Annotated in this window: 55 protein-coding genes, 2 tRNA genes and 2 rRNA genes (1 of these 59 running past the window's edge); 17 read left to right on the top strand and 42 right to left on the bottom strand. The window is 48.3% G+C overall.

The features are described from left to right. The 5 genes from BLW29_RS22905 to BLW29_RS22885 form a co-directional block, all read right to left on the bottom strand. Positions 1-839, bottom strand: partial view of a FecCD family ABC transporter permease gene (locus BLW29_RS22905; RefSeq protein ID WP_090983945.1) — the 5' portion only. 202 nt of this gene lie to the left of the window's left edge; only the first 839 of its 1041 coding nucleotides appear in the window; it begins with the start codon at positions 837-839; its stop codon lies off the left edge, out of view. Further along, a complete protein-coding gene (locus tag BLW29_RS22900; protein WP_090983943.1) occupies positions 832-1938 on the bottom strand; it encodes an iron-siderophore ABC transporter substrate-binding protein in 1107 nt (368 codons plus the stop codon). The genes BLW29_RS22905 and BLW29_RS22900 overlap by 8 nt, the downstream gene beginning before the upstream one ends. A gap of 280 nt (positions 1939-2218) precedes the next feature. Further along, the gene (locus BLW29_RS22895) at positions 2219-3343 is read right to left on the bottom strand and encodes a TolB family protein (protein WP_090983941.1); all 1125 of its coding nucleotides are present in this window, start codon (positions 3341-3343) and stop codon (positions 2219-2221) included. Positions 3344-3423: 80 nt separating this feature from the next. Beyond that, complete coding sequence (locus tag BLW29_RS22890; protein ID WP_090983939.1) at positions 3424-4887, bottom strand: sensor histidine kinase; 1464 nt, start codon at positions 4885-4887, stop codon at positions 3424-3426. Beyond that, positions 4877-5569 carry a response regulator transcription factor gene (locus BLW29_RS22885; protein ID WP_090983937.1) on the bottom strand — a complete coding sequence of 231 codons (693 nt, stop codon included), beginning with the start codon at positions 5567-5569 and terminating at the stop codon, positions 4877-4879. The genes BLW29_RS22890 and BLW29_RS22885 overlap by 11 nt, the downstream gene beginning before the upstream one ends. A 163-nt stretch (positions 5570-5732) precedes the next feature. On the opposite strand from BLW29_RS22885, the gene BLW29_RS22880 reads away from it, so the two are divergent. Then, on the top strand, positions 5733-7322 hold the full coding sequence (locus tag BLW29_RS22880; protein ID WP_090983935.1) for a stalk domain-containing protein: 1590 nt from the start codon (positions 5733-5735) through the stop codon (positions 7320-7322). A gap of 55 nt (positions 7323-7377) precedes the next feature. Here the strand turns inward: BLW29_RS22880 and BLW29_RS22875 are convergent, their stop codons facing one another. From BLW29_RS22875 to BLW29_RS22850, 6 genes are all read right to left on the bottom strand, one after another. Next, entirely contained in the window at positions 7378-8391 is a 1014-nt protein-coding gene (locus BLW29_RS22875; RefSeq protein ID WP_090983933.1) for an ABC transporter substrate-binding protein, read from the bottom strand. A 10-nt stretch (positions 8392-8401) separates the two neighbouring features. After that, positions 8402-9163: an ABC transporter ATP-binding protein gene (locus tag BLW29_RS22870; RefSeq protein WP_090983931.1), complete on the bottom strand. Its 762-nt coding sequence runs from the start codon at positions 9161-9163 to the stop codon at positions 8402-8404. A gap of 3 nt (positions 9164-9166) precedes the next feature. Next, the gene (locus BLW29_RS22865; RefSeq protein WP_090984174.1) at positions 9167-10216 is read right to left on the bottom strand and encodes a FecCD family ABC transporter permease; all 1050 of its coding nucleotides are present in this window, start codon (positions 10214-10216) and stop codon (positions 9167-9169) included. 424 nt (positions 10217-10640) lie between these two features. Further along, positions 10641-11438 (bottom strand): NAD-dependent epimerase/dehydratase family protein, encoded by a 798-nt coding sequence (locus BLW29_RS22860; RefSeq protein WP_177186779.1) that lies wholly within the window; start codon positions 11436-11438, stop codon positions 10641-10643. Between the two features lie 147 nt (positions 11439-11585). Further along, positions 11586-12458 carry an SRPBCC family protein gene (locus BLW29_RS32165; protein ID WP_090983927.1) on the bottom strand — a complete coding sequence of 291 codons (873 nt, stop codon included), beginning with the start codon at positions 12456-12458 and terminating at the stop codon, positions 11586-11588. A 31-nt stretch (positions 12459-12489) separates the two neighbouring features. Continuing rightward, on the bottom strand, positions 12490-12963 hold the full coding sequence (locus BLW29_RS22850; protein ID WP_090983925.1) for a MerR family transcriptional regulator: 474 nt from the start codon (positions 12961-12963) through the stop codon (positions 12490-12492). A 144-nt stretch (positions 12964-13107) separates the two neighbouring features. Here BLW29_RS22850 and BLW29_RS22845 point away from each other — a divergent pair, with 144 nt between their 5' ends. Continuing rightward, entirely contained in the window at positions 13108-13506 is a 399-nt protein-coding gene (locus BLW29_RS22845; RefSeq protein WP_090983923.1) for a VOC family protein, read from the top strand. A 126-nt stretch (positions 13507-13632) separates the two neighbouring features. On the opposite strand, the gene BLW29_RS22840 is transcribed toward BLW29_RS22845, so the two are convergent. Further along, a complete protein-coding gene (locus tag BLW29_RS22840; protein WP_090983922.1) occupies positions 13633-14301 on the bottom strand; it encodes a DNA alkylation repair protein in 669 nt (222 codons plus the stop codon). A 328-nt stretch (positions 14302-14629) separates the two neighbouring features. Here BLW29_RS22840 and BLW29_RS22835 point away from each other — a divergent pair, with 328 nt between their 5' ends. The 3 genes from BLW29_RS22835 to BLW29_RS22825 all read left to right on the top strand — a co-directional run bounded on the left by BLW29_RS22835 (position 14630) and on the right by BLW29_RS22825 (position 19238). Continuing rightward, complete coding sequence (locus tag BLW29_RS22835) at positions 14630-15703, top strand: phosphotransferase enzyme family protein (protein ID WP_090983921.1); 1074 nt, start codon at positions 14630-14632, stop codon at positions 15701-15703. Positions 15704-16117: 414 nt separating this feature from the next. Next, positions 16118-16993: a DNA adenine methylase gene (locus BLW29_RS22830; protein WP_090983919.1), complete on the top strand. Its 876-nt coding sequence runs from the start codon at positions 16118-16120 to the stop codon at positions 16991-16993. Continuing rightward, positions 16953-19238, top strand: coding sequence for a DGQHR domain-containing protein (locus tag BLW29_RS22825; RefSeq protein ID WP_218147129.1), 2286 nt, complete (start codon positions 16953-16955; stop codon positions 19236-19238). The genes BLW29_RS22830 and BLW29_RS22825 overlap by 41 nt, the downstream gene beginning before the upstream one ends. 422 nt (positions 19239-19660) lie before the next feature. Here the strand turns inward: BLW29_RS22825 and BLW29_RS22820 are convergent, their stop codons facing one another. From BLW29_RS22820 to BLW29_RS22810, 3 genes are all read right to left on the bottom strand, one after another. After that, entirely contained in the window at positions 19661-19948 is a 288-nt protein-coding gene (locus BLW29_RS22820) for a helix-turn-helix domain-containing protein (protein ID WP_090983917.1), read from the bottom strand. Positions 19949-20122: 174 nt separating this feature from the next. After that, positions 20123-20488, bottom strand: a complete 366-nt coding sequence (locus BLW29_RS22815; protein WP_090983915.1) for a type II toxin-antitoxin system RelE/ParE family toxin — start codon at positions 20486-20488, stop codon at positions 20123-20125. Between the two features lie 332 nt (positions 20489-20820). Then, a complete protein-coding gene (locus BLW29_RS22810; protein WP_090983913.1) occupies positions 20821-21657 on the bottom strand; it encodes a sulfurtransferase in 837 nt (278 codons plus the stop codon). Positions 21658-21851: 194 nt separating this feature from the next. Between BLW29_RS22810 and BLW29_RS22805 the strand changes: the two genes are divergently transcribed. From BLW29_RS22805 to BLW29_RS22795, 3 genes are all read left to right on the top strand, one after another. Then, positions 21852-22715, top strand: coding sequence for a hypothetical protein (locus BLW29_RS22805; RefSeq protein WP_090983911.1), 864 nt, complete (start codon positions 21852-21854; stop codon positions 22713-22715). 193 nt (positions 22716-22908) lie between these two features. After that, positions 22909-23421 (top strand): GNAT family N-acetyltransferase, encoded by a 513-nt coding sequence (locus tag BLW29_RS22800; RefSeq protein ID WP_090983909.1) that lies wholly within the window; start codon positions 22909-22911, stop codon positions 23419-23421. Positions 23422-23549: 128 nt separating this feature from the next. Next, complete coding sequence (locus tag BLW29_RS22795) at positions 23550-23753, top strand: DUF378 domain-containing protein (RefSeq protein ID WP_090983907.1); 204 nt, start codon at positions 23550-23552, stop codon at positions 23751-23753. 94 nt (positions 23754-23847) lie between these two features. On the opposite strand, the gene BLW29_RS22790 is transcribed toward BLW29_RS22795, so the two are convergent. From BLW29_RS22790 to BLW29_RS22780, 3 genes are all read right to left on the bottom strand, one after another. Further along, positions 23848-25149 (bottom strand): EAL domain-containing protein, encoded by a 1302-nt coding sequence (locus BLW29_RS22790; RefSeq protein ID WP_256208817.1) that lies wholly within the window; start codon positions 25147-25149, stop codon positions 23848-23850. 108 nt (positions 25150-25257) lie between these two features. Continuing rightward, the gene (locus BLW29_RS22785; protein ID WP_090984168.1) at positions 25258-25563 is read right to left on the bottom strand and encodes a 4a-hydroxytetrahydrobiopterin dehydratase; all 306 of its coding nucleotides are present in this window, start codon (positions 25561-25563) and stop codon (positions 25258-25260) included. Positions 25564-25605: 42 nt separating this feature from the next. Beyond that, positions 25606-25899 (bottom strand): hypothetical protein, encoded by a 294-nt coding sequence (locus tag BLW29_RS22780; RefSeq protein ID WP_090983905.1) that lies wholly within the window; start codon positions 25897-25899, stop codon positions 25606-25608. Positions 25900-26162: 263 nt separating this feature from the next. Here BLW29_RS22780 and motA point away from each other — a divergent pair, with 263 nt between their 5' ends. Together motA and motB are read left to right on the top strand one after the other, a co-directional pair. Continuing rightward, positions 26163-26963, top strand: a complete 801-nt coding sequence (motA, locus tag BLW29_RS22775; protein WP_090983904.1) for a flagellar motor stator protein MotA — start codon at positions 26163-26165, stop codon at positions 26961-26963. Further along, complete coding sequence (gene motB, locus BLW29_RS22770) at positions 26947-27762, top strand: flagellar motor protein MotB (protein WP_090983903.1); 816 nt, start codon at positions 26947-26949, stop codon at positions 27760-27762. The genes motA and motB overlap by 17 nt, the downstream gene beginning before the upstream one ends. A gap of 42 nt (positions 27763-27804) precedes the next feature. Here motB and BLW29_RS22765 read toward each other — a convergent pair whose 3' ends face one another. The 5 genes from BLW29_RS22765 to BLW29_RS22745 form a co-directional block, all read right to left on the bottom strand. Continuing rightward, positions 27805-28506, bottom strand: a complete 702-nt coding sequence (locus tag BLW29_RS22765; protein WP_256208816.1) for a cysteate racemase — start codon at positions 28504-28506, stop codon at positions 27805-27807. Positions 28507-28579: 73 nt separating this feature from the next. Continuing rightward, complete coding sequence (locus BLW29_RS22760) at positions 28580-30064, bottom strand: Mur ligase family protein (protein ID WP_090983901.1); 1485 nt, start codon at positions 30062-30064, stop codon at positions 28580-28582. Between the two features lie 343 nt (positions 30065-30407). After that, positions 30408-31103 (bottom strand): 23S rRNA pseudouridine(2604) synthase RluF, encoded by a 696-nt coding sequence (gene rluF / locus BLW29_RS22755; protein ID WP_090983899.1) that lies wholly within the window; start codon positions 31101-31103, stop codon positions 30408-30410. 32 nt (positions 31104-31135) lie between these two features. Beyond that, positions 31136-31852 carry an NAD(P)H-binding protein gene (locus BLW29_RS22750; protein WP_090983897.1) on the bottom strand — a complete coding sequence of 239 codons (717 nt, stop codon included), beginning with the start codon at positions 31850-31852 and terminating at the stop codon, positions 31136-31138. 61 nt (positions 31853-31913) lie between these two features. Further along, positions 31914-34169 carry a sensor histidine kinase gene (locus BLW29_RS22745; protein WP_256208815.1) on the bottom strand — a complete coding sequence of 752 codons (2256 nt, stop codon included), beginning with the start codon at positions 34167-34169 and terminating at the stop codon, positions 31914-31916. A 346-nt stretch (positions 34170-34515) separates the two neighbouring features. Between BLW29_RS22745 and tadA the strand changes: the two genes are divergently transcribed. After that, complete coding sequence (tadA, locus tag BLW29_RS22740; protein WP_090983895.1) at positions 34516-35001, top strand: tRNA adenosine(34) deaminase TadA; 486 nt, start codon at positions 34516-34518, stop codon at positions 34999-35001. Here the strand turns inward: tadA and BLW29_RS22735 are convergent. Continuing rightward, the gene (locus BLW29_RS22735) at positions 34985-35179 is read right to left on the bottom strand and encodes an aspartyl-phosphate phosphatase Spo0E family protein (protein ID WP_256208814.1); all 195 of its coding nucleotides are present in this window, start codon (positions 35177-35179) and stop codon (positions 34985-34987) included. The genes tadA and BLW29_RS22735 overlap by 17 nt on opposite strands. Positions 35180-35429: 250 nt before the next feature. Here BLW29_RS22735 and BLW29_RS22730 point away from each other — a divergent pair. From BLW29_RS22730 to BLW29_RS22710, 4 genes are all read left to right on the top strand, one after another. After that, positions 35430-35506: transfer RNA gene (locus BLW29_RS22730), tRNA-Arg, on the top strand. A gap of 265 nt (positions 35507-35771) precedes the next feature. Continuing rightward, positions 35772-35981 carry a tyrosine-type recombinase/integrase gene (locus tag BLW29_RS32160; protein WP_090983891.1) on the top strand — a complete coding sequence of 70 codons (210 nt, stop codon included), beginning with the start codon at positions 35772-35774 and terminating at the stop codon, positions 35979-35981. 328 nt (positions 35982-36309) lie between these two features. Then, positions 36310-37563 (top strand): hypothetical protein, encoded by a 1254-nt coding sequence (locus tag BLW29_RS22720; protein ID WP_090983889.1) that lies wholly within the window; start codon positions 36310-36312, stop codon positions 37561-37563. 667 nt (positions 37564-38230) lie between these two features. Next, entirely contained in the window at positions 38231-38773 is a 543-nt protein-coding gene (locus tag BLW29_RS22710; protein ID WP_090983885.1) for a GNAT family N-acetyltransferase, read from the top strand. A 133-nt stretch (positions 38774-38906) separates the two neighbouring features. On the opposite strand, the gene BLW29_RS22705 is transcribed toward BLW29_RS22710, so the two are convergent. From BLW29_RS22705 to BLW29_RS22695, 3 genes are read right to left on the bottom strand one after another with little or no spacing between them, the layout of a single operon-like run. Continuing rightward, positions 38907-40910, bottom strand: coding sequence for a carbohydrate-binding domain-containing protein (locus BLW29_RS22705; protein ID WP_090983883.1), 2004 nt, complete (start codon positions 40908-40910; stop codon positions 38907-38909). A gap of 25 nt (positions 40911-40935) precedes the next feature. Then, positions 40936-41616, bottom strand: coding sequence for a DUF4956 domain-containing protein (locus BLW29_RS22700; protein WP_090983878.1), 681 nt, complete (start codon positions 41614-41616; stop codon positions 40936-40938). Then, positions 41613-42380 (bottom strand): polyphosphate polymerase domain-containing protein, encoded by a 768-nt coding sequence (locus tag BLW29_RS22695; RefSeq protein WP_090983876.1) that lies wholly within the window; start codon positions 42378-42380, stop codon positions 41613-41615. Before BLW29_RS22695 ends, BLW29_RS22700 begins: the two co-directional genes overlap by 4 nt. 207 nt (positions 42381-42587) lie before the next feature. Between BLW29_RS22695 and BLW29_RS22690 the strand changes: the two genes are divergently transcribed. Further along, positions 42588-43265 (top strand): response regulator transcription factor, encoded by a 678-nt coding sequence (locus tag BLW29_RS22690; RefSeq protein WP_090983874.1) that lies wholly within the window; start codon positions 42588-42590, stop codon positions 43263-43265. Beyond that, positions 43265-44557, top strand: a complete 1293-nt coding sequence (locus BLW29_RS22685) for a sensor histidine kinase (RefSeq protein ID WP_090983872.1) — start codon at positions 43265-43267, stop codon at positions 44555-44557. Before BLW29_RS22690 ends, BLW29_RS22685 begins: the two co-directional genes overlap by 1 nt. A 314-nt stretch (positions 44558-44871) precedes the next feature. Here the strand turns inward: BLW29_RS22685 and BLW29_RS22680 are convergent, their stop codons facing one another. The 15 genes from BLW29_RS22680 to BLW29_RS22620 all read right to left on the bottom strand — a co-directional run. Next, on the bottom strand, positions 44872-45471 hold the full coding sequence (locus BLW29_RS22680) for a Gmad2 immunoglobulin-like domain-containing protein (RefSeq protein ID WP_090983870.1): 600 nt from the start codon (positions 45469-45471) through the stop codon (positions 44872-44874). A gap of 136 nt (positions 45472-45607) precedes the next feature. Next, positions 45608-47083 (bottom strand): methyl-accepting chemotaxis protein, encoded by a 1476-nt coding sequence (locus BLW29_RS22675; RefSeq protein ID WP_090983868.1) that lies wholly within the window; start codon positions 47081-47083, stop codon positions 45608-45610. Between the two features lie 43 nt (positions 47084-47126). After that, the gene (locus BLW29_RS22670) at positions 47127-48200 is read right to left on the bottom strand and encodes a hypothetical protein (RefSeq protein WP_090983866.1); all 1074 of its coding nucleotides are present in this window, start codon (positions 48198-48200) and stop codon (positions 47127-47129) included. A gap of 183 nt (positions 48201-48383) precedes the next feature. Continuing rightward, entirely contained in the window at positions 48384-48536 is a 153-nt protein-coding gene (locus BLW29_RS31205) for a small acid-soluble spore protein P (protein WP_143044450.1), read from the bottom strand. A 31-nt stretch (positions 48537-48567) separates the two neighbouring features. After that, the gene (locus tag BLW29_RS31520; RefSeq protein ID WP_177186778.1) at positions 48568-48744 is read right to left on the bottom strand and encodes a hypothetical protein; all 177 of its coding nucleotides are present in this window, start codon (positions 48742-48744) and stop codon (positions 48568-48570) included. Positions 48745-48807: 63 nt separating this feature from the next. Next, positions 48808-49155, bottom strand: a complete 348-nt coding sequence (locus BLW29_RS22665) for a hypothetical protein (RefSeq protein ID WP_090983864.1) — start codon at positions 49153-49155, stop codon at positions 48808-48810. 479 nt (positions 49156-49634) lie between these two features. After that, positions 49635-49723: transfer RNA gene (locus BLW29_RS22660), tRNA-Ser, on the bottom strand. A gap of 110 nt (positions 49724-49833) precedes the next feature. Then, a complete protein-coding gene (serS, locus tag BLW29_RS22655; protein ID WP_090983862.1) occupies positions 49834-51114 on the bottom strand; it encodes a serine--tRNA ligase in 1281 nt (426 codons plus the stop codon). 120 nt (positions 51115-51234) lie between these two features. Beyond that, on the bottom strand, positions 51235-51828 hold the full coding sequence (gene pdxT / locus BLW29_RS22650) for a pyridoxal 5'-phosphate synthase glutaminase subunit PdxT (RefSeq protein ID WP_090983860.1): 594 nt from the start codon (positions 51826-51828) through the stop codon (positions 51235-51237). A 23-nt stretch (positions 51829-51851) separates the two neighbouring features. Further along, complete coding sequence (pdxS, locus tag BLW29_RS22645; RefSeq protein ID WP_090983858.1) at positions 51852-52733, bottom strand: pyridoxal 5'-phosphate synthase lyase subunit PdxS; 882 nt, start codon at positions 52731-52733, stop codon at positions 51852-51854. A 147-nt stretch (positions 52734-52880) separates the two neighbouring features. After that, entirely contained in the window at positions 52881-54164 is a 1284-nt protein-coding gene (locus tag BLW29_RS22640) for a D-alanyl-D-alanine carboxypeptidase family protein (protein WP_256208812.1), read from the bottom strand. A 161-nt stretch (positions 54165-54325) separates the two neighbouring features. After that, complete coding sequence (gene guaB / locus BLW29_RS22635) at positions 54326-55783, bottom strand: IMP dehydrogenase (protein ID WP_090983856.1); 1458 nt, start codon at positions 55781-55783, stop codon at positions 54326-54328. A 146-nt stretch (positions 55784-55929) separates the two neighbouring features. Further along, positions 55930-57204: a putative glycoside hydrolase gene (locus tag BLW29_RS22630; protein ID WP_090983854.1), complete on the bottom strand. Its 1275-nt coding sequence runs from the start codon at positions 57202-57204 to the stop codon at positions 55930-55932. Between the two features lie 141 nt (positions 57205-57345). Beyond that, positions 57346-57462: ribosomal RNA gene (gene rrf, locus BLW29_RS22625) — 5S ribosomal RNA — on the bottom strand. Between the two features lie 121 nt (positions 57463-57583). Beyond that, positions 57584-57671 (bottom strand): 23S ribosomal RNA (locus tag BLW29_RS22620); the annotation flags it as partial.

The following is a 57671-nucleotide window of genomic DNA, read 5'->3' as shown; positions in this document are numbered from 1 at the left end:
ACGTGGGTCGCCAGCAGTCCAATGAAACCGATCGGACCGGCAAGCGCAGTGACGGTACCGCATAGCAAGACGCCAGCTATCGACGCAACGAGTCGCAAGATTCCGGTTCGCACACCTAGTCCACTAGCTGCCTCATCGCCAAGCGCGAGCGCATTGAGAGCGGCAGCCGATGCGATTGCAATTAGCATGCCAACAATGAGAAAAGGTAGGAACGTCGTGATATCATGCCAATTCGCCGAGCCGACGCTGCCCATCTGCCAGAAACGAAACCGGTCCATGACTTCGGCGCGCGGAATCATGATGGCGCTGATAAGCGAAGAAAGTGCGGCACTTGTAGCCGCACCTGCTAACACGAGCTTGATAGGCGTAGGTCCGCCACGTCCCAATGAACCGATGCCGAACACGAACACCGCGGTAATCGCCGCTCCTGCGCAAGCCAGCCCAATATATTGGTTAGCCGTACTAATATGGAAGAACGCGATTCCGCAAACGACGAACAATGCCGCACCGGTATTGACCCCGAGCACGCTCGGATCGGCAATCGGATTGCGTGTGACCGCCTGCATGAGAGAACCTGCGATGCCGAGCGCCCCGCCGCAGCAGAGACTGAACACCGTTCGCGCGACGCGCTGGTGCATAATACTGGCACCGAATGAATCGGTGCCAGTATTGAACAACCCGTCTACCATTTCCTTCATGCCTAGGACCCGAGAGCCGAACGCCAGAGATGCCAAGATGCAGGCACCGAGCACGGCCAAGCCGATAATCAAGACGATCGCGAAGTGCTTGGGCACAGACGACTTTAGCGGCTTAGATACGGGGGAGACTAAATTAACCATTTGCCTTCTTAGCAGCCGCATCGATCAGTTTCAAGTACTCGTCAAGCGTATAAGAGATGGACAGCGGATTCGGGTTGCCAGCAGCTGCAAGCGGCGTGTTGTCCTTGATCAGAACCATGGAGCCTTTAGCGATTGCCGGAATCTTGCCAAGCAGCGGATCAGCTTGAAGCTTCTTCAGCAAAGCTTCGTCCCCGTAAGTAACAATAATATCGGTATCGTTAAGGATATCCGCGTTCTCGGCGCTAAGTTCGAAATAGAAGCTATCCTTGGACACTTTGCTAAGCACGGATTCCGAGTATTTCATGCCGAGCTCAACTAAGAAGTCGCCGCGAGGATCTCCAGGCGCATAAATAGAAACTTTCGACATGTCGTCCGGGTAAAAGAATGCGAAGAGAGCATTCTTGCCTTGAAGGTCCGGATAAGCGCTTGCCTTCTCTTTAATAACATTTTCTGTATCCTTAATGAGCTGCTCGCCTTCTGCTTCCATACCCATACCCATCGAATCGAACTTGATCATCTCTTGCCAGCTCGTAACCCAAGGGCTCTTCTGATAAGCAACTACCGGAGCGATCTTGCTCAATGTTTCGTAGTCTTCCTTCGTAAGACCGGAATAAGCTGCCAGAATGACATCAGGCTTCGAATCCGAGATTGCTTCGAAGTCTAGACCGTCTGTATCTTGATAAATGTTAGGGGATGTTGAACCAAGCTCGTCGAGCTTCTTCTTCGTCCAAGGCAACAAGCCGCTGCCGTCCGTAACGCCGTAGTTCGCCGCCGAGAATCCGACAGGTACAACGCCGAGTGCCAGAGCAACGTCTTGGTTCGCCCACGAAATTGTAGCAATCCGTTCAGGCTTCTTCTCTAGTACCGTCTCACCGAATGCGTGCTTAATCGTGATTGGATATTGTTGCGTTGCTTCCTCAGAAGCAGTCTCATTCGAAGCCGGCGCATTAGCCGCGACGTTCGAGTTCGTTGCCCCGGAATTCGTGGTATTCGCTGCATTGCTGTTGGTATTGTTGTTGCTGCCACAGCCTGTCAGAGCGAGCATAAGCGTAAGTGATGCGAGAAGAGTAGACACTACAAATTTACGTTTGGACTTCATTGGTACAACCCCATCCTCTTTTTTATAATAATTGATAACGATTATCATTATTAGTATTGTAAGGTGGTTCGGAAGACCTGTCAATGGACGTTCACAGAATGTTCGAAGCTTTGTATCAATTGCAGGTTTTCGTACTGTACTGAGCGAATCCACCGATGAAACGACAGCAGGCTGCTCGACGAGATCGTGTCCGTCATGAGCCACAACTAATAGATGCTCAAAAAAAAAGACCAGAACGCCTAACTAAGGCGTTCTGGTCTTTATCGTACCCGCGGTTATATTACTGCTGTAAAGCAGAATGAATCTCGACAATTCCGCTATCGTAGCTGCTGCCGTTCCATACGGAGTAGGACAGCTTGTTGCCCGAAGGGCTCCAAGAGGAACTCACGGCATTCTCGACGTCGACTACGACACGGGTCGCTTCATCGGACAGAAGGTCGTGGACGTAGAGGCCTTTGACCGTCGCTCCGCTTGCCTCGCCTTGCATGCTGTACGCGATCAGCCGCTGATCCGCTGACCAAGAGATTGCACCAATTTCCGCGCCTTCCGCGATTGTCTTAGCGTTCCCTCCGTCCAGATCACACAGGACAAGCTTCACTTTAGAGCCGTCGTATTGCTTCACCAGCAGCTGCTTGCCGTCGGGCGAAGGAATGACGCTGCCTACGGAACCAAGTCCCATATCCTTGGTCTCCTTGGTATCCAGATGGAGCACCTTCAGCGCTTCATCCGCATTGGAGTTGTAATAGATGCTGTTGCCGAGCTTGGCTACGATAATCAGTGCGCCTTTGTCCAATTCCTTAAGTGCGGCGATATCACCTTCCGCGGTTGCCGTGTAAGCTCCGCCAGCATAAGAAGCTCCGATGATGCTGCCATCATCCGTCCATCCAGCGCTCATGGCTCCACCGATCGGATCACCGGCCAAACCAACCGACTTCAGCGTTTCCAGATTCATGACATAAAACGCAGGATCGCCGAGCGTGTACGCCTGGTAGATCAGATGTTTCTTGTCCGGCGACAAGCTTGCGCCCCCCAAGAACACGTTCTCCTGTTCTTTCAGCGGTACGAAGTCCCCTGTCTTCAGATTGACTCGGTACAGGCTGCGCGGGTAGGAATCCGCCAGCTCCTCCAGCTTCATTTTCGCTAAAGAATCATTCTCCTTGGATACAATGACTGTATCCTCGTCCAGCCAGCCGAATACTTCCGTCTTCCCGTACATCTTGATGTCGCCTAATGTAATGGCCGGTCCAGCCGTCGGTTTCTCGTTTCCTTTATCAATGACGGTAATGGTTTTCCCCGGCTCCTTGATGACTTGACGATTCCCTTCGTTATTTCCGCTGCAAGCGGTGAGGGTAAGCAGCAATGCGGGAACGCATGCGATAATGGCTAATTTTCTTGTATGGATCAATGTGATCGCCTCCTTAATGCATACAATACCAACCGAATGTTGCAAAAGAACGAAGGGTTGTTTCCAAATTGTAAACAATCTTATCGGGATTGCGTCGGGAACGTCAGTTGGAACGTCGTGCCGTTGCCATCCGACTTCACGATGGAGATGCGGCCTCCCTGCGACTCGGCATACCGCTTCGCGATGGACAGCCCAAGTCCAGCACCCCCATGCTCCCTGGATCTGTTCCGATCCACCGTATAGAACGCTTCAAAGATCTTACCCGCGACTTCTGCCGGAATACCAATTCCCGTATCGGCTATTTCGATGACGATCTCATTACCTCTGACGACGTTGCTTACGCGGATACGACCGTCTGTCCTGTTGTATTTGATGGCATTGTCCAGCAGATTCCCAAGCACGATATTCATGTAATCCTTATCGGCTTCCATATAAGCTTCGTGCAAATCCGTCTCAAGCGTAAGGCCGAACTTCTCCATTTTGCCTTTGAGGAAGTCCAGCACTGTTTCAATCGTACTCCGAATCTCGAGGCTTTCCTTGTTATATTCAAAATCGTATTTCTCCAGCGCGGACAATTGCAGCACCTTCTCCACCATTTCGTAGAGCCGCTGCGTCTCTCCGGCGATATGGGTTTTGGCCGTAGTCAGCAATTCCTCGTCACCCGGATACATGTCGAGCAGATCGAGGTAGGCTTTAATGGAAGTCAGCGGCGTCTTGAACTCATGCGTGACATTGCCGATGAACTCCTTCTGCTGCCGATCCAGCTCCGATAACTTGCGAACCGCAAGCGCCAGCTTCTCCCGCTCCTCGTCCTTGTCCCGCATCGTGGCCATGAGCCGTTCGCTCATGGCGGCAATGCCCGCGCCGAGTTCCCCGAGCTCGTCCCAGCGCTTCATATCCGGCACTGCGAACTGTCCCTCCCGAATACGGCTTACCGTAACGTTCAGCTTAATGATGCTGCGAGCGAAGGAGTTAAAGAACAAGTAGGCTAAGAGGAAGCTGAGCACGAACACGCCCGCTCCAATGGAGATAAACAATCGCTTAATCTCATCGTAGAAGACTTGATGGTCATGGAGGGAATAATAAAACTGGACGACGCCGACCTGCTCGCCTCCCGCGCGCAGAGGAGTCAAATAATACAGGGACTCCCCTTCCACCAAATAAGCGGTCTTGTTCTCCAGCGCATACGCCAGTGTCTGCTTAATACTGCTAGACGGAGGAGCCGCAGCCTTCCTCCCCATGACGGCGCCGCTCCCATCGAAGAGGACCACGGGCTGCCCGCTGATCAGCTCCAGCTGCTTGGCGAACGCTTCACCTTTGTTCTTCAGGAAGGTCTGGGGAACTTTATTGGACTGCTCATTAATGGATTGGATGAAATAGACGTTTGCCGTATCGGCTTGCTGAGAGAGAAGCCCCTCCACTTGCACGCGCTGATTCCGCTCAATTCCCTGCAGAACCAGCATACTGAGCACGATTACGGTGAGCAGCAAAATAGCGGCGAGGAACAGGCTGAATTTCAGCTTGATGCTAATTCTAATTCTCACGGTGCCCTCCGGACGCCCTGTAGCCTACGCCATGTACGGTTTGGATCGTATCGCCGTAGTCAGGTCCCAGCTTCTTGCGCAGTCGCTGCACATGAATGTCTACCGTACGCGTACCTCCGAAATAATCCATCCCCCACACCAGGTCAAGCAATTGCTCCCTTTCGTACACCCTGTCCGGATTCGCTGCAAGCAGCGCCAGCAGATCGAATTCCTTAGGCGTCAGCTCCAGCTGGCGTTCTCCCACCATTGCCGTTCTTCTGGCGACGTTCACCTTCACTACGCCCAGCTCAAGCTCTCGCGGCTTCTTCTCTCCGGCTTCCTGCAGCCGTCTAAGCAGGGACTTAAGCCGCGCGAGCAGCTCCCGCATGTCGAAGGGCTTCGTCATATAATCGTCAGCTCCAAGCTCTAGCCCGAGCACCTTATTCACGATGTCTTCCTTGGCCGTCAGCATGATGACGCCAATTCCACCTTTGTCCTGCAGCTTCTTCAGCACGTCGTAGCCGTCCATACCGGGCAGCATCACATCGAGAATGATGGCATCCGGACGAGTCTCGCCAAGACGCTTCGCAGCGATATCCCCGCGATCAATGACCTCCACCTCATAGCCTTCGCGCTTCAGGGCATAGGAGATCGCGTCCGCGATTGCTTTCTCGTCTTCGATGACCATGATCTTTGCTTGCATACCATTCACACCTGCCCCGTATCGTTATCGTATTCTTCCATTATATAGGCTTTTGCGGCTGGAGCCAAAATCACCCTTGCAGTTTTAAACATTAAATTACCCTCTGTATGATTTCTCCATTTTTTTCTATAATTGAAACCATACTGGGGAAGGGGTCATTGATATGAGAAAAGTAGGCCTTTTGTTTTTAGTTGTTATAGTTGCACTTATTTGCGTACCCAACCATGGTTTTAGCTCTACAAATATTTATTTATCAGAATCATCAGGTCATCAGCTGGACTGGGAGTATACAGAAACTCCGCCGAAACGACCGAAGCCCAAAATCCTTAACTCCGCCTACTATGAAGCAAAATGGAAAATGGATAACCCGCTTCTCTTTAGCCTTGTTCAAGACAAGGACGGAATCCTTTATACGACCGATTCCGATAACAATGTACATGCCGTTTATCCCAATGGCAAAAGAAAATGGACCCTTCACTTAGATATGGGTTTTGAACTGTCGGTTATTTATTTAAAGCTAGGACAAGACGGAACTATTTATGCTTATAGTTCAGATTCTTTATCAGAGCCAAGTTTGACGTCAATTTATGCACTATCTCCAGAAGGGAAAGTCATTTGGAAGCTCCAGCCAAGTACGATCTACAGCAGATTCGATTATCATTTTGCTGGCGACTCGCTTGGAAACTTCGTTTACTTTACAGAAGAAGGACTTGTCTCTCGAAATGCTAAAGGCGAAATCAATTGGATTAATAAAGCAATCCAGACATCCGATCCGAGCAAATACTTAGAAAGCTTGCACCATTCCAACGTGTATACTGATCTGGCAGGGAACATCTACGTCGATTCTGCCAACAAAGAAATCATTTCATTGGACGCTGCAGGCAATGAACGTTGGCGTTCCAAACCTCAAGGCTACCTGAATGCTTTTAATGTCTTTCGCCCCTTTTTTTCGGACGCGGGTCTACTGTACATGCTGACAATTGATGGCTTACATGCCTTAAAAGCCGCAGACGGAAGTGCAGTGGCCATTACTAGCGAGTCCAATTTAAGCGATATCCGATCCTCCGGTATTCCAACGGATGGCAGAGGCGGATATTATATTGTAGACAAAGGATTGGTTCAAAAAATCGATTATACTGGAATCTCAAAGTGGGTGTACGTCCAGAGAGAAACCGAAAGGCAGAGCATCGGATATATTGATATTCTCGCGACCGATGACAAAGGGAACGTCTATTTCCCCACGGGAGTTGGCAACATTTTTGGCTTAAACAGCGAAGGACAAGAAATTTTCGCGTTTCTTAGAAATTCCTACTGGTATATTATCTCTGAAGTTGTTGTCGGGAGAAATGGCAATATTTATTCAAGCAATATGGATATCGGACTTCTGGCCTTTGGTAAAAAACAAATCCAAGTATACGTGGATAACCTATATTTGCCTTTACCGGTAGCTCCAATTAAGGAGAACGGGACCGTGTCGGTTCCTTTTCGTTCCCTATTCGAGAGTTTGGGTCTAACCGTAAGCTGGGATTCTGTATCGCAGACCATTACCGGTTCAAAGGACGGCTTGTCCATCCAGATGACTCTTGGATCTACAACTGCTTTAGTAAATGGTCAAGCCAAGCAGCTGACCGTGGCTCCCAAAGTAACAAACAACTCCACCTATGTACCGCTCCGATTCGTTGGGGAAGCACTTGGAAAGGACGTAAGCTGGGATTCCAAGAGCTCCTCCGTCAATATTAATTCGAGGACTTAATAAAAACGGTTGAGCAGATACAATCCGCTCAACCGTTTCTTTATGCCACGCCGTTCTATTTAAACAAGTCAGGGTAGATCTCTTTGGCCAATTGCTCCATTCCATCAATCGTATTGTAGCTATAGCCGAACAAATAGTTATAATCCACAATATAAATTTGCTTGTTCTTAATGGCTTTCATGCTCGATAATTTCGGATTGGCATACATCTCATCTCTTACCTTGTTGAGATCCGTCTCATCCCATTTCGGCAAGATTAAGATGTCCGGATCTGTAGCAATCAGCGTTTCGACGCTGACGTCTCCTTTTTCCTGCGCGAATACATTGTCCAGCTTAATCATGCTAAAAGCATCATTGAAGAAGGATTCATCGCTTGCCGGATACACATACAACTCTTTCGGATCGTTCGTATGCAAGTAGGCGAACGTTTTGTGGTCTTTAATGTTTTCCAATTTGGCAAAGATCGCAGCTTGCTTATCTTTCAGTTCTTTGATGAAACCATCCGCTTTATCTTTAACGTCAAATATGTTCCCGATGTTCTCGATATCCTTATAAATCGAATCATAAGTCCCGCTTGTAATCGACGACTCCAGCACGTACGTTTTGATTTTCAAGCCATTGAGCGTATCTACCGTTCCTACTCCCCAGTCCGCATTTTCGAACAAACCGCCCCGTCCAAACACCAAATCCGGATTGGTGCCCATGGTGACTTCTTTCCCGACATACTCATCGCTCAAGATGTTCAGCTTCTTATATTCGGCCTCTACCGATGGGTCAGGCACTCCGAAATTGGCCCCTACCCCAACGATCTTGTCACCCAAACCCAGATGAAGCAACAGTTCTGCAGCCGGACGCGTATTAGCCATGATTCTTTCGGGCGCTTGATCGAAGACTTGATCTTTCTTCTCCCAACTCGCGCCTTCATTTGCTCTGGCAAAGTTTTGAATCGTCAGCGGGTACTTCGCTTGCGTCGTCTCGGCTTGTTCTGCATTGTTGGTATTCGAACTTGCACAACCGGTTAGTGACAGCGCTACAGAAAGCGCAATACTGAATAATAACGTCTTTTTCATCTTGTTCTCCTTATAAGCCATAAGCAAATCCAATTCCGTTCGTGACCGGATTCGTGAATGTTTGGCATTTTATTTGGTATAGCGTTTCAATGGTCGTTGAAGTCAACACTTCTTGCGGCGTTCCGTGAGCATACACTTCCCCGTCTTTCATCGCGTACACGTAGTCGCAATATTGGGCCGCCATCTCTAAATCATGAAGCGCGGCCAAGACGCCAATGTCCAACTGTTTGACGATCGACAGAATCTCAATTTGATAACGGATATCCAGATGGTTCGTCGGCTCATCCAAGATCATAAACTTCGGCTGCTGCGCGATGGTTCTGGCCAGAATAACCCTTTGTTTCTCCCCGCCGGACAACGACAAGTAGCCGCGATGCTTATAATCAAGCAAATTCGTTCTGGCCAACGCTTCTTCCACAATGGCCAAATCCGCTCGATTATCGGACTCCAGCATTTTTTTGTGCGGCGTCCTGCCGAGCATCACCATTTGCTGCACGGACAAATTAAAGCTGATATCGTTAAACTGACCGACAACGCCTAAGTTCTGCGACACCTTCTTCTCTGAGCTCTTCAGCACATCGATGTCATCCAGAAACACGACTCCTTTCTGGGGAGTCAGACTTTTATAAATGCTTTTGAGCAACGTCGATTTCCCGCAGCCATTGGGTCCAATCAGCCCTACGAACTGTTTGTTCTTCACTTGGACCGAAACATCTTTTACAATTTCCTTCTTGCCGATTCGCACTTCCATTCCCTTGGCAACTAGTTCCATTCCCTACCCCCCAAAATTATAGCCTCGTTTGACAATCATATAGATGAACAAAGGAGATCCGATGACCGAGGTAATGATGCCGATCGGAAGCTCCACGTTGTGGATGATCGTTCTGGACAAAATGTCCGCCCATATCATGAACAGCCCTCCCAGCAGCAGCGTCCCAAGCATCAATCGCTTATGATCGGTGCCGAATATCCCTCTGGTGATATGCGGAATCACCAAACCGACAAATCCAATCATGCCCGAGTAAGCAACCATGGTTCCCGTAACAAGAGCAACTACGATCATGTAAAATTTACGGTATGCGCTTAAATTAATGCCTAGCGTAACCGCGGATTCATCGCCCAGCAGCATAGTATTCAAGATCCGATGTTGGAAGAGGAACAGCACCGCTCCAAGCACCACGACAACGGCCATAATCGGAACCCGATCCCAGCTTGAGGAGGCCAGGCTGCCCATCGACCAGAACGTAACCGACTTGATGCCTTCCGCATTGTTGGCAAAATAAATGATCAAGCTGGAGAATGATCCGCATAACGCGCCGATGACAACGCCGGATAAGACAAGTTTCACAGACGTTGCCTTGCCCCCGATGCTTGCTAACAGCAGGACGGCGATGGAGGTTAACATTGCCCCGGCAAAAGCGCCGAAAGCAACGCCCATCTGCACCAAATAAGCTCCGCTTCCGAATCCCACTAGTATTGCAAAAGTTGCACCCAGCGAGGCGCCGGAAGAAATCCCCAGTATGTACGGGTCCGCGAGCGGATTTTGTACGACGGCCTGCATGACCGTCCCGCATAGCGAAAGTCCAATACCGATCAACAGGGCATAGACCACCCGGGGCATTCTGACCTGCATAATGATGTTTACAAAGGACTCATTGTCAACCTTATCGAGTGATCCCAGCGCACCATTGGTCAATGCATGCAACACGATCTCCTTGGATTGGGCAAAGGGAATATTCACTTGTCCGATGGATACAGAAAACACAACAGATAACATAATCAGGGCGATTAGTAGAAAAATAAACAAATAATAACGCTTGCCCATGCCGAGATTGTTTAGGTTTAGGTCATCTTTTCGCAAAGCTTCACTCTTTTCTGTAAGGCGTTGTATTTGTACTGCATGTGTTGTTTGATAATGATTATCATTATCGTTATGTAGTATAAAACGGGTTGCATGAAAATGCAACAAAATATTGGTTGAGGGACGATCGGGCTCCCATGTCGACTGCCGTTCGATTCTATTGGTGAACCGGGCATCAAAGCTGCGAAGGATAGCAAACTGTTTATTCTAACGAACCGTGCAGGCCTTATTTCACCCCAATGACCCCAGTTGAAATTCTAACAAACCGTACAGGTCTTATATCGCCCCAATCCTGCTCCAAACCGCCATTTTCGACGAAATAAGCCCCCAGAGGTTCGTTACAATTTCTGATGGCCCTTTTCCCGCCAAATAAGACCTGTGTGGTTCGTTAGCGTGAAAACTTCGACTCCACAAAAAAACATCGCCGGGGCTTAGTAAAGCCACCTGGCGATGTTTTCACGTTTCGCTTATGTCCAGCGGGTAGATCGGCCGTATCGTCAGCGGCAATGTTCAGCGCGACGCAGCCGAGTCCATCGCGCTCCGCTGCGAGCAGGCATGCTTCCACGGCGTCGCGAGCGTCCACGTAACTCCACAGCACCCTGCGAAGTTCTTCCGGCTTATCTAGGCAAGACTTGAAGTAGGCGTAATATTCTTCGCTTATAAGTGAGGATAGGCGCAAACTCACGACCTGCATGCCCGTTCTTCGATGAAAAGCTTCGCCCGTCAATTCGTTGACGGCCTTGGACAAACCGTAGCAATCTTCCGCCAGCAGCGGATGCTCCTCGTCTACCGGCACATACAGGGGTGACAACGGCTTATCCGCCCAAGGAAAACCGTACGCCGATTCGCTGGAAGCGAGCACCGCTTTGCGAATGCCCCACGCAGCTGCGGCTTCGAGCACGTTGTACGTAGTAGTCGCGTTGTTGCCGAACACGACGGAGGCGGACTGCAGCTTCGGGTTCGGAATCGCCGCCATGTGAACGACCGCATCGCAGCCTTCAAGCGCATCGAGCACCGCGTCGTAATCGCCCAGATCCAAAAACCGTACCTTCACGCCAGGCCGTCCATGAAACGCCCCGTTGTCGGCGCGGTCGAGAACGACCACTTCGTATCCCCGCCGCAGCGCGCCTTCGACGAGCTCCCGTCCGAACGATCCATTGCCTCCGGTTATCGCTATTTTTCGCATGGTCAGTGTCTCGCTTTCATTTTCCATATGTAAATTTTGTTTCCAAATCGAAATATGCACCAATAATATATACATTTAGTGGAATGTTGTCTATACAAAAAACGGCCCCCCGCGATAAGCGAAAGAGCCGTTGTACATCTTGCTTCTTTATTCGGTTAAACCCTTTAAGACAGCGCCAAGTCTGTCCAAATTCTGTTCGTTCGCCTCTTCGCACATCGACTTCAGCTTGGCGTAATCATCAGCGGATTCAAAAGCTTGACGGAACACGATCTCCGTCCCGCCGTTGCTTTCTTCGAAATCAGCCGTCAATATAAAATACGGGTTGGAATCGTGTCGCAGCACGATCCGCTCGGGCCCAACTTCGCTAAACACGTTACGGTTTGGATAATCCACACCGTTAGGACCATGCATCGTAAATTCCCAGACGCCTCCGGGACGCCAGTCGAACTTGTGCATCGTATTCGTAAACCCGTTTGGTCCCCACCATTTGGCCAGCAAATCCTGTTCCGCCCATGCCCGGTAGACCGTTTCGCGAGGAGCATCTAACCTTCTCCTGGACACCAGCTCATGTGTCTCGTCATTGCTTTCCCCAAGCGATTTGCCGAGTAGATCCAGAAGATAATTCGTTCCATGCTCGCGTTGTTCGGGCTTGTCGTAACCGTCGAAAAACGCGCCTTGCTCCGTAAATGTCAGCTTAACGCCTTCTTCAGTCTGAACAAATTCAATCGTCGATACGGATACGGATATTCGGTCATCATCTTGATCCATGCTGTATGTGTAAACGATGCGTTCATGGGGTACGATTTCCTGATACAAAGCGTCAAACGTGTAGACAGCGCCGCCCGGAGGACCCCCCCGGCTAAACTCGCGTCCACCAACGCGAAATTCGAATTGCTCCGCTGGCGAGAACCACCGCGCTTTGGCATCTGGATTTGACCATGCCGCGTACACTCTTTCCATAGAGGCACGGTAAGTGCGCTCAATTTTGAACGTCGAGTGAGTCGTAAATCTTGGCTTCATTAGAAGTCCTCCCTTAATAAAGTCATGTCTCCTACGGTTCTTTCAGAAAATCGTCAAGCCGATCCAATCGGTGCTCCAAATCCATTCGACGCTCCAATATATATTTCTCCTGGCTTGCCTTCATCGTCTCCAGAAGCGAGACGAATGCGTCAACGGAAGGCGGTTGCCGATTATTCATCTTCTCGGCCACCCGTTCGAGCTCGAATAGGAGCTTCCGTTGCGACTCAATCGTTTGACGTACGCGTTCAATTTGAATGGTGACAATGTCGTATGGCGTATACGAATGTCCTTGCAACGTCGACTGAATTTCATCCAGCGATAACCCTAAGTCCTTAAGCGCCATGATCTGTTGCAGCCGCCTAATGTCGGCCTCGTTGTACAAACGATGCCCCGAATCGGAGTGTCCGGAGGGCGTAAACAGTCCGATCTGATCGTAAAACCGAAGGGTGCGTATCGTCAGTCCGGTGAGTTTGGCCAGATCCCCCACCTTCCAATGCTTCTGCATAATCCGCTCCCTCCCCTTGCGCTAACTTGCTACCGGTAAATTTAGAATAATACATGACGTTACGTAAGGTGCAAGCGAAAAATAAAATAAATCTCACATCGACCTATGATACAATTTTCTATTATACGAAAAGGGGTTAGCGCTATGAGAATCAAGCTGGAGGGCATTACGATTTTGGCCGATGATGTCGCATCGTTGGCAAGCTTCTATAAGAACGCGATCGGATTCCATGCGTCCGTTGAAGAGGAACATTACGTGGAGCTGGTGAATGACGGCGTTCGACTTGCATTCTGCTCGAGGACTTTAATGGCCGAGAATACGAATAACCATCGCTCTTTCCTCGACAATCGCCAAGGCCAAGCCTTCGAACTCAATTTCGAGTGCGATTCTCCCGAGGCCGTGTATGAGCTGCTCGAGCAATACGTCGCGCAAGGCGCCGTGGCCATTTCCGAGCCGACAATCAAGTCTTGGGGACACACGACCTGCTTCTTCGCCGATCCCGAGGGCAATATCCATTCGCTGTTTGCGGTTAATCCGGTGTAATGGTTCACGCGCCGCGACTGAGGACATATCTTCCAAGAGCACTTTAAATACAAGAAAAATGCAGAGCTGCCGCATTAACCATGCCACGCTCTGCATTTTTTCGTTACTATGACCTTTCTGGGGTAACTACTTATTCATTCGTTTGTTAACTTCAATCGCAATGAACGCCGGCAAATAATTAGGCGTACAGTTCTTTGCTACCATTTGATCTTTATAAAGACCTGTTTTCTCCCCCAGTTCAATACAACGTGCTCGGTTCTTTTGATCATAGACGCCTATCCAGCCTGCGGTGAAATTCATAGCCCATTGAACTTCCGGTTCTTCCTGCTCAATAGTAGCTTCAATTGCAAGTAGTAAGTCTTCGGTGTTATCAGGCGGTGTTTGTCCGGTCCATCTCAATCGCCCTTGATAATACCAGAAGGCTCGCCTTTGAAGAGCGGAAGGACTATTTCCCCATAACTCCATCAATGCAATGTTCTTCTTGTCTTTGGTGAGCTGATTCGCCATTAACCAATCCATTAAGTTATTCCGCTCATCAAATGTATGAATCTGCATATCCTTATCAAGCTTATTTAGCACATCTTCTGAAAGAAGTTTTTTGTCCATAATTAAGATTGCCAATAGTCTGGGCAGCAACTTTTCGGTTGACCAAAGTTCCATAGCTAGTTCGTGATCTTTAATAATGTCCTTCGCGATTTTTCGCAAGTCGCCTAGCATCGTTTTACTATTGATCTGTTGTAGAATATTTTCTGCTTTTGAAGAGCGTTTTATTTCTGTACGTTCATTCGTATTCATATTCGTTTGATACAACTCCTTTCTTCATGCACTGTTTCATCCTATGTCCTTGGCGCGATATATCAATAATCATACTCTGTATACTTTTATTCCGCATAGGCTCGTATTCTCCCCCTACAGCTGCCGGTTTTTTCTTTAATTAATATTGAGGATATCCATCGAACGGTCTAGGTGGTAATATTTAGAAGACGCGACACCACAAGGGTTTCCTTGTGTTTATATAGATATTCCATTTACAAAGGATGACACTAAATGAAAATCACCTGTAATCGTCAAAACAACCGGAGAGTGACTATATTCTAGCTCTCCGTAATTAAAGGAGAGAGTTATGACTCATAACGACGTAATTAATATTAGCAACGCCTATCTACTTCCCCTAATAGCAGAGCTGTACGGGTTAGACGGCTATGGCATCCAACCTGTCCCTGCTCATGATGGCGGAAGGAATGTCGTTTATACGTGCGAGAAGGAAGGCGCCGGTGCAAAAGTAATCCGAATTGCATTCTTAAGCGACAGGAGCCGGGAAGATTTCCTGGGAGAAGTGGAATATATCCGGTATTTGTTCGAACACGGCTGCAGCGTCTCGGATGTAATCAGCTCCAAGAAAGGAAGTCTACTCGAAGAGATTGCCCACCTTGACCGCAACTTCTTTGTCTGCGTATTCGACAAGGCCAAGGGCAAGCTACTCGCGGAAAATTATTATCAGTATCGGGAAGGGGTTCCGATTACCGAGTATTACTACAACTGCGGTAAAGTCCTCGGCAACATGCACCAATTGTCGAAAGGGTATACTCCTGTCCATCGCCGGCATCATTTTTTTGATAAATACAATACCGACTATATCGACAAGCTGATCCCAGGCTCGTTGTCTCTGCTTAAGAAGAAGCTTGCAGAGCTCCTTGAATCATTAGCAGCATTAGACGAGAGCCCTGAGAGTTTCGGGATGGTGCATTTGGATTACAGCGATGGGAATTACATGATTGACTTTGATACCGGCCAAATCACTGTTTTCGATTTCGATAACGCTTGTTTCTGTTGGTATATGTATGATCTGGCGAATGTCTGGGCGCACGGCGTCGGCTGGATCCAATTCGAACGGGACGTCGCCAAACGCAAAACGTTCATGGAAGATTATTTTGAAACCGTCCTCGCGGGGTACCGATCGGAAACTACAATCGAAGATTCCATGCTCGAAAAACTGCCCCTATTTATTAGCGTAACGCTCATGGAAAGCATCGTTGATGCCTTCGAGGTGATGCGCAACAATGGCGAAGAACCGGAATGCGATGAGAGGCTGTCCTATCTCATCAAATGCATGGAAGACGATATTCCGTATGAGGGATTTTTCCATGACATTTACTCCTGTGAAGAACCCTTTGAGTATGAGGTAAGAAAGATTTAGCCTTTGTGCAATGTTATTTTCTATTAAAGAACGGATACTTCCGACAAAGGTATCCGTTCTTATCTTTTCTATTGAATTATAGAATGAAAAGCCCAAATTTTTAATATTTTTACTCTGAAGCGCCACTTTTCTCTTTGTTTATACATGGCCACATAATTGTCTAAGCCTCGCTGTACTTATTTTCAAACCAACGGTGTTGATTTGGACGTTGTGTCTAGACATCAACAAATACATGCCAGGGTCTGAGTGCCACATGGCAGTGATTCTATTAAATTAATATAGATTCAAACATATACTTAGGTATATTTCCTTAGATATTTAGGTTTACATTGAGAAAAACAAAGGAATTATTACCTATTATGTCGAATTTCACCCGGAGCGGTATTTAAAACTAACTTGTTTGGAGTATTCAGAATGAATAAGAACCCAACTGTGGCACTAGCCAAACCCTTCCTGCGATGGGCCGGAGGGAAGTCCTGGCTAATAAAATCTTTACAATTAATACTTGGAGAAACAAAAATTAACCAATATCACGAACCCTTTCTCGGAGGAGGTTCAATATTCTTCACTCTCTCACCACAAAAAAACTCTTATCTTTCTGATTTAAATAAAGAATTAATAGAAACATATCAAGCTATAAAAGATAATCCATTACAGATTATTAAAATATTAAAAACTTTTGAAAACACAGAAGGATTCTATTACCAAAAAAGAAGTCAAATATTAATTGACCCATTTGAAAGAGCCGCTCGATTTATTTACTTAAATCAGACTTCTTTTAATGGTATATATCGGGTTAATCTACGCGGTGAATACAATGTTCCATTTGGTTTTAGAGAAAAAAATTTCTTAGAGGAAGATAAGTTAATTGCGGCTAGTAAATCACTTCAATTTACCACACTCCTACAGGGTGACTTTACCTGCAATAAAGAAAACATAAATAAGGGGGATTTGATCTTTCTAGATCCCCCTTACACAGTCTCCCATAACAATAATGGCTTTATTAAATATAATCAAAAACTATTTTCACTAGATGACCAGAAACGACTTAGTAATTTCATTGATTATATTAAAAGCCAAAATGCATATTACATTTTGACAAACGCAGCTCACCAGATAATATTAGAAATCTTTGAAAAGGGAGATCGACGGTTAGAGTTAAGCCGTGCAAGCTTAATTGGCGGTGAAAATGCAAAGCGTGAAAGAGTTTCTGAATATATTTTCACAAACTTGCCAGGGGGTGCAATGAATGAATGTAATAGAGAGGTTGGTTTCAAAAAAGGAACTTGATGTAGTAAGGAAAAAGCGTGCCCGGGTATACAACTATTCAAATTTCGAACCCGAACTGCAAGCAAAAAGGGAAAATGAAGGTTGGAATTTAGATAAGATCCTAAAAAAGTCAGTTCGCATGAAAAAGGCTAAACCGCAAGATGAACAATTCGAAGACGAAGTATGGTGCTTATTTGCATCGTTGGGTTTTCAGTATATGAATAGAGACCGATATCTCCAATTTCCTTATGGATCAAATGGAGCAGCAACAAAGCAGGTTGATGTATTTGCAGTTGATGACGAGACAATTTTATTTATTGAATGTAAATGTGCCCAAAGCGGAAAAAAAGGTGATTTTAAAAAAGATATAGAAGCTATATCTGGTTTTCGTAATGGTTTATTTGCCGAAGCCAGGAAGCTATTTCCTGGAAAAAGACAGAAGTATATTTTCGCAACAAAAAACTACGAATTATCTGACAACGATCGTGCGAGAATGAAAGAGCTTGAGATCCAACATTTTGACGAATATACGATCATGTATTTTTCTGAGCTAACTAGGCACCTAGGTCGTAGTGCTCGATATCAGCTACTTGGTAGTTTATTTCAAGGAAAAAAAATAAATGCTATGGAAAATAAAGTACCAGCTATTGAAGGATCTATGGGTGGACATAAATACTATGCATTTTCTATTGAGCCGGAGAAACTTTTAAAAATAGCATATGTATTGCATCGAAATGAAGCCAATAATGAACTAATGCCAACCTATCAACGTCTAATCAAGAAAAGTAGACTTGATGCAATTCAAAAATTTGTAAATGGGGGCGGGTTCTTTCCAAACTCCCTCATTATCAGCATCGATTCAAATAATTTAAAATTTGATATTGCATCTCCTCAAGTAGAATCATCAGTTTCTCGTATTGGTATTCTTCATCTACCCCAATTATATCGTTCCGCTTACATAATTGATGGACAACATCGTTTATACGGTTATGCCGATTCAAAATACTCAAACACAAACTCAATTCCTGTTGTTGCTTTTTTAAATCTTAACAAAGAAAAACAAGTTGAATTATTTATGGAAATAAATGAGAATCAAAAATCAGTACCGAAAAACTTGAAGAATTCACTTAATGCTGATCTTTTGTGGGACTCTGAGGATTGGAACAAACAGAGGCAGGCTTTACGTCTACGTATTGCAGAAAAATTAGGTGAGGTTCAATCCTCTCCACTATTCAGTCGTGTTAAAATTGGGGAAAATGAAACTATTTCAAACAATTATATTTCAACAGATACTATTGAAATCGCTTTAAAATCAACGAAATTTCTTAGTAAATATTCAAAAATGAATTCAATAATTGAAAATGGCACTTTTGATAAAGGAAATAACGAAGCTACACTAAAAGTACTATATCCCTTTATTTCACATTGTCTCTCTTACATTAAAGAGGGGGCTGAGGAGGAATGGGAAAATGATGAGCCCAAACGAATTATACTAACAAATAACAATAGCATTAATGCTTTGATAAGAATTATGAATGATATTGTTAATCATTTAATTAAACTGAATAAAATTAACCCTAACATTGTTACTCCATATGATGCGGCCGCTGAAGTTGAGTATTATTTATCACCTCTAATTCATTATTTTAATCTAATCAGTGAAGATCAAAGAAAAGAGCTTCGTTCGTATTATGGCAGTGGAGCCCCTATTAAGGTGTGGAGAACTTACCAGAAGGTTATTGCCGATTCGCGAACAGATTTTCAACCTGAAGGACTGACTCAATGGATAAAAGATAATACAAAACAATTTAATTTTGAATCTTATCAAATGATTCAAGACCTTGAGAACGCAATAAAAAATAATTTCTCTGAAAAGTTGAAGGGAAAATATGGAGATAATTGGGTCATCGCCGGTTTACCCGCAAAAGTATTTAACCAAGCAAATACGATTATGGGAAAACGTAATTATGAAAGTAGTAAAAACAACTTCGGAAAAACACTAAATGTTTGGGACTGTGTAACCATTGCAAATTGTAAGGATATCGCAACATTTGGTCCAAACTGGACTGAGCTTTTTGAATCGATTTGTACACGACCTGAGGAAACAAAGCTTCAAGGAGGAAAAAACGCGAAAACAGCTTGGATAAACAGATTATCAACTCTTTCAAATAACAATGGAAACTCTAATTACAGTGTTTCCGAAGATGATTATCTTTTTTTAAAGTCCCTCTACATATGGCTTGTAGGTACTAAAGTATATAACTAAGAGTACAGCGTATTGTTTAATATTACGCTCCTTTAATACGCTCAGAATGTCTTTTAATTTCATATTTTTCATTTCGTGATTATGGAAATGAGCATAAAAATACATAGCTCAACGGCCAGCAAGCGATGTATTCAAAGCTTAGATAAGCTCTCATACATATATGTAAAAAAGGAGCTGCCACGGCAACTCCTTTTTTACATTACCTCGTTTATCATACATGGTTGTATAATTTAATTACACATACTTTTACACACGACCCTTTGTATCATACGAATAATAATCGATTAAATTATTGTATACTTCTAGTCTTCATAATCTAGGTCCACTTTCATTCCAAGTGCAAAAGTTATTGTTAATAACGTATCCTCACTTAAATTACACATACTATTCATTGCCATTTGTATCATACGTATATAATTGATTTAAATTATTGTATACTTCTGGTCTTCAAAACCTAGGTCCACTTTCATTCCAAGTGCAAAAGTTATTGTTAATAACGTATCCACTCTTGGAATAGTCTCTGCAGCTTCAAAGCGAGATATATTGGATTGCTTAATACCAGTTTTTTTTGCTAGTTGACTCTGTGTCCACCCCAAATCTTGTCGACGTTTAATTATTTTCCCGATCATTTTTGCAGCAAATTGTAATGCTTCTACTTCATAAGTTGGGATCGCCGACACATGTTTTTTCACATCGTCGCGCTCATACATTTTGTGAACCCTCCTAATATCAGATTACGACTACTCACAGTTCAGTTTACAAGCTACAGATGATAGTCGACTGCTCCTTCTCCTTCCTAGTGTTTTATATATTTCCACAGAATAGATCAATTAATCCATGATTGTCATCTTTGGTTAGGTCCCCCAGAGGGGAGGGGTTACCCCCTACTGCTCATGACGCCTTATCCAATCGTCCATTTCACGCTTTGCCTTGGCAATTTCGAACTCATCGATTTGGTTTTGGTCTTTGTAAAAGGTATGTAAGAGTACGATATTATTGTTTTCCCACATGAAGAAGAAAATCCTATAATCGTCCATCCTCATTCTCCACAACTTACCATCGATTTGCTTGGTGAATTTTTTCCCAGCTCTAGTACCTACTTCCTTAAGAAGAGATTCACAGTAAATGAATTTTCTCAGTAAGATACCAGCTGACTTGTTCCCCTTAGCTGTTCTTGCATCAAGGTCAGAGACGAAATCTCCAACTGGACAATTGCCATGAACATCCCTGTACCGGATGATGTTATACATGGAAAATGTCCTCCTATTTTGTTATAAATGTTCAATCTCCACCTTTAATATGATGGCATTTTAAATTATATCAAATTCGATATAATTAATCAAGAAGCACAACAATAGTTTATTTCGTGTAGAAACTCGTGGTGTAAAGCTGACCCTTATCTGTCTTTACAACGCATTGTGAAAATACCAGCGGAAGCTGGATTTTATCCGCTGCGTAAGTATCTTCACGAAACGAGCGTTGACTCTGTGTTGATTAGGAATAATCATAGGGGCATGTACAATAACATTGTACCCGCCATTCGCTTTATTAAAGAACGGAACCCTGCTATAAGCTTTGAACCTTATTCGTCCCCCACAGCAATCGGATTCCCCTCATACGAAATCCAATCACTCCAACTCCCCGCATACAGCCTTACATTCGTAAAGCCCGCTTCCTGCAACGCCAGCACATTTGGACAAGCCGTCACACCCGATCCGCAGTACACAATCGTCTCCCCGTCCTGCGCCAGTCCTTCGAACCTCACCGCCTGCTCCTCGGCACTCTTCCACTGCCCGTCCGCACCGCGGCCTTCCGCCCAGAAGCGGTTGATCGCGCCTGGGATATGGCCGGCTACGCGGTCGATCGGCTCGACCTCGCCGCGATAACGCGCGCCTTCACGCGAATCGATAAGCGTCACGCCGGCTTTGCCCAGCTTCTCCTGCACTTCATCGACCTCGACAAGCATGTTATGCTGCACCGTCGCGAAGAACGGACTCGGAATTAATATCTTCTGGTCCGCCGATACCGGGAATCCAGCATTCTTCCAAGCCGTGAAGCCTTCATCCAGCACAAACACCTGCTCATGGCCGAGGTACTTCAGCAGCCACCACAGACGTGATGCCATTGCGCCGCCTTGATCGTCATAAGCGATAACGCGCGAATCATTGCCAATACCAGCTCGGCTTAACGTGCCTGTCAGCTCTGCAATGTCCGGCAGCGGATGGCGACCGCCATGCTCCGTAATCGCCGAAGACAGATCCTTCTCCAAATCCAAATACACCGCACCCGGAATATGCGATTCATTATAAGCTTCACGGCCCGACTCCGGCTTACCTAGCTGGAAGCGGCAGTCGACGATTACAACATCCGATTCATACATACGAGCGAGCAACCATTTGAGTGATACGATATTTTTCATCTTAATATCCGCCTTCCTTATCCATTCGAATGGATTCCATTAGCTTAAATTATACATGATTTCAATCAGCCAATTGTAGTTTTGACTAGGCTCGTTTACAAAGTATTTAGCTTGTATTGACGACCGGCAAACAAATCTCCCTTACGATCACTTAGGATTACCAAATTCCAACATCGAAAGGGAGTTGACGATTAATGTTTAAACGTTTGTTGCTAACCGCTTCACTTGCCATTACAGTTGGGGCCACCCTACTAATGGGATCTTCCATGGAGCCAACTACGGCTCACGCTGCAAGCAACATGGTACCGGACTACGAAGTAAAACTGCTGCTGAATCCGGCTGTCGTGCTCGGAAGTGATTTCAAGCTGACAAGCACGGTACTGAGCACATTTAGCATGCCGACAACCGTAACGAAGATGAACGTCGCCTTCCTTGACACCTCCGCCAAAGATATTTACAACAACGGCTGGAGCCCGCGCATTCGCAAAACAGAAGGTGAATCCGACTTCGAGCTCAGCTACAAGAAACGCTACGCCATCACGAACAATAATATCAACGCTGCCCTGACACAGGCGAACAATGAAGGCTTTAACTCCGGTGACAGCAATTATGAAGCACAAGTGGAATGGGGTTACCAGAAGCAGACCCTCAGCATCACCCGCACCAAGAGCGGTAGTAAATCCGGCTACAGCGGCATGGATCTTCCCTCGATCACGGACGCTCGCAGCCTTATGATCAGCAACGCGCCTGATAAGTTCAATAACTGGGTGTCCAGCGGATGGGGAACAACCAAGCTGCAAAGCTCCCGCTACTACGGCCCGGTGTTAGCTAAACGTTCGGTAGGCACTTGGAGCGGCATGCAGTTATACATCGAAGTATGGCCGATTAAGAACGCTGCAGGCACAGGTACCGAATACGTCGTAGAGGCTTCCTTCAAAACAACCAGTGCCACGACGGCTTCCACCAAGCATGACCAACTAATCACCTTCCTGCAGGGCAAAGGCTGGTTCCTAGCGCAGGACTCGCTCAAAACACAGCTGATCATGGACCGCTACTAATACTAAGTTCAACCGATAACTCCCTCTTGTAACCGAGTCAAATAAGGTGGATCGCAATTATTTTGCGTTCCACCTTTTTCATTTCACACAACCTGCCCCCATCATTCTTCCCCCGCTTCCAAGCACTTCCCATTTCTGCTACGATAAAGAAGTTTACAATCCCTTAATTCCCCCACAAGGAGCCAACGCATCCATGACCGCTTCCACCGACACCGATCAAGCTCTGCCTGCCAAATCCCATTTCACCGTCGTGCCGCTATCCGACGCATTAGCCGAGGAGCTCAGCACCTGGCGGTATGAATCACCCTACGATTTCTACAATTGGTCCACCTGGGAAGTCATGCAGCAGCTCGGCATTGAATTTGGCGATGCCTATGTCCGGGAGCAGCAATATGCCGCGGTGACGAGTGACGACGGCCGCCTAATTGGTTTCGCACAGTTCTTTCCCCTGCTCGGCGTAACGCGCATCGGCTTAGGATTACGCCCGGACCTATGTGGCACAGGGCTCGGTCTTCCGCTCGTACAAGCCATTGTAGCCGAAGCGATCCACCGTGCGCCAACCGACATTATCGACCTGGAAGTACATGTCTGGAACACGCGAGCCATTCGGACCTACGAGCGCTCCGGATTCATCATCACCGACACGTATGCCAAGCAAACAGCCACCGGATCGGTCGATGTACACTGCATGTGTTACGCGCCATGATAGCCTATATACGCACAACAGCGCGGCCTTACACGGGCGGCGCTTTCTTTTTTATCGTGCTAAAAGCTCCCGCTCCCGCATATCCGTAGTAGTGTCACGAGTCATTACTTTTAAAGGAGGCGGGTCCAATGAAAGTTTTGAACATCGTCAGCTTATTAGTCCTAATTCTCGGCGGCCTGAATTGGTTGGCAGTGGGGCTATTTGAGTATGATGTCGTTTCAGAAGTTTTTGACGGGTCAGATTCCGTAGGTGCCAAGATCGTGTACATTGTTGTCGGGGTAGCTGCCCTATACAGCTTATCCTTCTTCTCCAAAGTGTCGGCAGAAGACTAACGTCCCCCCTTCCGCACCCTCGCGGACAATTAATCGTATGGACAAAATAAGAGCCTGTCCCAAGCGCTTCATGCGCGGGGCGGGCTCTTTTCTATTAGCGTTCACCCTCGAGCTCGGCCGCATCCAGAAACAGAATGCAGCTGCTGCCAACCGGCACCGATATGGTCCGGATGCGATCGAAGGAATCGAGATCCGTATACGTCTGCGAAACCATCGCTTGCGGCCGATCTGTGAACTGAGCGGATAATGGGATAAAATAAGGCCGCCAGCTCCAGTTATGCCCCTGATATTGCGGTTCTCTATCCCACGTACCATCGCTGACTCGTTGATAATTCGCGCTCATTTGAATGCCGTCTTTGTTGCATAGATAGAGGCGAATGCAAGGCGAGTCTGCCAGAAGCAACCCGTCCAGCAGCGCCTCAATGAAGTCATCTCCCGCAGCACAGCCGCGATTAGCGAATGCCTCCCATACCTGATCGACTGCCAGCTGCACCCGTTCCGCTTCCGCACTCCAGTGCCGCTCTACATGCAGCATGCGTGCCCGGCGCCGATCCAGTCCAGCCTCCAGCAGTCCAGCGAACGACAGTGCCGGCCGGAAATTGGCCACCGCAGGCGAGAACAGATACCCCTGCACATACCGTGCACCAATTTCAATCGCCCGCTGCAAGTCCTGCTCGGTTTCCACGCCTTCCACTAGCAAGGAGGCTCCGATCTGATCCGCCAATGTCGAGAAGGAACGCATCACGCCGTAGTAACCGCTGTGGCACTCGCTCCTCTGAAGCATATGGATATCGATCTTCAGAATATGCGGCTGAATTTGGGCAATTCGGTCAATGCTGCTGAACCCGCTGCCCACATCATCGATAGCAATCAGGCATCCATAATCCCTGTATAAATCCACTACTGCGCGCAGCTGCTCCATCGGCCCCAGAAACGACTCCTCGGTAATTTCAATGACGACCCGCCGCGGGTCAATCTTATACTTATCAAGCAGCTGCAGCGTCGGAAGCTCCCCGGTTGCCACATAGGTTTGATAAATCCACGAAGGCTTTAAATTAATGAATAGCTTCCCATACTCCGGATCACACGCCGCAAACTTCGCCAGCGCCTGCTCCCGTAAGTTTCGGTCCACCCGAATCTGCTCCGCCATGGGCACGGTCTTATCTGCAAAGAAAGGCCCTACACTCCGTACTCCTTCACCCGAGCGAATGCGACCAAGGGCTTCATAGCCCATAATCCGCCTGGTATCCAGCGCGAGAATCGGCTGATAATACGGAACAAGTCGACTGATCATATCCTTATATAGACCCTCATGCAAGCCATCTTGCATGCGCTGCGCTTCCGCCATCACCGTTGCTCCCCGAATCTTGGAATATGATGTCATATTTTCTGACATCACTAGTTTCACCTATTGTAAAGTAGCCGCATTAGCTTGTAAAGCATCCTCCCACATCTCTTGCAAATCAACCAATAATAGGGCGTAGCGCGCATCAAAAAACGCCGATTACCCGTTCCCGGGAATCGACGTCCGATAGACTTCATTAAAGCGTTCCGCCGACTGCATATCGAGCTCCGTCAAGCCCCCCGCATGCCAAGTCGTCAAACGCAGCGTTACTTTCTTGTAGTCAATGCCAATGAACGGATGATGGTTCATCGCCTCCGCAATCTCAGCAACTTTGCCCACGAAGGCAATCGCCTCGACGAACGTGCCGAATCGGTAGTTCCCCTGCATCCATTTCTCATCCTGGCGCGACCAGCCGGGGAGTGCCGCAATTGCCTCGTCTGCTGCATCGGAACGCATTTTCTCCATTTTGCCCACTAATCGCACCTCCCATATCGAACAGAATCAACCTTAGATTAATCGGATAATCCGAATTTCCTTCTGATCCACCGACACTTCAATAATGTGATGTTTCGGACGGTAAGCCACGACACCTCCGCCTACATGAAGGACAGGCTCCTCGCCAAGCGCGTAGAACACGTCATCCGCGAGCGCCTCCATTAGCTCAACTCGCTGCGCTTCCTCAAGCTCTTCCCAGTCCGCCGTTTCCATCTCGAAGAACAGATAGCCATCTCCGATGGAATGCATCGCTTCCGCCAACTCGCTTAGAATATCGCTGTATTCCCTTGCATGTTTAACTCCCATTTCCAATTGCCCCGCTTTCAGCTCTTATTCTCGCCTCTTATGTCTTCATTTTACACGAAATCAGATGAAAACTGCTAAAACATCCATTTTGCTCTAATCTGAGCGCTCTTTCTGACGATAATAAATAGAGATAGAATTGTCGAAATGCGGTTCATTTTGTCAGTCTGACACATCAGATTGTCTACAGCTGCTCCCTGTTCTCCGGGGCGTAACCGAATCGTTCGGTTACAAGGTCCTTATTATCTTATTAGACGAGGTGTGTCATGGAAAAATCTACTGTAATTGGTCTCGTGCTCGGCCTTATCGCCGTTCTTGTCGGTATGACGCTGAAAGGCGCCCCAATCCACAACCTAGTTAACCCCGCTGCATTCTTGATTATCATTGTCGGAACCGCAGCCTCGCTCTTCATCGGCTTCCCGCTGAGCGAACTGAAGAAATTCCCGAAGCTGATCAAAATGATCTTCACGGTACAGAATCTGCTTCCGCGTGAAGAAGTGATCGCACTCTTCATGGAATGGGCAACAATCACACGTCGTGAGGGCCTTCTTGCGCTGGAGTCTAAAGTAGACGACATCCAAGATATGTTCCTTCGTAACGGCATGCGAATGATCATAGACGGTAACGACCAAGACCTCGTACGCGATGTATTGCTCGAGGACATTGCCGCAACCGAAGAACGTCACCGCGCAGGGGCGCTTATCTTCTCCCAAGCCGGCATGTATGCACCTACGCTCGGGGTTCTCGGCGCCGTAATCGGCCTCATCGCGGCACTTGCCGATATGAGCGACATGGAAAAGCTCGCACATGCGATCGCAGCCGCGTTCGTTGCTACTCTTCTAGGTATATTCACCGGTTATGTATTGTGGCACCCCATTGCCAATAAGCTCAAGCGTCTTTCCAAGCGTGAGGTTGAACTGCGCCTCATGATGGTTGAAGGTCTGCTGTCGATTCAATCCGGTGTTTCCACGATTGCGATTAACCAGAAGCTCTCGGTCTTCTTAACTCCGACCGAACGTATCCAACTGAGCCAGAAGGGAGCAGAGGCCGTTGAGCAAAAAGCATAAAAGTGAACATCACGAGGAACATGCCGATGAAACCTGGCTAATTCCATATGCCGATCTCCTTACCCTATTACTCGCCTTATTTATCGTATTGTATGCGATGAGCTCGACCGATTCGAAGAAATTTCAAGATATGAGCAAAGCCTTCAATATCGCGTTCAGCAGCGGTGTTGGCGTACTGGAACAATCGGCTGTCATCAGCAATGCCAATCAGATGGACGATGCTAACAAGACAAGACGCCACGAGGCCGATCAAGATATGCAGAAGAAAGACATCGAGGCTCTGAAGCAGAAAGAACAAGAAGACCTCGAGAAGCTCAAGAAACAAGTCGACCAGTACATTAAGACGAATGGTCTGACGACGCAGCTCGATACGAAGCTCAACCAATCCCAGCTAACGATTACGATCTCCGACAGCTCCTTGTTCTCGCCGGGCAGCGCGAAGGTTAAGCCGGAATCACGCAAGCTGGCCGTTGAAATCTCCAACATGCTGCAGAAGTATCCGGATTATGAAGTGAAAGTGTCCGGCCATACCGATAACGTACCGATTAACAATAAAGAGTTCGAATCCAACTGGGAGCTCAGCTCCATGCGGGCCATCCGTTTCATGGACATCCTGCTTCTGAATAAGAAGCTTGATCCGCATCTATTCAGTACAATCGGCTTCGGCGAGTATCGCCCGATTGCGCAGAATACATCCAACGTTGGACGTGCCAAGAACCGCCGTGTTGAAGTTTCGATTATTCGGAAGTATACCGATGCCAGCAAAGATGCCACTGTATCCGTTGCTGCGGCCAAATAAACAAAAACCGTCAGGGCCCTAGGGTTCTGACGGTTTTTCATGTTACAGGGACAGCTCAATGGAGCGCTTCACCAGCACATCCATCGCATCGACACAGTGCTGCTTCGTTCCTTCACTAAGGGGAACAATCGACAGCTCCGTGCAAGCGATAATGATGCACTGACAGCCATCTTCCGTAATCAACTGATGAATGATATCCTCAAGCTCCTGCGGGTCGATCTGCACGCCGCGCTTGATATCCTTGTAGATCATATTCATAATATCCTGCTGCATGGCATCTGACGGCAGATGCGGCACCAGCTTGTGCTTACGAGCGGATTCACTGTAGATTCCGCTGTGCAGCGTCCCGTTCGTCGCAAGAATGCCGACCTTACAACCATCACCGTAAGCTTCGTGGATGACCTTAATAGACTCTTCCACCATATTGATGATCGGAATCTGCGTCATCTGCTGCATCTCGTCTACGTAGTAATGCGCCGTGTTGCACGGAATTGCGATATTGGATACCTCGGCATACTCCAGCAGCCGGATATCCTTCTCAATCATCTGCAGAAACTGTTCGGGACTATTCTCAAGAATGACATGAGTGCGATCCGGAAGCGAAGCATGATTGAGTATGACCATATCAATATGATCCTGATCTCTGTCCGCAACCGTACTCTCGATAATTTGATCGATAAATACGCTCGTCGCCTTCGGCCCCATTCCGCCAAGTACACCCAACCGACTTCTCTGTTCCATCATTCAACCTACTTTATATGAGTTAATCTATAGCGTTCGTTATTCGTTACCCTTCTTGGCCTTGCTCCGAAACCGCCTATTCCGTATCGTTCAGCAGCTTTAACGCAATTTCCGCTCCCGGGTCCATCCCTTGACAGCCCGCTAGCAGAATTACATCTCCGCGCTCTGCCTTCGACAGCGCATAGGAGATCGCATCCGGCAGCTCACGATACAGCTTCACGTTAATGTTCGCTTCCGCCATCACTTCCATGAACACATCCGCTTCCTCATCGGAAACGGTATTGTTCTTGTTCACATGGGACTCACTGCGCGTCGCGATAATTTCATTCATCTCGAGGCGGTTCATCCATTTCACGATCGCTTCTGCATTCTCACGATTAATGATCGGCCCACGATTGCCACGGATTGCATAGACGAAATGGCACTGTTCATAGTCCATATACCGCAGCGTTTCCAGCGTCACGTCGATATTCCCCGGATTGGCAAAATGATCATCGATCATAATGAACTCATCTTCGTGAATAAACTCGAATCTGCGCTCTACGCCGCCGAAGGTCCGCAGCGTTTCCTGAATCGTTGCAATAGGTACGCCGCAGAGCAGTGCAATTGCAATGGCCGCCATCGAGTTGTAGACCGAATGCAGCCCCGGAATGCGCAGCTCAACGCGGAACTCGCTAGGCGTATACGCGACTCCGTCTCCCTCGAACGGCTTCCTGATTTCAACCGTAAACTTGGCTCGTCCGGTCGATAGATCCAGGTCCTTGCAGTACAGCGTACCATCGCTGCTCTTCAGACCGTAAGTCACGACCTTTGCTCGCGTCTGATCGACCAGCGAAGCCGAATACTCGTTGTCCAGGTTAAGCACAGCATAGCTATGTTCCCCAGCCTTTTTAATCAAACTCGCCTTAGCCTCAAAATAATTCTCGAACGTCCCATGAGAATCAATATGCTCGCGGCTTAAGTTATTGAAGCACACGATATCGTAATCCACCGTCTCTACCCGGTGCGACTCCAGCGCGGCCGAGGAAACCTCCATGCTGACATGCGAAACGCCGCGATCAACCATTTGTCCCAGATAGGACTGCAGATCGAGCGATTCCGGTGTCGTCAGCTCGGATGGGATTTTCACATCATCGATTTTGATAATAACCGTCCCCATAAGTCCGGTCTTGAGACCATGCTGCTCAAGAATCGCATTGGTCATATAGGTCGTGCTTGTTTTCCCGTTGGTCGCCGTAATGCCGATCATCTTCAGCTTTGAGGACGGATGACCGAAGTAAGCATCCCCCAGCTGCGCCATCGCAATGCGGCTGTTCGGCACGACATATTGCGGAATCGGCACATCTTCTTGGATATACTCGACAATTGCGGCAACCGCGCCGCTTCTGACCGCATCGCGCAGATATTTGTGACCATCCGTGCTATAGCCTGTTATACAAACGAATAGGTGCCCCGGCGACACCTTCTGTGAATGATAAGAAATGCCGCTGATCGTGAGATCCTCTGCCTGGAACGACTCGGTAATCGTTGTCGCTTGAAGCAGCTCCTGTAATCTGGTCATAGAATGAATCCCTTCTCTGTATAATCGACCGCAACCGTATGTATGCCATGAATGCCTAAGCAACGAATCGTGATTAAGCCTATATAATAATTAACAAACGCACACCCTGCTTGAATATATTTTTTATGAATACCTCTATGCAAAGCGCCTACAATCCTATATAATTTTACTTCATGTATTCTAGGAATACAAATGTTATTATTGCTTGCTATAGAGGTAAAATCGACCGTTTATACGAATCAAACAGCGTACATAAACGCTTAGAATTAACAAAAAACCAACATCGCCGACCCCATGTCGGACGATGTTGGTTTCTTCTTATTCCCGGGAAAAGTGTCGAACTTTATTGATAGTTGAGCAGCGTAAACAGTTCCTTCAGCTCGCCATTCGTAAGGTCGCGCCATTTGCCGCTCGCAAGCTGTCCCAATTGAATATTCATAATCCGCACGCGGCGAAGCTTCCTGACGTTGTAGTCGAATGTCTGGCACATCCGACGAATCTGTCGGTTCTTGCCTTCGGTCAGCGTAATCCGAAATACGCGGTCGCCTTCTTTCACTACCTTGCAAGGCAGCGTCATTGCGCCTAGTATTCGAACACCTTCGCTCATCGCCTTCAGAAATCGCGGCGTGACCGGCCGATCTACGGTCACAATATATTCCTTCTCGTGTTTGCCTTCCGCCCGCAAAATTCGGTTGACGATATCGCCATCATTCGTGAGCAGAATCAGCCCTTCCGAATCCTTGTCCAGTCGGCCAATTGGAAAGATCCGCTCCGGATGCCCGATATATTCAACAATATTGCCCTCGACCTGCGATTCGGTTGTGCTTGTGATGCCAACCGGCTTGTTCAGTGCAATATAGACATGACCTTTCTGCTCGCCGATTACTTTCCCATCGATCCGCACATCGTCACCCAGCTCCGCTTGACTGCCAAGCTCAGCCGTGACGCCATTAATGGAAACGCGTCCGCCCTCTACCAACTTATCTGCTTCTCGTCTGGAACAATAGCCTGTTTCGCTAATAAACTTGTTAATCCTCAACTGCCGTGTTCACCCCGCATGAAAAGTGCTTCTTATAGCTGTATTTTAGCGTGTATTGCATCATTTTCATAGATTTTTACGAAAGTTCCCGCTTCTTGCCCCGTAATCGTGATACCTTGGCGGCATAGGCTAACCATGAAAGCCGCGACATCCTCTGCTTCAACAGGTCGGTACTTACGAAGCGCGCCTTGCATGAAGAGCTTCAGCAGCGGCGTGAGCAAGATACCCGCCTTCTCCCCGAGCCTGAACTCTTCCCGCTTCCCCAGCAGCAGAGACGGTCGCACGATATGCAGCTCCCGCAAGCCAAGTGCGCTCAGCTGCGCCTCCATCTCACCTTTGACTCGGTTATAGAAGATCGAGGAAGATGCATTCGCTCCCATAGCGGAAACAATGATCATCTTCGCCGCTCCATGCCGCGCCGCCCATTCCCCAATTGCCACCGGATACGCCAAGTCTACCTGCCGAAAGGCTTCTTGCGTCTTGGCTTTCTTAATGGTTGTGCCGAGCGTGCAGAAGACGATATCCGCTTCTACGCCGGCCAGCGCCTCATCCATGCGGTCGAAATCAGCTGTAATCACCGTCAGCTTCCTGTTCGAGCCGCTCTCGTCAGCAGGAGGACGGAGCGGTCTGCGGACGAGAATCGTAACGGCGCTGCATCTGCTGTCTTGCAGCAACTGCCGCAGCAGTGAAGCACCTACTAGACCGGTTGCTCCAACGAGCAGCGCTTTGTATGGCGCCGATGCCTCCATGCCAATCACCTTCTTGTATGTATTGTTCATAGAACGTTGGCCATGCAGCTGCCCAGACTGCTTAAGCTTCTAGAAGCACCTGGTCTTTGTTTAGCGGCAGCAGGATGTTCACCGTCGTACCCACGTTCACTTTGCTCTTGATCTCGAGCATCCCTTGATGCGTCTGAATAATGCGCTGGCTGACCATGATACCAAGCCCGGTGCCCATATCCTTATCGGTGTAGAACGGGTCACCAAGCTTCGCAATCCGCTCTTCCGGGATGCCGATTCCTTCATCCGTTATGGATACGTTGACATGATGCTGATCATTCCGCCTCGCTTCAATCGTGATCCGCCCGCCTTCCGGCATCGCCTCGATCGCATTTTTGAGCACATTGATAAACACTTGCTTCAACTGGTTCTCTTCGCACGAGATTCGGCAATTCTCTAAGTCAAAATACGTCTCGAACTCAATATCGCACAGATGCGCCTGGCTATCGAGCAGTGAAATGACATCGCCAAGAATAAACCGAACATCCTTCACCTCAAAGCGCGTCGCCTGCGGTTTAGCCAGGATGAGAAACTCGCTGACAATCAAATTAATACGATCAAGCTCCGAGAGCATAATATCCACATGACGTGTATTGAGCTTCTCGGTTTCGAGCTGCAGCTGCAGAAACCCTCGCAGCGTCGTTAGCGGATTGCGAATTTCATGGGCTACACCGGCTGCCAGTTGGCCGACTGTCGTCAGCTTCTCTGACCTGCGCAGCAGTTCCTCCATCTTATTGCGGCTTGTCATATCGCGGGTTATACTCGCGATGGCACGGAGCTCTCCGTGCTTATCTTGGATTGGCGATGTCGTTGCGCTGACGGATATCCAATCGCCGCTCTTCGTTACTCGCAATGTCTCGCGAGCTGCAAGCGGCTTACCCGATTTAAGCAGCTCCATGGTCTGCTGCTCTTCTTCGTACAAATGCTCCGGAACAAGCGGAAGCATCTGCCCAATTGCCTCTTCCGTCGTATAACCGAACAATTGCTCGAAAGCGCGGTTCACCTGCGTAATGCGGCCGTCCAAGTCCACGACATGGATGGCATCTGTCGTATGATTAATGAATGATTCCAAATACTCTTTCATGGACCGGTTCTCTTCGAACGCCATCTTCAGCTTCGTCATATAGATGTTGAGGTTCTTCGACATGGCATTCACGCGCTGCGCCAGCTGCCCCAATTCATCCTTCCGCTTAACCTCGATCGTATCGTCGAATCTCCCGAAGGATACCTCGTTTACCTTCCACAGTATTGAACGGACCGGCCGCAGCAGAATATCCGATAACCAATAGCTGCAGAATACAACAACGATAAGCAGCACGATCGAAATAAAGATCTGATTGTTGCGCTGTTCATCCGCTAGCTTCATAATCGGCGCTTTGTCGAGCACAAGGCCAATCACATAGGGAACAGGCTCTTTCAGCGCAATAAAGCTCTTTATTACAGTATGATCATGAATCGTTTCTTCGCGGAACACCATTTTGCCCTGCAACGATTCCTTTATACTCTTCTTATCCTTCTCTATTTGCCCATATTCATAACTGCCGAACGAAACCGGTTTCTCCTTCAACTGCTCCATGCTTACAATAGAAGGAATATCTTTAATGGGCTCGTCGCCGAACAGCTCCGGATTAAACCCTGTAATCTCAAGTATCGTCGGATTACCCGTCTTCAGTTCCGCTAACAATGAAGTCGTATGGGAAATCTTCCGGATGTCTGTGAATTGATCGCTTTTCATATAAAATCGAATGATGTAGTCCAAGTTGCGGTCCGTATAGAAGCTCTCTTGACCCAGAACCGTATTGTCAGTCAGCGTCAGCTTGTCCGGCCCTATCCAAAACTCATAATTAAGCGTCTCCTGCTCAATCGTTTGAGATTTATGTGCAATCCAGACATTACTGGCATCGCCGATCTCCGGCGGATTAGTCGATTGGACGACATAATACTTCGAGCCTTTCTGCTTGAGCAAAGACATGCTCGAAACGCCGACATTATCTGCAACCTGTCTCAGCTGCTGATAAGTGACCTCATCGGCATGATAAGGCAGCTGGCTCGCCGCAGAGAACGAAGCCAACTTCATCTTATCGGACAAGACGGTTTGAACGAATTCGATTTCTCTCGTATTTTGAATGACGTTTGCCGCAACCTGCTGACTAATCGACATCATTTTGAGCTGAATGTCGTCCCTTAGATTGACCCGCGTCGAATATTCGTTCAGAATCACATTAAGAACGAGCAGCACAAAGACAATCAAGGAAATCATGACAGATAGTTTAGTTTTAACCGACAATATACGACACATCCTTTGACACCAGCCTGTTGACAGCTACTTGGATCATACCATAATTGGCATAAAATGAAAGCAATCTCGCGCATCATTTCCTCTTGTCACCGTGCAAAAGAAGTCGAATCGGTTGTGCGATATGTTGGTAGCACCGATAGTTATACACAAGTTTTTCCCCATACTCACAGGCCAAGTGAATAATTTGTGTACAGATCTGTGAATAATCACGAGTTATCCACAATTCTATGCACAACCTGTTAACAACGAATATTTGTTCGCGGCACAATTCGACAGTCGATTGACGTCGAATGGGTATAACTCATTATATAGAACAGGACCGGAGGCATAATTCATGACGGCGATAGGGACGGATTTTTTTCGAGAAGAGGACTATAAGTGGATGCAAGAAGCCATACTGGAGGCGAAGAAAGCGGAAGAAATCGGTGAGGTGCCTATTGGCGCGGTCATTGTAAAGGATGGCGAAGTCATCGGCAGGGGCTATAATTTGAGGGAGACGAATTTGGATCCGACCGCGCATGCGGAGATGATCGCGATTCGGGAGGCTAGCAAACATTTGAATGCGTGGAGGCTGCTGGACTGTACGCTTTATGTGACGCTTGAGCCATGTCCGATGTGTGCGGGAGCACTGGTTCAGAGTCGTATTCGAAAAGTAGTGTACGGCACAACCGACCCCAAGGCAGGCTGCGCCGGCACATTAATGAATTTACTGCAAGAGCCGCGCTTCAATCATGAGACTGAGCTGCTTGGCGGGCTGATGCAGCAAGAATGTTCGGATTTATTAACCCTCTTCTTCCGTCGACTCAGAAGGCGTATCTAGCAGCATCGCTTACTAGTTCATCTCTTTGCATCAGTTGTAGCGTTACGATAAGTTCATCTGCAGCTTCACTTATTGCAAGTACCTCAGGGTCAGTTAAACTTCCGCGGGCTTCAGCCATTTCGAGCAGCTTTGTACGAAGCACCTGCAACTCATGGAGTAGGTTCATTTTGTCATTCATCCGCCCTCGGTACATCTCCTATCTCTTCTACTTAGTTACAGTCAGTAACTACATTCATTATATATGGTGCAAGCTATTAATTTTGTAAAATCTTGTCGACAATCTCCCCCCATAATGGGGCAAAGTTTCGACAGTATTCATCAGTAAATCCTGTAATCAGGACTATTTTCTCACTGTTTTACAGCCTCGTTAGGACTAATAGACTTGCTTGCACCACATTTGGCATTCATGCTATTATTATCCTTGCCGCGCGCCCGTAGCTCAGCAGGATAGAGCGACAGTTTCCTAAACTGCAGGTCGTACGTTCGAATCGTATCGGGCGCGCCATTTAAAACGATAAAACCCTTGATTATCAAGGGTTTTTTTATTTCTACTTATTCGTATTTTGGCTCAATTAACATTTTGGGGGCGAATTGGGGGCGAAGTGTTATTTTTCAGTCAAATATTCACCTAATACATAACTCTTTTTCTGCTCAATTTCTATGGTATAAATAGCCGAGCCGCCAGGTGAGAGAAATGAAACCTCCGTAGGGGTAATGTTGTACCCAGATGCTGCTACAAGGTACTTCCGAAGGCTAATGAAAAGCGCTAAATGGACTCTCCACCTATCCGTCTACACGATCTCCGGCATACCACGGCTAAGCTGCTTGGGGAAAGCGGTGCAGATACAAAATCTATTCAGGAAGTTCTGCGACATACACGTGAAGAGACGACTTCTAATATGTACATGGAAGAATCAGAAAAAATGAATAAGCGATCCTCAAGTGCTCTCGATAAGTATGCACCAGCATTTAGTGTCTAATGACAAGAACATATTCGATTAATATCAGCTCAAGATCACTATTCCACTTTTATTTATATCAAGAGTAACAGCTCAATAATAGGAGACAATTAGAAAACACTTATCACTGTTTTCTAATTGTCTCCTATTATTATTTAATATCACTATTTTTATTGTAATATAATAGAAACTTTTGAACTAATACTCCGTCGAATGATGTCGATATTTGTTTTTTACTCTAAAAATTAGTTAAGGTAGCTTGTAAATTCCTGACCACCCTCCTACTATAGGAAATGCATGGAATAACTGTAACGGTGATTCCAATTCTAACTAACGAGGAGATACTCAGATGAAAAAAGCATTGTTGGCATCAGGAATTATCGGTTTATTGCTCACAGCAGTACCAACGGTTCAAGCTCAGTCGGTAGAAAATAAGGATCTAGGTGGTACTACAGTTCTCAACCTCAATCCACGGGGTGATAACTACAATGACGTTACTTTGCAAGAAAAAACAGGTCTAATTGTTCAAGATGCTGACGTTACTTCATCAACAATTGAACTTAAAGGTTATTTATCCAATACAAATAAACCTATTGATATCTATGCTACCCTTAAGAAACCTGATTATACGAATGAAATGGTAGTAGGGGATGCAGAGGACAAAGCTGGCAACTATGAAGTTGTATTTTTGGGAATTGATAAAAAACCTCAATCATCCCTCACCTTCAATCATTCATTTAATGCATCTGACGAAGTACTTAAAGTATACTTAATGGAAAAAGACACTCGTAATTTTACAATTATTGAAACTACAGATTTTAAAGATATTATTAATGAAAATACTGTATTTCAGAATGTTAATTCCTTGCCGGAAGCAGATCACGAAGACGTGTTTTGGTATTCAAAAATACTCGCTCCAGAGATGGTAAATAGTATTCAACCACGATCTATAGTAACTGGCCATTCTGACAAAACATATACCGTTTCTTACGCTGCTGCTGGACAAACAATTTACGAAGAAATGGTTATTAGATCCTATGTTGAGGGTCCACAATCAATTATTAATAGCGGTACATTCAATACAAAATTATACGTACTTTCAGAGCGTACATACTGTCCTACATTACCGAGTATGAACTCAAATAATAGTGATTGGGAGCTTGGATATTATGCTCCGACAGTTTTTGAAACACACACAGATCCAGGGGATGCGGTAAGAACAATTCAATGGGATTCTTCTACTCAAACATCAACCTCTGGTAAGTTTAAACTAGACTGGTCTTGGAGTCTACCTGGCACTCCAGTTTCGTTTGGTTTTACACCAGGTGGTACTACATCATCTGATGCAACATCTCTGAGGAACTTTGACAACACGAGCACGAGTGTTTGCAAGAATATCTTATCCACACTCAAACAAGGGAATTATTTTTCAAACGTTGGGCACACCTTTGATCAAGTTATTACCGTAGGACATTTCACCGGCGCTGCTGCAACGAAGTTATTATCGTTGAAGTGGACATACAACATGTCAAATGGACATGATTATACTGCAGGAGGAAATAATAGCCACAATATGTCTTTCTCCTACGTGTCAAATCCATAGGCTCTTCCTGTACAAAATAGTTTAACTAATAGGTTAAAAAATAAATCATAACATTTGTTGTGATTTATTTTTTGTCTATATATACTTACCTTAGAAGGAGCTGACAAGTTTGATGGCTTTAATAATCGGATTGATTACCTTGGTTTGCATAACAATTCTATTAGGAGTAACATTTAATAGCGAGAAATCATTAACTGCATTATTATCAGTAATCTCGCAATTAATGATTTATGTATCTATTCTCGCAGTGTATTATTATTCTCAATATGATAGTGGAGCTGATACTGTTACTTTCATGATCTTTTTCCATATTACTCATGAGCAAGCTTCAATTTTACTAAAGGTATCACTTATGATAAGTTTAATTTGCTTCACAATGAAAAAGTATTTAAAAAGCAAGGACAGTTAGCCTTTTCAGTCTACGAATGACTAACCAAGGATGAACCCTGCTCAAGGAACCTTTCGAAAAAGCTTCGTAGAGATATCGCAAACTATATGGGGGGGCAGTTTCCTAAACTGCAGGTCGTACGTTCGAATCATATCGGGCGCGCCATTTTGCTAATTAAAACCTTGTTATGCAAGGTTTTTTGTTTTATATCCGAACATTCCTGACATGCATATCGCTTCGGGCGATGAATGGGCAGACAGAATCAGGAGGCACATGACGATGACTCTTATAGGTGACCGCGTATATATTCGTTTCTTAGAGATTGAGGATGCAGAAGCATTACTGGATATGCAAGTGAGAAACCGCGAATTATTTCAGAAGTATTCCCCCATCTTCGCCGATGATTTCTACACGCTCGAATCGAAACGCCAGTCAATTACCGATTCGATCAAGCAGCGCGAAGAAGATAAGAAATATAACTTCGGAATCTTCCTCAAGGAATCCGACATCCTGATCGGCAGCATATCCCTTAACCAAATCTATCGCGGTCCGCTTGAGCGGGGCATGATTGGTTATCAATTGGACGGGCTCTATAACGGCAAAGGACTTATGACGGAGGCCGTCTCGTTAACCGTCGCATTTGCGTTTCATGAACTTCACTTACATCGCATTGATGCAGGCGTAATGCCGAGTAATACAGGTTCAATGCGCGTCTTAGAAAAGGCAGGCTTTCAAAAGGAAGGTATTGAGCGGCGCGGCGTAAAGATCAATGGTCAATGGGAAGACCACCAAATATTCGCGATCCTATCCGAGCATGACTAGCTGAGCTGCCTCGCTTATGTGCTATATATGTAGAAGAACCGCAGCTGTGTGCGGTTCTTTTTTGTGCGAATGGCTAGTTGGCAGCCCCGAAGCTTCATGGGTCCCCATAACCACTGCATCATTCATACTCAACCTACGATTCTTGATTCTCCGTTCCTGCCGCGCCTTCAGTCATCTTCCGGCCGCCTTGTCCGCCATCCCCGCCTCCTCTGCGGCCTGGGAAACCGCCACCGCCACCGCCTGGACCACCCATTCCACTGCGAGCTTCGGTTACGCCTGATTCGTTCAACCAGGTCACGATAGTCGACGTTTTAAAGTCGATGAGCTTCGTTCCTCCCTGATAGTCGCCTCCGTCATATAGCCCGCTCTTCTGGCTGCCGGTCGATGTTCCTCCGGAATAAAGTACATAAGACGTGTTCACTTTCAAATCCGGTGAGCTGACGAACACAGCTTGGTAGTCCTTCAGCGGAGCAAAAGTCAGCACATCATCGCCTGCTCCGTCTTCCACTCGAATCAATGTTCCCGCTTCTTGCGTTTGCGGATATGTCATCAAGATCCCGGCCTGCGTCGATTGATCCGATATGGCTTGTGCCATACCGGAGCTGCCCGCGGCAACAAGGAAACCACTGGTCAACTCGAAGCTGCCATCATAGTCCAAGGAGCCGTTGCCATTCTCGGTCGGTCCATTAACGATGACGGTGCCGCCGCTCATGAAGATGGAGCCGTTCGCATCCAGACCGTCACCTGCCGCGTTCACAGTGAGCTGGCCACCACTGATCGTGAGCGTGTTGTTCCCCGCTGCTCCGCCCGGCCGCATGCCCCCAAATGCACCGTCCGGTGGCATGCCATCCGGAGAAGTTTCGAACGACGGCGCGCCTTCCGGCGGAGTGCCTCCGCCTCCGCTGCTTCCATCGCCAGTTCCAGGGCTAGCTCCGTCTACTGCTTGACCGCCTTCGCCCGCAGCTGCAGGTGCCTTCCCGCCATCCAGCATATCCGGCGGAGTGCCTCCACCACCACCGGGACCGCGTCCTCCTTGTCCACCGTCAGCCGTCTCGCTGTCGCCCGAAGCGGCATTCACGCCGTCATCGCTCGACTCCACCGTAGTCGTACCGCCGGCGATCAGAATGCTCGGAGCCTCGAGCCCTTCATTGCTCTTCGCGACTTCGACCGTGCCGCCCGTCACGGCAAGCGCAAGCTCCGCATGCACCCCATCATCTCCGGCATTGATATGGAGCTCGCCGCCTCCGATTAATAGGCCGCCGCTGCTGTGCAAAGCATCTTCACCGGAAGTAATGTCGAAGCTTCCGCCTTCGATGGCGATGACGCCTTCTTCGCCTTCCGTATCTTTCGTCGTTTTGATGCCATGGCCACCGGCTTCGATCGTCAGATTACCGGCCTCAACCGCAACCAAATCACGGCCCATCACGGCATCGTCGGCGGCATGGATCGCAAGCGTGCCGCCTGTTATTTTCAGCTTATCCTTACTCGTAATTCCGTTATTATAGTGACCTTCCACCACAAGCTTGCCACTGCCATTAATCGTAAGGTCGTCTTTGCTGAAGATCGCCGCATTGGGCTCCGCGTCCTCCTCCGAACCATCCGGGAAGACATATTTCGCGCCATCCTCGACCCGGTTATCCGTCCCTTCTGCCAGAGATAGAATCGTCTTACCCGCTTCCTCGACGTAAATCGCGGAGCTCGATGCGTTATGGATCTCGGCCCCGTTCAAGATAAGACGCACGGTACCTTTATCCGCTACATGGACGACAATACGCCCATCATCCAGCTTTCCGCTTACCGCGTACGTGCCTGCCTTCGTAATCGTAATGGTTCCTTCTTTCGCCTCCGCGCCTTCTCCTTCAATCGTCGCACTGGCACCATTTAGTTTAATAAGGGTAGCATCTGTCTCCGACCATTCCTCATAAGCGTCGTCCGTGTCGTACTCGATATCACCATCCAGTTTCAAGCTGGCCAGCGTAGCAGCCTCAGCTTGCGAGACAGCATCAGCATCTGCAGTCGTCGCATTCGTCCCCGTCGACGCAGATTCATTCAAAGCAGCGTTATCGCTGCATGCCGTCAATAGAACGGCGCATAATAGGAGGGCGCTCAGTTTCTTGGTCGTTTGAGTTGGTTTCATCGTTCATCTTCCTTTCGATCATCGTTTAATTGTCCATCACCGGCGGATTCATCGTCAGTGTAATATCGAGATTGCCGTTCCTGCACCGAATCGCGTCCAGTAGCTCCTTCTGGTTCGTTTGCGGATCGAGCGTAATGGCATACACCACTTCATACAAGCTCCCAAGCTCCGTTGTTCTCACTTTTCTTAGTTCATACGCCACATCAAACATGTTGAAAATTTCATCGAACGCCTCTTCATAGCCCAGATTCTCCGGAATGGTTACCTTGAGCAGCTTCTGCGTCGCTCGTTTGGCACCGAAATTCACGGCCCGCAGAACGAACATCAGCACGCACAGCACGACTGTGAACAATACGGCATAGCCAAACGACCCGACACCGCAAGCAAGACCGGCGGCCATCGTAAATAGGACGAACGCAATATCCTTCGGATCGCCAGGCGCACTGCGGAACCGGATAATGGAGAAGGCACCTGCGAGACTGAAGGCTCTTGCCACATTACTGCCGATCAAGAGAATGATAATGGCTACAATAACGGGCAGCACAATCATGGTCAGCGCAAAATTCTGAGTATATCCGACTTGCGTCCGCATGTACGTCCAGCTGATAAGCAATCCAAGTGCAATCGCTACAAATAAGGTTAGTAGTGCATCGGTCAGCGTGAGCGCCGAACCTTCGGCCGCCGACGAGAATAAAGAATCAATCATAACAGTACGCTCTCCTTCGTCATCATTTTAGATGGGCTGTGCAGGCTTGGTCTGCCGTCCCTTGTCCACTTCTTATACTCATTGCCGTATTTCGAGAAGCTTGCCTTGAACATCCCGCTCTCCGATAGCAGCCGGGAGAGCCAGACCGGAATCGTCTTCTCCGCCTTCACTTCCATGAGCCACTGCCCCGCTGGCATTAGCAGCTCACCGTAATCTCCGCGCTCGAGCCCGATATCATGCCGCCTTGTCCGAATGTTCGTATCGAATGTGATACGCAAGTCGCGGTTCTCTTTGCTGAAGAGCGCGATCCGGTCGTAAGCCAGATACACCTTCGGCCGCAATTCGTAGCGCTGCAGAAAATAATGAATTTCTCGGATGACCTGCCGGTTCATCCCGGCACGAAATTTCGGCTCCTCGCCTGTTCGAACGAACGTGTAGGCCTCATCCAGCGTCAGTGCCGTCCTGCGCTTATTCACCAAACCGAACACTTTCTTTTTTAACTCGAGGTATACTTTGCTATCCTCCCTGGGTATTCCGTATGCCCGGATACGCAGCTTTTCCCGGTACTTTGGCTTCGCCAGACTGGTGCGGATCAATGTATCATGCTCGGTATCGTAATAGAGATTGCTGATCGAGTAGAAATCGCCGTCCTGGTTATAGGCATCGGGCTCCATATACGCAAGCAGCCGGTTATGCAGGGTAGTGAATGCTTGGGTATCCATGAGGTATTTATTCTCGTAACGGTTAAACACTTCAATTGCCATCGTGCCGTTCGCTCCTTTCATGCCGGCGCAGTCCGCCGTGCCATGACTGTATCTTAGAGCCTGAACCTTTAACGAATCTTAAATCTTTACACGTTATTTACAATTAGCGGTTGCCTGCAAGGCTTCGGTAGAATTAAGGTTGATTAAAGGTTCGTTGCCTATGATGAAGGCGAAACAGCAACACGCTGACGAAAAGGGGAAACCGGAATGAGACTGTTAATCGTGGAAGACGAGGTTCATCTCGCGGAAGCGTTGACCCAAATACTTAAGAAACACCATTATGCCGTCGATGTCGCGCATGATGGCAGAGAAGGGCTTGACCATGCCCTGAGCGGCATCTATGATCTCGTGCTGCTCGACATCATGCTGCCGGAACTGGACGGCATCTCGGTCCTTAAGGCACTTCGGGCGGAAGGCGTTCCGATGCCTGTCATTCTGTTGACCGCCAAAGGAGAGATTGATGACAAAATCTCCGGACTTGACCATGGCGCGGACGATTACGTCGCCAAGCCGTTCTCGACGGGGGAGCTCCTCGCGAGGATTAGAGCTGCTTTGAGACGCAAGGGAGATGCGATAGCGGAGGATACATTGCGATTCGGAGACATCGAATTGAATACGTCGACGCTCAGGCTAACGTGCAAGGGGAAGGAACTTAAACTAATCCTCAAAGAATGCGGCCTGCTGGAGCTGCTCATGACGCGGAATACCGCCATTACTTCCAAGGAGCAAATGATCGAGAAACTGTGGGGGTTTGACACGGAGGTGGAGCACAACAACGTGGAAGTCTACGTCTCCTTCCTGCGCAAGAAGCTGGCATTCCTGGACGCTTCAGTGCGGATTAACACCATCCGCGGCGTCGGATACGTGCTGGAGGTGACGAACTGATGTTTAATCGGCTTCGCAACCGCTTCTTAATCTTGAATATCGTCATCATTACTTGCATGATGCTCGTAGCGTTCGGAGCCATCTATACGATCACGTATCAAAATGTGCGCGCCGATATCGATATGGAATTGCACCGCGTCTCGGACTTCTATCGGAAGCCAGGTAAAGGGGGCGATGGGGAAGGAAGCCTGCATCAGGGCGGCGAAGATCATCCTCGTATGGATAACACAATCAATGGAGGAGGGCCACCGCCGGAGCGTTCGGTCTCGTTCTCCTTGCAAACCGACGCGGCTTGGAAGCTCACGTCAACGGACTCCCGCTTCGATATGAACGATGATTTCTACGACCGAGCTATCGCGATTGCCGCCCAAGGCCATGCGAACAGCGGGCGCTTCTCTCTCGACGGCACTCACTGGGCTTATCTGATTCAAAATACGATATCCGGTTACTCGATCGCCTACCTCGACGTGACCGCCCAGCAGCAAATTCTAACCCATCTCGTCTATACGTTCCTAATAGTCGGTCTCGGCATGCTCATCGTCATCTATCTGACGAGCCGCTATTTCGCGAATCGTTCCATTGCACCGGTCAAGGAAGCGTTCGAGAAGCAGAAGCAATTCATTGCAGACGCCTCACATGAATTGAAGACGCCGCTCGCCGTCATCAACACTAACGTGGACGTGCTCCTTGCCCACAAGGAGGAGCGCATCGCCGATCAAGCCAAATGGCTGAATCATATCCAATCGGAGACCGAGCGTATGAAGACATTGACGAGCGACCTCCTGTATTTGACCGAAATGGATGATTCCAGGGCACGTATGGCGTTCGCCCCGTTTAACGCTAGCGAAGCCGTGGAGAGCGTCATTCTGACGATGGAGGCTGTCATCTTCGAGCAAGACCTGTCACTCAGCTACGAGATTGAGCCGGGCTTGATCGTTCGCGGCAGCGGCGAACAAATCAAGCAGGTCGTGATGATCCTGCTCGATAACGCGGCCAAATACGCCAACGCGAAGAGTGCCATTGACGTGAAGCTGAGCAGGCGCCACCACGACCTGATGCTCACAGTAAGCAATGCAGGCGAAGGTATTGCCTCCGAGCATCTGGAACGCATCTTCGACCGCTTCTATCGAGCAGATGCCTCAAGGTCCCGCAAACAAGGCGGACACGGCTTAGGCTTAGCCATCGCCAAATCCATTGCCGAGCAGCATAAAGGAAAGATCACGGCGCGCAGTATTCCGAACGAGACAACGACATTCTCGCTCCAACTGCCACTAGCCTCCATAGGCAAATAAGGCCATCCACTTCTAAAATGCTGCCTTTTCTGCAACATTTCATCTGATATTAAGGCCTCCTAGAGGAAATGCTGCATTGATTGCAACATTTTCATCTCAAATCGGCACATATCAGCTCATTCCCTTCGAAATGCTGCATATTGTGCAACAACTAGCCGCAGTAGACCTCACTAGGGTAAAAAATGTTGCCTTTCCTGCAAGATTTAGCATAACCGCAGTTCGGTAGCCACCGAAAAGACCTGCCAAGTTAAAACGCCTTTCCTAAAAACAAAGAGAACTCATTGGCGTATGAGTTCTCTTTGTTTTTGTGCATTTCACTCCATAAACGTCTCAAGCGGGAAATTTAGCACGTTGACCTTCCCGCCGTCCTTCGCGCTATACTCGAAGATCTGCAGCATCAAGGTCCCGTTCTTCGGCAGCTTATTCGCCGGAATCACGATACTCAGCTCGAAGGTTGACCAAGCCGGCGCGCCTTCGCTAAGCATATAGTTCTTCTCCAGCAAGTAGTTGTGCCCGTCTTCCACGGCATAATTCATCATCGCCTCGAACACTCTCGCTTCGCCGGTTACCTTGTACTTGCCCCCGCTCCCGGAGACCTCGACGTTGCGAAACGCATTATTTTGCGCAGACGTTTCACTGGTACCGCCGTACGAAATCTCCACCTGTCTAAGCGTGCTGTTCCACTCTACACCTGCACCCAGCAAATCGCCGACTGCTCGCAGCGGCACATAGGTACTGCCCTTATAATTCATAACCGGCAAGCTCTCATCTTCATAGGTTGTACCGTTCACCACAATCGGATAAGTGGCGTCCCCCAGCACATATTGCTTCACCGCTGCACCTACTGTCGGCATGGCAAGCATGATCATACTTCCGGTTAATGCACCGACTATGAATCCGCGGATATGCTTCATCGCCTTCACACTCTTTTCATGGGCAACGCCCGATTTGGACTACCGATAGTACATCCTATGCGGGGATTTCGACACTTACCCTACCCATGCAAAAAAGCCCCCAACATCACAACGTAATGTTGAAGGCTTCCCCTATCTAACTCACCAGTGACTGTACGGAACCACTCGCCTCTTTGATCCGCTGCAGCGTACGCTCGTTCTGCTCCGCGAGCGTAGTAATCGTAGCAGACAGCTCCTCCATTGTCGCAGAGGACTGCTGGCTAACCGCAGCCACATTCTCAGTCGCACTCTCGATCGAGCTGCTTGTACCGCGGATAGCGGTCATGGTGTCGCGATAATAGTCCAGCGAGTGTGCAAGCTGTTCCACCGTTTGACGCACGACCACGAACGCTTCACGCATATCCGTCGTAATCCGACTGCTGGTGGCCATCTGATGGCCAATCCCGTTCATAAGGCCGCGCGTAGCATCGGCTTGATTCTGCATGCTCTCGAGCTGCTCCGAGATCGCATCTGCCGTCCCGGCCGAGAGCTCAGCCAGCTTACGCACCTCGCCTGCTACTACTGCGAAACCACGGCCGGACTCCCCGGCTCTAGCCGCTTCGATGCTTGCGTTAAGCGCAAGCAGGTTCGTTTCGCTTGCGATCCGGACGATCGATTCCGTAAACTCGCTGACGTGACCGATTACCCCATCCAGTGCCGCCATCTGCTCGGACATCCCTTTAACCGAGAGCTGGAACTGCGAGATGCTCTCGTAAAGCTCGTCCATTTTCTCGCCGCCGCTCGTTGTTGAGCTGTTGGCTATAGTAGACTGGGCTTCCAGCTGATAAAGCGAATTGTCCATCGTCTCTAGCCGCACATGCGTTTCTTGCACCAATCTCGAAATATCGGAAGTAGAGGAAGCCTGCGTATTCGCGCCTTCCGTAATCTCCTGGAAAGCATGCGTCATCTCGCGGAACGAGGCTTGATTAGCTTCGCTGGCTTCGGTAATTTGCAGCAGATTGCTTGCAATGGATTCCACCTGCGCAAGCAATTGCTCCTTCTGTGCCGTCTGCTGCTTCGTTGCCACTTCAGACTGCGCACGCATCGTTTCCATTTGAGCCGCAAAGTACTTCCCCGCTTGAACAAGTGCAATCAGAAGCGCACTCACAAGCCCGAAGTACACGAAAATCCCAATGGCCGTACTGGAACTCAACTGCTCGCCAAGCTTCGGACCTTGTACGATTAACACGTAGATGTTCATGAACAATCCGATACTGAGTCCTAACAGCAAGGGCGTCCATCTCATATAAATAACCGCAATGGCTACAATGTAATAGACCGAGAAGAAATTCGTAATAGATACGACATCAAACATAAGATAAAGCGTCAGTGCCGCGCTCCCGCCGACAGCGATATAAGGGAAAATATGCATTCCCGCCTTGCGAGTCAACATAACCCCAAGAACCGCAAGCAGCACGACGGAAATAGCAAGAATCATCCATTTACCCGCACCTGGGATTAAATTCAGCGCCATAACGCTGCCAACCGAAATAACCGATGACGCAATCAAGCCCATAAACACAATACGATTCCGATAAAATAAATCCGCGACCTGCAATTCTGACTGTGTCATCCTTCCAACCCCTACCCGATCTCAAAGTAGGATTAAACCCGTTCTACGAACCGCGCGGCAAGCCCAACATCTCCTGAATCTTCTCTACAGGCACCGCGTCTTTCGGCAGCTCATACTCAAATTTAATCTCCTTATTTATATCGTCCAAGGAGAGGTCGAAATGAATGCCCAGCTTCATCCCTTGTGCGGAATTTGTCGATTCGATATTCATATCCAAACCTTCATACGTCAAGTAATCGTCCGTAATCCCGCCGGTAACATCAAGCTGGTTGATCTTGATCGATTTCTTCATTTCATCGACAGCCGCTTTGACCTTGCCGTCCTCTTTACCCTCCAACTCCTTCTTGGCAGCCTCAAGGTCGGACTTCGTAAGCTTGAACAGCTTCATATAAGCCTCATTCTTGAGCAAAATATCAATGATCTGAGGCGCCGCCTTCTCCATGATCGCCGTCCACGCCGCTTCGACATTCTGCTCGTTGATCGAGAAACGAACGAGCTGATCGACTTTATGATCGGCAGCCAAACCTTTCACATCCGCAGCTTCAGGCTCGCTGAAGTACGTTTTCTCATCCAAGCTGTCTACCAGTGCTTTCAGAAGGTCCTGTCCCACCTGCGGGGAGGCTGCAACATCGGCAGCGCCTTGTTCTTGTTCAAGCTTCTTCATATCAATTTCCACGAATTTGCCTGCGATCGTCTCCGGCAGCGGAAGCCCCGGAATTTGCGGCACTTTAATCCATGTTTTGTCCTCGGTTATGATCATCGGAATCGATGCATTCAATTTCACATCGCCGCTGCCAAGCGTAACATCCATCGTCAGCTCTGCGCGCATCGGCGATTTCTGAACCGAACCGTGCACGTTGATGACAGTCCCCTTCAAGAAGGAAAGCATCGTCGCTGTCATAGCAGAATTCGCGCTTCCTGCAGCATCCGCCGCGGCCGGAGGCAGCACCAAGTCGGTGAACGTCATCGATCCTTTATATGTCATGCTGGTTGCTTTCTGATTGCTCGCCATCGCATCCATCATCGCTTCTTTCGGTGACGCCGCTGAGCTGCACCCCGCCAGAAAGGCAAGCGAAGCCACGAGCAGCACGGCTGTTCCCCGTTTCCATACTTTCATTTCAGAACCCCTCTCCTCATATGAGCACCTTCAATTTTACCCCATCCCGTCCCATTCCGAAAGGTTAAAAATCATGGCATGACGTTATGCAGCATTCAACTTTCAAGCATGCAAAAAGCCCCCGTCTACCGGTGAATCTCCGGCTTTCGAGGGCTGAACGTTGATCGTTATACGAGCTGCAGCTTATCCTTCCGGATTGTTGTGGCTCACATGATTAGCCTGCTTCGTCTTCTTCGAGCCGCTATGAGGCGCTTGCTGACTTGAACCGCCCGAACGCGACTTGGAATCGTTATTGTCATAAGGATTAGCTACAGGAACATTCTTGGGTTTACCCATTACAAAGCACCTCTCTAATCAAATAGTCGGGTTAACTCCGGGAATGATACAAATCCGATGGTTCATCATGGTTCAATTGATCCTGATGCCTGCGATCATTCGTATCCTGCTGCAGCTGCTGTGCATGATGGCTGTTAACAGGGTTCTGATCTAAGTCTTCTACGACATTGCTTAAGTTCTTATCTGCGGTACCTTTAGCCTTCGTCATCGCTCGTATCTCCTGCCTTTCGCTTGGCGTACAGCCCTTGCCGGGTGTTAGGCTCCACCTCCGCTAAGCATGCGTCAGCCCGTGCAGCGCCTGTGCGCACTCATGAATATGTCGGGTGTAATCCTGCACGAGCTGTTGAATAATGTCCGTGCGTTCATCCACCGTACGTCCGTCTTTCTCCACATCAATTAACGTCGTTTGAATTTCGCGGCTGTCCACATAGGTGACTTTAAAATCAAACGTGTACATCTGGTGTCCTGCTATATGAATCGTGACGCGTAGAGCTTTGGGATCCGCCTCGTCCGGCAGAACCTCGGCGCGGTCTGCAGGCTGAATCGTTTCCGGCAGCGTACGCTGCCATGCCGCAGTCAGCTGCTGTTGATCAATCGACAACTCGTCGTGTTTGCTCATCGCTTACCACCTCCATGCCGATAATATGCGGTTTTGGCTGCCTTTTTATGCGGCTTGCAGCGTGAAGCAAATAGGAAAAAAGCGCCCAAGCGAATGATCGCTTGAGCGCTATGCTGTAAAAGTTATGGCGGAGAGGGTGGGATTCGCTCCGTCGCACAGCATCCTATTGGACGCTGTTAGGGCGACTATCACGCCAGGGCCTACAAACACGGTGTGTTTGCTTAACGGCCCGTTCGAATCCCTCCACCGCCATTGCACAAAAAAGCCGATTCCCATTCAGGAATCGACTTGTAGTTTATTTATGGCGGAGAGGGTGGGATTCGCTCCGTCGCACTGCATCCAATAGGATGCTGTTAGGGCGACTATCACGCCAGGGCCTACAAACACAGTGTGTTTGCTTAACGGCCCGTTCGAATCCCTCCTTCGCCATTGCACAAAAAAGCCGATTCCCATTCAGGAATCGGCTTGTAGTTTATTTATGGCGGAGAGGGTGGGATTCGAACCCACGTGGAGTTGCCCCCTAACGGTTTTCAAGACCGCCCCGTTATGACCGCTTCGGTACCTCTCCAATGTATAAAGTCACCTGTTTCAAAAGGTCACAAGATGTATTGTACCACAGACGAATTCGGATAAGCAACTCCAAATTACGCCTGCGGTCCAATAATAATGAAGCTCTTATTAACGTGGTCCGATAATGGCTAGTCCGCCCATGTAAGGACGAAGCACTTCCGGCACAACGACTGTACCGTCAGCTTGCTGGAAGTTCTCCAGAATCGCGGCAACCGTACGTCCGACCGCAAGTCCCGAGCCATTCAGCGTGTGCACGAATTCCGGCTTGCTCTTCACTTCCGGACGGTAACGAATGTTCGCGCGGCGCGCTTGGAAGTCCTCGAAGTTGGAGCAAGAAGAAATCTCGCGGTACGTACCGCCGCTTGGGATCCATACTTCAAGATCGTACGTCTTCGCCGATGTGAAGCCCATATCGCCTGTGCAGAGCGTCAGCACGCGGTAAGGCAAGCCAAGGAGCTGCAGCACTTTCTCGGCGTTTGCAGTAAGCTTCTCGAGCTCTGCATAGGAGTCCTCAGGCTTCACCAGCTTCACCAGCTCAATCTTGTTGAACTGATGCTGACGGATTAGACCGCGCGTATCGCGTCCTGCGGAACCGGCTTCCGAACGGAAGCAAGCGCTGTAAGCCACGAAATTCTTCGGCAGATCTTCGGCAGACAGAATTTCTTCGCGGTGAATATTCGTCACAGGTACTTCTGCCGTTGGAATCAGATAATACTCGGTGTCCGCAATCTTGAAGAGATCCTCTTCGAATTTCGGCAGTTGGCCGGTACCGATCAAGCTATCGCGGTTTACGATATAAGGCGGCAGCACTTCTTCGTAGCCATGCTCATCGCTATGTAAGTCCATCATAAAGTTAATCAGTGCACGCTCCAGACGAGCCCCTAGACCGCGGTAGAACACGAAACGCGAACCGGTTACTTTCGCTGCGCGCTCGAAGTCCAGAATCCCCAGATCCTGTGCCACTTCAAAATGCGCCTTCGGTTCAAAATCAAACGCAGGCACTTCCCCATGACGGCGAATTTCCACGTTGTCTTCTTCCGACGCCCCAACCGGTACCGACTCATTCGGTACGTTCGGGATTGCGAGCATCAGATCTGCAATATCCGCTTCCGCTGCACGGATCTCTTCATCCAGCACCTTAATGCGGTCGCCCACTTCACGCATCTCAAGAATGAGCGCTTCCGCGTCTCCGCCGCTCTTCTTCAGCTTCGCAACCTCTTGCGAAACGGTGTTACGACGGTTCTTCAGCTGCTCCGTCTCCTGCAGCATATCGCGCCATTTGCCATCCAACGCAGGGAAACCTGCGATCAAATCAAGCGATTTGCCGCGATTCTTCAAGGCTTGCTCTACTTTAGCGTAATCATTACGCATCAATTTAACATCTAACACGGAAGGTAACCCCTCTCTTTATCATTTTCATTTATTGCCTCTTGGAGCGTCCTTCATACGGACAGACCTGCCAGGAGAGCCCAAACGGCAAAAAGACTGCGCATACGCAGTCTTTCTCCGTTATTCTTTCGACGCAGCCGCAGCCGCCGCTTCCTTCGCCATATCAAGGAAATACGAGTGCAGACGATAATCGTCCGTCAGCTCCGGATGATAAGACGAGGCCAGCAAATGTCCTTGGCGCGCCGTTACAATTTCACCGTTATACGTCGACAGAACGTCCACGTTTGGCGATACTTCTTTGATCAGAGGTGCACGGATAAATACCGCGCGCACCGTCTCATCGATTCCTTTAATCGGCAAGTCCGTCTCGAAGCTTTCGCGTTGACGACCGAATGCATTGCGAGCGACAGTCATGTCCATCAGCTGCAGATGCGCATCCTCTTGGCCTTCAATACGGTTAGCAAGTACGATGAGACCTGCACAGGTGCCGAAGATCGGCTTGCCTTGCTCGGAGAAATCACGAATCGCCTCGATAAAGCCGTAATGACGCATCAGCTTACCGATCGTAGTGCTTTCTCCGCCGGGAATGATGAGGCCATCCAGTTCTTGCAGCTGTTCTGTCCGCTTAATAGCGATGCCTTCGCCACCCGCAGCTTCTATGCTTCGTATATGTTCCGCAACGGCGCCTTGAAGCGCCAGTACACCAATCTTCATCGGTTCATGCCTTCTTTCCGATATTACCAGCCGCGATCCTGCATACGCTCGGAAGCATTCAGCTTGGAAATTTCAATGCCTTTCATAGGCGTGCCCAAGTTTTTGGACACTTCTGCGATCAGCTTGTAATCCGTGTAGTGCGTTGTAGCTTCAACGATAGCACGGGCAAATTTCTCCGGATTATCGGATTTGAAAATACCCGATCCAACGAATACGCCGTCAGCGCCCAGGTGCATCATCAATGCAGCATCGGATGGTGTAGCCACGCCGCCTGCCGCGAAGTTTACTACCGGAAGTTTACCTGTTTGGTGAACATCCAGAAGCAAGTCGTAGTTTACGCCAAGGTTCTTGGCTTCTGCATACAGCTCGTCCTTCGACAAGTTCTGTACCTTACGGATTTGACCCGTGATCAAACGGATATGACGTACCGCTTCAACGATGTTTCCTGTTCCCGGCTCGCCTTTTGTACGCATCATCGCTGCACCTTCTTGAATACGGCGAAGCGCCTCTCCAAGATCTTTCGCGCCGCACACGAACGGTACAGTGAATTCACGCTTGTCGATATGGAACACTTCATCAGCTGGCGTGAGTACTTCACTCTCATCGATATAGTCAGCGCCCAGTGCTTCCAATACGCGAGCCTCTACATAATGCCCGATACGCGCTTTAGCCATAACCGGGATCGATACAACCTTCATTACTTCTTCAAGTATTGTCGGATCTCCCATGCGGGCAACGCCGCCTGCAGCACGAATATCAGAAGGTACACGCTCAAGGGCCATAACAGCCGTTGCGCCTGCCGCCTCAGCGATCTTTGCTTGCTCAGCATTCGCAACGTCCATAATGACGCCGCCTTTTTGCATTTCAGCCATACCGCGTTTAACGCGTGAAGTTCCTGTTTCCATGTTCGTGAATCCTCCCAAAAAGTTTTTGCACTGTCATCCGTGAATGTGAATCGTTCCGGACTTGCTAGCTCTAACCAATAATTTTACATGATAGAAGAAAAATCGACAACCATCATTTCAAAGTAAACGGGTTGCCTATTCATTTATCTAGAACAAATCAACGATCCCTTTGAACAAGCCGGAGATAAAGCCGCCAAGCGCGCGGAACATCAGACGCCACCAGCTAGCCTTCTTCACTTCCTCGGAAGTAATCAGCTTCACTGTTTTCTCGATGGACTTGCCTGTATCCGGATCTTTATACGAGTACGTAGCCGTGCCGACTTCTTGACCGTTTGCAATCGGAGCAACAAGCTCATCTTCCGATTTCAGCGTAACATTCTTAAGTTCAATGCTCGGCGTTGCATTCTTCTTCACGAGGAAGGTCACGTCAGAAGCCGTCATGATCGGCACTTCCTTCGATTTACCCTTCTTTATTTTGACCGTCTTTGCCGTTTCTACAACTGTCTTCGGCGCAACAATCGTCTTTTTCTCAAAATTATTAAATCCATAGTCGAACAATTTCGCCGTTTGGACGAATCGCGCGGATTTAGAAGCCGCATCCATGACAACGGAAATCAAACGCAAGTCGCCGCGTTTCGCCGTTCCTGTGAAGCAATAACCTGCCGCACCGATATAGCCGGTTTTCATCCCGTCCACACCCGGATAGGCATATTGCTTAAACGATTGCACGTTTTTGTTCGATTCCAGCATCCAGTTGAGATTAATCATATCCGTCTTGTCACGCTCACGGAATCTGTAGCTTGGCGTGCTTGAGAATTCGAGGAATTCAGGGTGCTTCTTTACCAGAATGCTTGCGAATTTAGCCAAGTCGCCTGCCGAAATAACAGTCGTATCCGCTAGACCCGTCGCACTTGTAAAATTAGCCGTTGTAAGGCCAAGCGCCTTCGCAGTCTCGTTCATTTTCGTGACAAAAGCTTGCTCTGTTCCGGAAATGTGGTCGGCAAGCGCAATTGTAGCGTCATTGGCGGACTGAACAGCCATCGCCATATATAAATCTTTGACCGAATGTACGTCCCCTTCGGCCAAGTAGATTGCGGAACCATCAGGAGGGATGTCAGCTGCTTCCTTCGAAGTCGTAACCATGTCTGTCAGCTTCAAGCGACCCGCTGTAATCTCTTCCAATACGAGATACTCTGTCATCAGCTTCGTCATACTTGCCGGTGGATATGCTTTATCGGCATTTACAGCATAGAGTACTTGTCCGGTATCTGCATCTATGAGGACAGCTGAACGAACTTCTATTCCTAGCGGATTCGGTGTCACTTCTGCGGCATAAGTAGTGTGGGAACCTAGATTAACAGTAAGCATCGTGGCAATTACAGTCGCGCAAATGGTCGGTACAAAGCGTACCCAGCCCTTTTTCGGTTTCAACGTCTTCTCTCCTCTTCTATCATACATTCTCTCTAGTATTGTAACACAAAGAGAGCTGTTACCAAAAAAGAAAGACAGGAAAACGGTGATTCCCACCATCTTCCTGCCGGGCAGTTCTACTTTATGATACTAGGTAAATATAAGCGTCGCAGTAACGCTGATTACAGCGAGTAGTTTGGTGCTTCTTTCGTGATTTGAACATCATGCGGATGGCTTTCACGCAAGCCGGCGTTCGTAATCCGCACAAATTGCGTGTCGTTCTTCAGCGCTTCGATATTTGCAGCGCCGCAGTAGCCCATGCCGGAACGAAGTCCGCCGATAAGCTGATGAACCGTATCTGCCAATGGTCCTTTGTAAGCAACGCGGCCTTCAATACCTTCCGGAACGAGCTTGTTCTCGTTCTCTTGGAAGTAACGGTCCTTGCTGCCTTCTTTCATCGCGCCGATAGAGCCCATACCGCGGTATACCTTGAAACGGCGACCTTGATAGATTTCCGACTCGCCCGGGCTTTCTTCCGTACCTGCGAACAAGCTGCCGATCATAATCGCGCTTGCGCCGGAAGCGATCGCTTTCGTTACATCACCGGAATACTTGATACCGCCATCTGCAATGATCGGTACATTATATTCGCGTGCTACGGATGCACAATCGTAGATCGCCGTAATTTGAGGAACACCGATACCTGCGATAATCCGAGTTGTACAGATCGAACCAGGTCCCATACCTACTTTAATCACAGAAGCGCCGGCTTGAATCAATTCACGTGTACCCTCGCCTGTTGCTACGTTGCCTGCCACAATAGTGAGGTCCTCGTATTTGCTGCGAAGCAAACGTACCATCTCAATAACGTTCTTCTGATGACCGTGTGCTGTATCAATGACAAGCACGTCAACACCGGCGTTAACGAGTGCTTCTGCACGTTCAGGCGTATCTTTGGCAATGCCGACAGCGGCACCGCACAGCAAACGTCCTTGGCGGTCTTTAGCTGAATTCGGGAATTGAATAGCTTTCTCGATATCTTTAATCGTAATAAGCCCTTTAAGTGTGTTGGTTTCGTCCACTAGAGGAAGCTTCTCGATTTTGTGCTTCTGCAGAAGAACCTCCGCTTGCTGAAGCGTCGTGCCGACCGGAGCCGTAACCAGGTTGTCTTTGGTCATGACTTCGCTGATCTTGATGGAATAATCATGAATGAAACGAAGGTCGCGGTTCGTAATGATCCCGACCAGCTTCTTATTCTGATCTACAACTGGCACACCGGAAATCCGGTATTTGCCCATCAGTTCTTCAGCGTCGTATACATGGTGGTCAGCTGTCAGCGAGAAAGGATTGGTAATAACGCCGCTCTCCGAACGTTTAACGCGATCTACTTCTTCTGCTTGTTGCGCAATAGACATGTTTTTATGAATAATACCGATGCCGCCCTCACGCGCCATAGAAATCGCAAGCTTAGCCTCTGTTACCGTGTCCATTCCCGCACTCATCAGCGGAATGTTCAGCTTCACATTGGGACCAAGCGTTACAGATACATCTACTTCCCTCGGCAATACTTCCGATTTACGCGGCACTAACAGGACGTCATCGAAGGTTAATCCTTCTTTGGCGAATTTATTTTCCCACACAGACTTGTTCCTCCTCTTGCAATTTACGTTCCCTTAACGAGCCTTCAAAAACCGCAGTTTTTGAATAGGCTCGCGTATATTATTGCAATATTAGCAGAGGGGTAGGGGGCTGTCAAGGCAAAGGGAGCAGGGGGAATTTGTCCATATTACGAACGATAATCATACTTGCAATTCGAACTCCACAGCAGAAATTCATGGATCCCTTGCTCGCGTGCGGCTTGGATTTGCTTATTCACCTGTGCGGCACCGTATTGCTGATGCGGATGAACCCATCTCGCCGTAAAGCTTTGCAGCCATGGTCGAATCGTTGCCGTCGACTGACTGCCGCTGCTCTGAATAATCGCATTTCGCCGCTTCGCATCCATCATGGCCTGCCTGATTATCGGGTAGGGATTAAGATCTGGCTGCTTCACGCCGTACATGCCTGTCGAATAGTGCGAGGGGTAGGTCATTGGCGATATGACATCTACTGCACTCGAAACTGCCCGCCACGATTGTCCAATCCCCATATCATTCGTAGAAGAGGTCACTAATCCGAAGACATCTGCGGAAATTCTGGCACCAGATTTATGCACGCTCGTCCTTCCCTGCCGGAGAAAATAAGCGATCACATCCGACTTCGTTCTTCCTTCGCGATCTCCATACCGCACTTCACGATCCACCTTAGCCCCGTTATCGGGAAAACGCACATAATCGAATTGAATCTCATCGAAACCCTTAGCAGCTGCTTCCCCGGCAATCGCAGCGTTATACTGGCGCACCTGCTTCTGAAAAGGGTTCAGCCACGCCTTTCCTTGGACGTCCCTCCATACGCCTCCGCCTTGCTTCTGCAGCGCCATGCTCGGATGCATCTTCGCATAGAGTGGATCTTTGAAGGTGACGATTCTTCCGATAACGTAGATGTGCTTGGCTTTGAGCTTTGCAAGTAATCCTTCGATATCCGATATCGCCACATGACGGTCAGCCCCGATCGCATGCACAGCAGGCAGCTTGGAGTTGTAAGTCATTTGACCGTAATCATTCTTCACATCAATCACCATGGCGTTAAGGTCCGTCTTGTCTAATAAATCAATAAGGGCGTCCATTCGTTTCTTACTGCCGGCCACCCATCCGGATACATAAATACCGCGTACCGGCTGCTCCGGCTTGTGAATTTTACGAGAGGCTGCAGCAATGGAGTGCTTGCTATTCGCAGCAGCTGTGCTTGTTAGGATCTTCGTTGTTGGTTTCATGCTTGGGGCTGATCTGCTGTTATGTTTGACCGTCAGTTGTTGGAGATCGGTGTTGGTCTGACTTTGTTGCTTTAATGGAGGAAGACTGACTTGATCTTGTCGATCCGCCGAATTGCACCCTGCACAGACGATCATGCCCGACAAAATCATCGTCATGCTCACCTTCTTCATACCGTCCTTCACCATCATCAGCTAGCACCCCCAGTACGTTGAATGACTACGTTACCAGTAGTATGTGCCTGCCCTTCCATACAATTGTGTAGGAGATTTAACCAGCATTGGTAAAAACATAACAAAAAACCGACCGTATAATTACGGTCGGTTCATCGTGCTTGGCGACGTCCTACTCTCCCAGGACCCTGCGGTCCAAGTACCATCGGCGCTGGAGGGCTTAACGGTCGTGTTCGGGATGGGAACGCGTGGGTCCCCTCCGCCATCGCCACCAAACGGTGAAATCGCGTGAGCGATACTCTGTTCAAAGCTTGCGCCTTGAAAACTGGATACGAACCTTTGCGAAGGTCTTAATTAGCTGATGTTGTCCGAAGTTGAACATCCGAGCAGATGTTCGTAGGATAAGCCCTCGACCGATTAGTATTCGTCAGCTGCATGCATTGCTGCACTTCCACCTCGAACCTATCAACCTGGTCGTCTTCCAG

It is taken from the genome of Paenibacillus sp. CF384, from assembly GCF_900106745.1.
Lineage (GTDB): Bacteria > Bacillota > Bacilli > Paenibacillales > Paenibacillaceae > Paenibacillus_Z.
The sequence above is the reverse complement of the archived record's forward strand: the minus strand, read 5'-3'. Positions and strand labels throughout refer to the sequence as shown.

What these genes read in the sequence shown, in the direction of transcription:
- BLW29_RS22900 (WP_090983943.1), bottom strand. Translation starts at nt 1,938, where the DNA reads ATGAAGTCCAAACGTAAATTTGTAGTGTCTACTCTTCTCGCATCACTT.
- BLW29_RS22885 (WP_090983937.1), bottom strand. Translation starts at nt 5,569, where the DNA reads ATGCAAGCAAAGATCATGGTCATCGAAGACGAGAAAGCAATCGCGGAC.
- BLW29_RS22880 (WP_090983935.1), top strand. Translation starts at nt 5,733, where the DNA reads ATGAGAAAAGTAGGCCTTTTGTTTTTAGTTGTTATAGTTGCACTTATT.
- BLW29_RS22875 (WP_090983933.1), bottom strand. Translation starts at nt 8,391, where the DNA reads ATGAAAAAGACGTTATTATTCAGTATTGCGCTTTCTGTAGCGCTGTCA.
- BLW29_RS22870 (WP_090983931.1), bottom strand. Translation starts at nt 9,163, where the DNA reads ATGGAACTAGTTGCCAAGGGAATGGAAGTGCGAATCGGCAAGAAGGAA.
- BLW29_RS22865 (WP_090984174.1), bottom strand. Translation starts at nt 10,216, where the DNA reads ATGGGCAAGCGTTATTATTTGTTTATTTTTCTACTAATCGCCCTGATT.
- BLW29_RS22860 (WP_177186779.1), bottom strand. Translation starts at nt 11,438, where the DNA reads ATGCGAAAAATAGCGATAACCGGAGGCAATGGATCGTTCGGACGGGAG.
- BLW29_RS32165 (WP_090983927.1), bottom strand. Translation starts at nt 12,458, where the DNA reads ATGAAGCCAAGATTTACGACTCACTCGACGTTCAAAATTGAGCGCACT.
- BLW29_RS22850 (WP_090983925.1), bottom strand. Translation starts at nt 12,963, where the DNA reads ATGCAGAAGCATTGGAAGGTGGGGGATCTGGCCAAACTCACCGGACTG.
- BLW29_RS22845 (WP_090983923.1), top strand. Translation starts at nt 13,108, where the DNA reads ATGAGAATCAAGCTGGAGGGCATTACGATTTTGGCCGATGATGTCGCA.
- BLW29_RS22840 (WP_090983922.1), bottom strand. Translation starts at nt 14,301, where the DNA reads ATGAATACGAATGAACGTACAGAAATAAAACGCTCTTCAAAAGCAGAA.
- BLW29_RS22835 (WP_090983921.1), top strand. Translation starts at nt 14,630, where the DNA reads ATGACTCATAACGACGTAATTAATATTAGCAACGCCTATCTACTTCCC.
- BLW29_RS22830 (WP_090983919.1), top strand. Translation starts at nt 16,118, where the DNA reads ATGAATAAGAACCCAACTGTGGCACTAGCCAAACCCTTCCTGCGATGG.
- BLW29_RS22825 (WP_218147129.1), top strand. Translation starts at nt 16,953, where the DNA reads ATGAATGTAATAGAGAGGTTGGTTTCAAAAAAGGAACTTGATGTAGTA.
- BLW29_RS22820 (WP_090983917.1), bottom strand. Translation starts at nt 19,948, where the DNA reads ATGTATGAGCGCGACGATGTGAAAAAACATGTGTCGGCGATCCCAACT.
- BLW29_RS22815 (WP_090983915.1), bottom strand. Translation starts at nt 20,488, where the DNA reads ATGTATAACATCATCCGGTACAGGGATGTTCATGGCAATTGTCCAGTT.
- BLW29_RS22810 (WP_090983913.1), bottom strand. Translation starts at nt 21,657, where the DNA reads ATGAAAAATATCGTATCACTCAAATGGTTGCTCGCTCGTATGTATGAA.
- BLW29_RS22805 (WP_090983911.1), top strand. Translation starts at nt 21,852, where the DNA reads ATGTTTAAACGTTTGTTGCTAACCGCTTCACTTGCCATTACAGTTGGG.
- BLW29_RS22800 (WP_090983909.1), top strand. Translation starts at nt 22,909, where the DNA reads ATGACCGCTTCCACCGACACCGATCAAGCTCTGCCTGCCAAATCCCAT.
- BLW29_RS22795 (WP_090983907.1), top strand. Translation starts at nt 23,550, where the DNA reads ATGAAAGTTTTGAACATCGTCAGCTTATTAGTCCTAATTCTCGGCGGC.
- BLW29_RS22790 (WP_256208817.1), bottom strand. Translation starts at nt 25,149, where the DNA reads ATGTCAGAAAATATGACATCATATTCCAAGATTCGGGGAGCAACGGTG.
- BLW29_RS22785 (WP_090984168.1), bottom strand. Translation starts at nt 25,563, where the DNA reads ATGGAGAAAATGCGTTCCGATGCAGCAGACGAGGCAATTGCGGCACTC.
- BLW29_RS22780 (WP_090983905.1), bottom strand. Translation starts at nt 25,899, where the DNA reads ATGGGAGTTAAACATGCAAGGGAATACAGCGATATTCTAAGCGAGTTG.
- motA (WP_090983904.1), top strand. Translation starts at nt 26,163, where the DNA reads ATGGAAAAATCTACTGTAATTGGTCTCGTGCTCGGCCTTATCGCCGTT.
- BLW29_RS22765 (WP_256208816.1), bottom strand. Translation starts at nt 28,506, where the DNA reads ATGATGGAACAGAGAAGTCGGTTGGGTGTACTTGGCGGAATGGGGCCG.
- BLW29_RS22760 (WP_090983901.1), bottom strand. Translation starts at nt 30,064, where the DNA reads ATGACCAGATTACAGGAGCTGCTTCAAGCGACAACGATTACCGAGTCG.
- BLW29_RS22750 (WP_090983897.1), bottom strand. Translation starts at nt 31,852, where the DNA reads ATGGAGGCATCGGCGCCATACAAAGCGCTGCTCGTTGGAGCAACCGGT.
- tadA (WP_090983895.1), top strand. Translation starts at nt 34,516, where the DNA reads ATGACGGCGATAGGGACGGATTTTTTTCGAGAAGAGGACTATAAGTGG.
- BLW29_RS22735 (WP_256208814.1), bottom strand. Translation starts at nt 35,179, where the DNA reads ATGAATGACAAAATGAACCTACTCCATGAGTTGCAGGTGCTTCGTACA.
- BLW29_RS32160 (WP_090983891.1), top strand. Translation starts at nt 35,772, where the DNA reads ATGGACTCTCCACCTATCCGTCTACACGATCTCCGGCATACCACGGCT.
- BLW29_RS22720 (WP_090983889.1), top strand. Translation starts at nt 36,310, where the DNA reads ATGAAAAAAGCATTGTTGGCATCAGGAATTATCGGTTTATTGCTCACA.
- BLW29_RS22710 (WP_090983885.1), top strand. Translation starts at nt 38,231, where the DNA reads ATGACTCTTATAGGTGACCGCGTATATATTCGTTTCTTAGAGATTGAG.
- BLW29_RS22705 (WP_090983883.1), bottom strand. Translation starts at nt 40,910, where the DNA reads ATGAAACCAACTCAAACGACCAAGAAACTGAGCGCCCTCCTATTATGC.
- BLW29_RS22700 (WP_090983878.1), bottom strand. Translation starts at nt 41,616, where the DNA reads ATGATTGATTCTTTATTCTCGTCGGCGGCCGAAGGTTCGGCGCTCACG.
- BLW29_RS22695 (WP_090983876.1), bottom strand. Translation starts at nt 42,380, where the DNA reads ATGGCAATTGAAGTGTTTAACCGTTACGAGAATAAATACCTCATGGAT.
- BLW29_RS22690 (WP_090983874.1), top strand. Translation starts at nt 42,588, where the DNA reads ATGAGACTGTTAATCGTGGAAGACGAGGTTCATCTCGCGGAAGCGTTG.
- BLW29_RS22685 (WP_090983872.1), top strand. Translation starts at nt 43,265, where the DNA reads ATGTTTAATCGGCTTCGCAACCGCTTCTTAATCTTGAATATCGTCATC.
- BLW29_RS22680 (WP_090983870.1), bottom strand. Translation starts at nt 45,471, where the DNA reads ATGAAGCATATCCGCGGATTCATAGTCGGTGCATTAACCGGAAGTATG.
- BLW29_RS22675 (WP_090983868.1), bottom strand. Translation starts at nt 47,083, where the DNA reads ATGACACAGTCAGAATTGCAGGTCGCGGATTTATTTTATCGGAATCGT.
- BLW29_RS22670 (WP_090983866.1), bottom strand. Translation starts at nt 48,200, where the DNA reads ATGAAAGTATGGAAACGGGGAACAGCCGTGCTGCTCGTGGCTTCGCTT.
- BLW29_RS31205 (WP_143044450.1), bottom strand. Translation starts at nt 48,536, where the DNA reads ATGGGTAAACCCAAGAATGTTCCTGTAGCTAATCCTTATGACAATAAC.
- BLW29_RS31520 (WP_177186778.1), bottom strand. Translation starts at nt 48,744, where the DNA reads ATGACGAAGGCTAAAGGTACCGCAGATAAGAACTTAAGCAATGTCGTA.
- BLW29_RS22665 (WP_090983864.1), bottom strand. Translation starts at nt 49,155, where the DNA reads ATGAGCAAACACGACGAGTTGTCGATTGATCAACAGCAGCTGACTGCG.
- pdxT (WP_090983860.1), bottom strand. Translation starts at nt 51,828, where the DNA reads ATGAAGATTGGTGTACTGGCGCTTCAAGGCGCCGTTGCGGAACATATA.
- pdxS (WP_090983858.1), bottom strand. Translation starts at nt 52,733, where the DNA reads ATGGAAACAGGAACTTCACGCGTTAAACGCGGTATGGCTGAAATGCAA.
- BLW29_RS22630 (WP_090983854.1), bottom strand. Translation starts at nt 57,204, where the DNA reads ATGATGGTGAAGGACGGTATGAAGAAGGTGAGCATGACGATGATTTTG.